Origin of the sequence: Halomonas sp. SSL-5, assembly GCF_030708455.1 — a bacterium.
In the GTDB taxonomy this organism is placed as follows: domain Bacteria; phylum Pseudomonadota; class Gammaproteobacteria; order Pseudomonadales; family Halomonadaceae; genus Halomonas.
Genome location: NZ_JAUYWF010000003.1, coordinates 281,116 through 336,235 on the forward strand (window position 1 = coordinate 281,116; position 55,120 = coordinate 336,235).

Consider the following 55,120-nt stretch of genomic DNA (forward strand, 5'->3'; position numbering starts at 1 on the left):
ATACTTGGTCAGCTCGGCGCTGCGCACCCCCATGAACATCAGCTTGTCGCGGTTGCGGTTGTAGGGGCCGTAGCACTCGCGCATGGCGCTGCGCACGTGCTCCGACTCGGTGCCCACCACGATCCGCGAGCCCCGCGAAAAGTCCTCGATCGCGGCGCCTTCCTTGAGGAATTCGGGGTTGGAGCAGACATCGAAGGGCAGCTGCAGGCGGCGCTGCCCGAGCTCGGCACTGATCACGCGTGCCACCTTGCTGGCGGTGCCCACCGGCACCGTCGACTTGTCGACGATGATGCGGTACTCGGTCATGTGGCGGCCGATGGTCTCGGCCACCTTGAGCACATGGCGAAGGTCCGCGCTGCCGTCCTCGTCCGACGGAGTGCCCACGGCGATGAACTGCAGCAGGCCGAAGGACACGGCCTCGACGGCATCGGTGGTGAAGCGCAGGCGCCCAGCCGCCCGGTTCTGGCGGATCAGCGACTCCAGGCCAGGCTCATAGATCGGTACCTCGCCTTCGTTGAGGCGCGCGATCTTGTCGGCGTCGACGTCGACGCAGAGAACGTCGTGGCCCACGTCCGCCAGGCAGGCACCGGTCACCAGGCCCACGTAACCGGAACCAAAGATGGTAATCCGCATGGTCGTCATTGCTCCTTGCTGAGGGCCCCCACCCGCCGGCGAGAGCGGCGGGGAGGACGGGTCTAGGGGGCATGCGACCATAAACAGAGGCAATTATCGGGCCAGGACTCGGTAATCCTTTTATATCAGTTGGTTGTTGGCGATAAGCAGACGACGACGCCGACGGAGTACGGCCGCGGCGTCGCTTGGGGGCTACAGGAAGCGCAAGGCTGACGAAAATCATTTAATATCAGTGAGATAGACTGTTGCCAGTCGGCAACATCGTCCGCCAGTCCTTGTTCAGATTGTTGATTTTAATGATGTTTCAGTAGTCGATACCGCGCCGCGCCTGCACGCCGGTGTTGAAGGCGTGGCGCACCTCCTGCATCTCGGTGACCGTGTCGGCCATGTCGAGCAGCTCGCGGTGGGCGTTGCGCCCGGTGACGATCACGCTCTGTTCGGCGGGGCGGTTCTCGATGGCGCGCCGGACGGTGTCGATGTCCAGGTAGCCGAACTTGAGCATGTAGGTGATCTCGTCGAGCACCACCAGATAGACCTCGGGGGCGGCCAGCATGCGCTCCGCCTCGGCCCACACCTCACGGCAGGCGGCGGTATCCGCCTCGCGGTTCTGGGTCTCCCAGGTGAAACCGGTGCCCATGATGGCCACCTCGAGGTTGGGGTCCTCGACCAGGCGCTCGCGCTCGCCGCACTCCCACTGTCCCTTGATGAACTGGATCACGCCGACCCGGTAGCCATAGCCGAGGGCACGGGTCACGGTGCCCCAGGCGGCGGTGGTCTTGCCCTTGCCGTTGCCGGTAAACACCAGCAGCAGTCCGCGCTGTTCGGTGGCGGCGGCGACCTTCTCGTCGACGCGGGCCTTGAGTTTCTGCATCGACTGCTTGTGGCGGGTATCGCGATCGTTCATCGGGGCTCCGTATTCTGTACAAGGCTTGTCAAGGAAAGCGACAGCATACGCGAGCCGCGGCCCAGCGTCAGCTCCCCTGGCGCACCCGTGCCTCCATGCGCGACAGGAACACCGCCATGATGCGCTCATAGAGGCCGCGGCCGAGCACCGCGTCCTCGATGCCGGCGTCGATATTGGGGTTGTCGTTGACCTCGATCACCACGACGCGATCGCCGGCCTGCTTGAGATCGACGCCATACAGGCCATCGCCGATCAGCCGGCACGCCTTGAGTGCCGCCTTGATCACCGGCGGTGGTACTTCGGCGGGATCATGGGTGGTGAAGCCGCCGCTCTTCACTCCGCCGGCGGAATGGTCGTAGATCTGCCAGTGGCCGCGGGCCATGTAGTAGCGGCTGGCGAAGAGCACCTGGCCATCGAGCACACCGATTCGCCAGTCGTATTCGGTGGGCAGCCACTCCTGAATCAGCAGCAGGGCCGAGTCATGGAACAGTCGACCCGCTTCGTGTTCCAGCTGGGTCAGGTCGGCGACCTTGACCACGCCGCGGGAGAAGGAGCCATCGGGGACCTTGAGCACCAGCGGGAAAGCGAGGCTGCCGATGCACTGGGCCAGCGGTCGACGATCGCCGCGCTTGAGCAGTGCGCCCTCCGGTGCCGGCACCCCGCGGGCGCGCAGCAGGGCGTGCAGGTAGACCTTGTTGGTGCAGCGCAGGATGTCGCGGGGCGCGTCGATCACCACCAGCCCCTCGTGTTCGGCACGGCGCGCCATGCGATAGGTGTGGTGGTCCAGTGCGGTGGTCTCGCGGATGAACAGGGCGTCGAACTCGGCCAGGCGCCCGGCATCGCGCCGGGTGATCAGCGAGACATCGATGCCCAGCCGGCGTCCGGCGCGGATGAAGGCCTTCAGCGCCCCGCGGTTGCTGGGGGGCAGCGCGTCCCCGGGATCAACCAGGATCGCCAGGTCGAAGCGGTAGCGGCGCCGCGCCCGGGGCGTTCGCCAGACCTGGCGCGAATGGCGGTTGAGCGCGCTGGCGAAGAGGTCCTGCTCCTCCCTGGCCAGGTCGCGCAGGCGCAGCGGCCTGAGGCGGGAAAGCCGCCACTGGTCGTGGCGGCGTACCAGCCGGGCCTCCAGCAGCGGGCAGGGCAGCCGCTCGAAGAGCTTGCGTGCCAGGCGCTCGAGGCCGGGTTCGTGGCACTCGCCGAACAGCACGCGCAGGGTCACGGCGTCGCCGGACAGCCGCCCGCGCCGGGCCAGGTCGCCGAGCAGCGGGGCCAGGGTGTCCAGCTGCAGGTCGATCAGCGCCTTGCGCGACAGCTCGTTGAGCGTCTCCACCGTGGGTAGCACCCGCTGGCCGCGGGCCTGGGCCAGCAGCGACACGTAGTAGCCGGTGCCCAGGTAGTCGAGCTCACCGCACAGGTTGATCACATGGGTGGTGCGTTCGCTTTCGGGGCCGCTCCGGTGGCGTCGGTCCAGCGACAGGTAGTCGTCGGCACTGATCAGGTCTTCACTGGGGTAGTAGGGTTGCCAGTCGGCGAGGCGGTCGACGACGATTCTCAGGGGGCACATGGCGGCGGCTACCGGGCAAAAGGGAGGGCGGCCGGGGCGGGCCGAACTGTGGCCAGAATGCGCCCGGCTCGCGGCCACGGCAAGGCGGCGGCTGGGTGAAAAGATTTCATGTTGCCGCCGCGCTGACAACGGCGCGAAGCACGCTCAGAATCATCCGGGTATCCTCTGGAGAACCCCATGACCATTCAGCTGCGTCGGGCCACCGGCCACGACCTCGACGCCCTCTTTCGCCTGGAGCAGAGCGCCTTTACCGGCGACCGCTTCAGCCGTCGCCAGCTCTGGCACCTGCTCAACCGCGCCCATGCCGAGACCTGGACCCTGGAGCGTGACGCCCAGGCGCTCGCGCCGGCTCGGCTGCTGGGCTACGGGACCCTGCTGTTTCGCCGCGGCAGCTCCCGCGCCCGGCTCTACTCCTTCTGCGTGCACCCCGAGTTTCGCGGCACCGGCCTGGGGCGTCAGCTGCTCGAGGCCCTGGAGGGGGCGGCCCGGGAGCATGGCAGTGACCGCCTGGGCCTGGAGGTGCGCGCCGACAACCGCGCGGCCCTGGCCCTCTACCGGCGCATGGGGTTTCGGCTCGAGCGCTGGCTGCCGGAGTACTACGAGGATGGCTGCGCCGCCTGGCAGATGCTCAAGGCGCTGGAGACGGCGGCGCCGGGGGCTCAGGGCTGATAGAATCCCCGCACCCCTTTTTCCACCTTGCCAGGAGCCGCCATGCCCTCCTTCGATATCGTCTCCGAGTTCGACAAGCACGAGGCCAGCAACGCCGTCGACCAGGCCAACCGCGAGATCCAGACCCGCTTCGACTTCAAGGGGGTCACCGCTAGCTTCGAGCTCAACGGCGAGACCGTCGCCCTGGAGGCCGAGGTCGATTTCCAGCTCAAGCAGATGCTCGATGTGCTGCGCGGAAAGCTGATCGCGCGGGGCATCGACGCCCGCTGCATGGACGTCCAGGAAGCGGTGCTCTCCGGGGTCCGCGCCCGCCAGGAGGTGACCCTCAAGCAGGGTCTCGACCAGAAGGAGGCCAAGGACATCGTCAAGCGCATCAAGGAGAGCAAGCTCAAGGTCCAGGCCCAGATCCAGGGCGAGAAGGTGCGCGTCACCGGCAAGAAGCGCGATGACCTCCAGGCGGTGATGGCGCTGCTGCGCGCAGAGGGCGGCCCCGAGTTGCCGCTGCAGTTCGACAACTTCCGCGACTGACCCCGTGGCCCGCGGCTAAGGGCCCCATCGCCATCGCCGATTGGCGCCCCCGGCCCGCCTGCGCTTCAATGAAGGCATCGCCGGGAAGGGAGCGCCGGATGACCGCACTCAAACGCCTCGTCTACCTCGCCATCGCCGGCGTCAGTTTCGCGCTGGGGGTGGTCGGTGTCTTCGTGCCGCTGATGCCGACCACCTGCTTCGTGCTGCTGGCGGTGTGGGCGGCCACGAAGAGCTCGCCGCGCCTGGCCCGCTGGATCCGTGCCCACCCGCGTTTCGGCCCCGCGGTGCTGGCCTGGGAGGGCGAGCGCGCCATCCCGCGCCACGCCAAGCAGCTGGCCGGCGGCATGCTGGCCCTTTCCATGCTGGTGCTGGCGCTCTCCGTGAGCCTGCTGTGGCTCAAGCTCGCGCTGATCGGCGGCCTTGCCCTGCTCGGGGCCTGGATCGTCACCCGACCGGAGCCGGCCCTGTGAGGGTGCTTTGAGCTCGGAGGGCGCGGCGCCGTACAATGGTCGCAATTCCCGACAGGAGCATCACGAATGTCCGAACCCCAGGCGACCTACCTGAGCGATTACCGCCCCCCTGCCTACCGCGTCACCCACACCGAGCTCACCTTCGACCTCGATCCCGCCGCCACCCGGGTCAAGGCGCGCCTGCACCTCGAGCGTCATCCCGAGCGCGAAGCCGGCGAGCCGCTGGTACTCGACGGCGAAGGACTGACCCTGGAGGCGATCGCCCTGGACGGGGAGCCGCTCGAGGCAGACGAGTACGCTCAGGAGGCGGCGCGCCTGACGGTGCATCGGGTGCCCGAGCGTTTTCACCTGGACACCGAGGTGACCATCGCTCCCGAGGCCAACACCGCCCTGGAGGGGCTGTACCTCTCCAACGGCATGTACTGCACCCAGTGCGAGGCCGAGGGCTTCCGGCGCATCACCTTCTACCCCGACCGCCCCGACGTCATGGCCACCTTCTCCACCACGGTGATCGGCGGCGCCGGCGAGCCGGTGCTGCTCTCCAACGGTAACCCGGTGGAGCGTGGCGAGCTGCCGAACGGCCGCCACTTCGCCACCTGGGAGGACCCTCATCCCAAGCCCAGCTACCTGTTCGCCCTGGTGGCCGGCGACCTGAAGAAGGTCGAGGACGGCTTCACCACCCAGAGCGGGCGCGAGGTGACCCTGCAGATCTGGGTCGAGGAGGAGAACCTCGACAAGACCGACCACGCCATGGCCTCGCTCAAGCGCGCCATGGCCTGGGACGAGCAGGCCTACGGCCGCGAATACGACCTCGACCTGTTCATGATCGTGGCGGTCAACGACTTCAACATGGGCGCCATGGAGAACAAGGGGCTCAACATCTTCAACTCGGCGGCGGTGCTGACCCATCCGCATACCGCCACCGATGTCGCCTTCCAGCGGGTCGAGAGCATCGTCGCCCACGAGTACTTCCACAACTGGTCGGGCAACCGCGTCACCTGCCGCGACTGGTTCCAGCTCTCCTTGAAGGAGGGCTTCACGGTGTTTCGCGACCAGTGCTTCTCGGCGGATACCAACTCGCCGGCGGTCAAGCGCATCGAGGATGTCTCCTTCTTCCGCACCGCCCAGTTTGCCGAGGACGCCGGGCCTACCGCCCATCCGGTGCGCCCCGACCACTACATCGAGATCGGCAACTTCTACACCCTGACCATCTACGAGAAGGGCGCGGAGATCGTGCGCATGCTGGCCAATCTGGTGGGTGAGGAGGCCTTCCGCCGGGGCAGCGACCGCTACTTCGCACGCTTCGATGGCCAGGCGGTGAGCATCGAGGACTTCGTCGACTGCATGGCCGAGGCCTCGGGGCTCGACCTCAGCCAGTTCATGCACTGGTACTCCCAGGCCGGGACCCCGGAGATCGACGCCTTCGGCGAGTACGACTACGCCAGGTGCGAGTACCGGCTGATCCTGCGTCAGCGCACCCCGGTGACCCCGGGCCAGCCCGACAAGCAGCCGCTGCACATCCCGGTGCGCCTGGGCCTGGTGGGCACCAAGAGCGGCCGCGACCTGCCGCTGACCCTCGACGGCGAGGCCCTGGGCAGCGACGCGGTGATCCACCTGCGCGAGGCGGAGCAGGAGTTCCTGTTCACCGACGTCTCCGAGGCGCCGGTGCCCTCGCTGCTGCGCGGCTTCTCGGCGCCGGTCAAGTTGCGCTTCCCCTATGGCCGCGAGGACCTCGCCTTCCTGCTGGCCAACGACAGCGACGGCTTCAACCGCTGGGATGCCGGCCAGCGCCTGGCCATGCTGGCCCTGGACGACCTGATCGCCGCCCACCGCAACGGGGTGGAGAAGGTGATGGACCCGCGGGTCACCGAGGCCTTCCGTGGCCTGCTCGAGGGCGAGCCCGAGGACCGCGCTGTGTTGGCCGAGATGATCACCCTGCCCAGCGAGGCCTATATCGCCGAGCAGCAGCCACTGGTGGACGTCGACGCTATCCACGCCGCCCGGGAGTTCATGCGCCGGGGGCTGGCCACGGCACTGCGCGATGACTTCCTGCGCGTATATCGCGAGAACCAGCTCGGCGAGGCCTATGCGCCGACACCGGAACAGATCGCCCGGCGCAGCCTCAAGAACGTGGCGCTCGCCTACCTGATGGCCATCGAGGACGAGGATGGCGTCCAGCTGGCCCGCGAGCAGTTCGAGGCTGATCACAACATGACCGACGTGCGTCATGCCCTGACCCTGCTTACCCACTCGAGCCGCGACGCGCTCAGCGAGCCCGCGCTCAAGGCGTTTGGCGAGAAGTGGGCCCATGACCCGCTGGTGATGGATCAGTGGTTCGCCATCCAGGTGTCACGCCCGCAGCCGGACGTGCTCGAGCGGGTCAAGTTCCTGATGCAGCACCCGGCCTTCTCGCTGAAGAACCCCAACAAGGTGCGCGCCCTGATCGGGACGTTCGCCGGCCAGAACCGGGTCAACTTCCACCGCATCGACGGCGCGGGCTACCGCCTGCTGGCCGACACCGTGATCGAGCTCAACCGCCTCAATCCCGAGATCGCCGCGCGGCTGGTCACCCCGCTGACCCGCTGGGCGCGCTTCGACGAGGAGCGCCAGGCGCTGATGAAGGCTGAGCTCGAGCGCATCCGCGCCGAGGAGCTCTCGCCCAATGTGTATGAGGTGGTGGAAAAGGCCCTGGCCTGAGGAAAGGGATATTTCCTGCTGCGCTCGACATCCAGTTCATCGCAAACTGGCGTGAGCCAGTTCGGTAGTGAGTATTGGGAGGCCGGGTTCATTGTGGGAGGCCGGGTTCCCCGGGCGATTGGAGGCCGCAGGCCTCCCACCAGCAAGCTTCACCCTGATCTGCGAAGAACCTAAAAAAGCGCCGCCCCTCGGGGCGGCGCTTTCATGTCGGGGGGAGCGTCAGTAGATAAGCCAGCTCAAGACGACGAAGCCCAGCAGCAGCCAGATCAGGGTGGCGACGATGGCGCGGCGGGTCAGGGCCCGGAACGCCTTCCACAGCATCCACAGGCCGACCACCAGGATCAGCAGGCTGACGATGGAGGTGGAGATGCCCAGGGAGCCGGCCAGCCCCTGGAGGAAGCCTCTCGCGGAGTCGCCGATATTGGCGAAGAAGCCGGTCAGCAGGTCGACGACGAAGCGGATGACCTCGCCGAGGGTCCTGCCGATCCAGGTGAAGAACTCTTCCATGTGCGCTGTTCCTGAGGTGTCGCGGAAGCGCTCACGGTAACCATCCCGCGCGCCCTTGTCATCATCGGCCGGGCGCCTCAGCCAAGCTGGGTGGAGACCGGTTCGATGCCTGACTCCTCGGCAGCGCTGTCGGCCAGGGCTCGGCCCGCCTCGTCATAGACATGGAACACCGCGCTGGCACCCAACTCGCGGATCGGATCGATCTCCTCGGGAAACTCGACCACGGCGGTGATCTTTCCGGGGAACTGGCGCGACCGCAGCTGCTTTATGGCAAACAGGTTGCCGGCGTGATGCGGCATGGCCAGTACCACCATGTGCACATCGGGAGACATCAGCAGCTTGTCCCAGAAGTCGGAGTCGAGAGCGTCACCCTCCACCACGTTGAAGCCACGTTCCGTCAGCATCCTGACGCTGGCCGGGTTGCTGTCGATGCCGAGGAGTCGTAGCCCGTATTCCTTCTGGAGGCGCTGGTAAACGCTGCGTCCGATGCGGCCCATGCCCAGCACTACCGCCTCGGCATCCCCCACCTCGATCGGGCGGTCGCTGGGTGTGAGTTGCCTGGAGTCGCGTCCTGGCAGTCGCTTGGCCAGCCAGCGATAGATTCCCTCGCTGACGGCGTTGATCATCGCCGAGAGGCCGAAGCTCAGTGCCACCGCCAGCGAGATGACTACCAGCCACTCTTCCGTCAGCAGCCCGCCGGAGACTGCGATGGCGCCCACGATGAGGCCGAACTCGGAATAGTTGGAGAGGCTCAGGGTGGCCAGAATCGAGGTGCGGTTGCGCATCGGGAAACGCATGAATACCAGCAGGTAGAGCAGGCTCTTGAGCGGCAGCAGCGCCAGCAGTAGCAGCGCCATGGCCAGGTGCGAGCTGTCCGGCATGGCGGTGAGGCCGATGGCCAGGAAGAAGCCAACCAGCAGCAATTCCTTGATGTTGAACATCGACCGCGCCAGGGTCTGAGCGGCGGGATGTGGGGCCAGCAGCAGCCCGATGATCAGGGCGCCGAGATCCCCCTTGACGCCGAGTGCTTCGAACAGGGAGTAGCCCAGCACCAGGGCGAGCAGCATGCCGAAGAGGATCTGCATCTCGCCATGGCCGAGGCGATCCAGCAGGCGGCGCAGCAGGGGGGCGAGGGGGATCAGCAGCACCAGGCCCAGGGCCCAGGGGCTCGGCAGCTTGCCGCTCGAGGCCGTGATGAAGAGTACCGCGAAGATGTCCTGCATGATCAGCACCCCGATGGCCAGGCGGCCATAGGCGGTCTGGGTCTCGCTGCGCTTCTCCAGCACCTTGACCACAAACACCGTGCTCGAGAAGGAGAAGGCGAAGCCCAGCAGCAGCAGCGTCTGCCACTGGCTGTTTGCCAGCAGGCTCAGTCCCCAGCCCTTGAATAGCGCCAGCAGGCCGAAGAACAGCAGCGACGAGCCCAGCATATGCAGGGTTCCACCGCCCCAGACATCTCCGCGAAGCAGGGTGCGTACATCGAGCTTGAGGCCAATGGTGAACAGCAGCAGGGTGACCCCGATGTCGGAGATCAGCTCGAGCAGCGGGGTGTTTTCATAGCCCAGGGCGTTGAGGGCGAAGCCGGCGACCAGGAAGCCCACCAGGGGTGGCAGGCGCAGGGCCAGGGCGGCAAACCCGCCGATGAAGGCGGCGAGAAGAAAGGCCGGTTCGATCATGGACGCTCCCTGTTCTATGCATCGTATGTGATGACCAGTTTACGGAAGCCGGTGCTTGAATGGCATCGTTGCATGACAAGGTTACCGCCCGAGGATGATTCAGCCCCGCCGAGCGCTTCTGGCTGGCCCTTCGTGATCGCCATCGGCGCCGTCTGCGGCTAAGGTTAGGCAAGGACGCCGGTGGTCGGCGTCGCCCTGCATGCCACATGAGGACGCCATGGACCTCTCGCTGATCCTGCCTGTCGTGTTGCTGGTTGCCCTGCTGATCTATGCCGTCAGCATCTACAACCGCCTGGTGGCGCTGAAGAATCGCTTCCAGAACGCCTTCGCCCAGATCGAGGTGCAGCTCAAGCGGCGCCATGACCTGATCCCCAACCTGGTGGAGACCGCGCGGGCCTACATGGCCCACGAGCGCGAGACCCTCGCCGCGGTGACCGAGGCACGCAACGCCGCCGAGGTCGGCCTGAAGCACGCCGCCGCCGCTCCCGGCAACGCCGCCGCCATGGCCGAGCTGGCCGGCGCCGAGGGGGCCTTGGGCGCCGCCCTGGGGCGCCTCAACGTGGTGATGGAGGCCTATCCAGACCTCAAGGCCTCGGAGAACATGCGCCAGCTCTCCGAGACCCTGACCAGCACCGAGAACCGCGTCGCCTTCGCGCGCCAGGCCTTCAACGACGCCGTGATGCAGTACAACACCTACAAGCAGAGCTTCCCGCCGGTGATCCTGGCCGCTTCCTTCGGCCACCGTGACGACGCCGCCCTGCTGGAGTTCGAGGACAGCGCGGAGATCCAGGCCGCGCCCCGCGTCAGCTTCTGAGCGGAGGCCCCGCATGGACTTCTTCACCGCCCAGGACCGCGCCCGGCGCCTCTCTGGGCGCCTGGTCCTGCTGCTGTTGCTCGCCGTCGCGGCGCTGGTGGCGCTGACCTGCGTGCTGGTGGCGCTGGCCGTGGTGATGCTGGACCCGGCGCACATGTCGGGAGGCGACCCGCTGGCGGCGGCGCTGGAGCCACGGCTCTTCGTGCTGGTGGCGGGCGGCGTGGTGGCGATCGTGGTGCTCGGCGGCCTGGTGCGCCACCTGCAGCTGCGCGCCGGTGGCTATGCGGTGGCCGAGGCCCTGGGCGGGCGCCCCCTGGCACTGGATACCCGCGACGCGGGGGAACGGCGCCTGCTCCACGTGGTGGAGGAGATGGCCATCGCCTCGGGGATGCCGGTGCCAGCCGTCTACCTGCTGGATGATGCCGCCATCAACGCCTTCGCCGCCGGGCATGGGTCCCACGACGCGGTGATCGGCGTCACCCGCGGCGCCATCGAGCACCTCGATCGCGATCAGCTTCAGGGCGTCATCGCCCACGAGTTCAGCCATATCCTGCACGGCGACATGCGTCTCAACCTGCGCCTGGTGGCGCTGCTCCACGGTATCCTGGTGATCGGCCTGGCGGGGCGCTTCCTGCTGCGCGGGATGCTGGGCGGACGCCGCCGGGGCTCGCGTCGCGGTGGCCATGTGGCCCTCATGGGGCTGGGCGTGGCGCTGATGGTGGTGGGCTACGCCGGCACCCTGTGCGGCAACCTGATCAAGGCGGCGGTGAGTCGCCAGCGCGAGTTCCTGGCCGATGCCAGCGCGGTGCAGTACACCCGCAACCCCGAGGGCATCGGCGGGGCGCTGCAGACCCTGGCCGCCTACCGCCTCGGCTCGCGCCTGCTGGCGGCCAACGCCGCCGAGTTCAGCCACCTCTATTTCGGCAGCGGCGTGCGCAGCTTCAGCCGCTTCACCGCCACCCACCCGCCGCTTGCCGCGCGCATCCGCCGCGTGCTGCCGCGCTGGGATGGCCGCCTGCCCGAGCCCTTCGCGCCGACGCCCCGGGCCGCCGCGGAGCCACCCCGCGCCGCGACTCACTCCACCACCCCGGCTCCCCCCTCCGGCGGGGCGGCGCTGGCCGGGGCCGCCCTGGGGACCGCGGTGGTGGCCAGCCTCGGCCGCCCCGACGATGCGGCGCTGGCCAGTGCACGTCGGCGCCTGGCCGGGCTCGATGCGCGCCTGCTCGATGCCGCCCACGACCCCTTCGCGGCCCGGGCGCTGGTCTATGCCATCCTGATGGGGGTCGAATCGGACAGCCGCGAGGCCCAGCGGGCGGTGCTCGAGGGCCAGGCACTGCCCGAGGTGCTGGCCGAGCTCGACGCCCTGGCCGAGCCGCTGGCGGGACTCTCTGCCGGTGACCGGCTGCCGCTGATCGAACTGGCGCTTCCCGCGCTGCGTGCCTTGAGCCCCGCCCAGGGGGCACGTTTCCGCACCTGCCTGGATGGCCTGATGGCCGCCGAGTCGGCGCCGGGTGCGCTGCAGTGGGCGCTGCACCGGCTGGTAAGGGCGGGGCTGGACGGGGAGCGCCGAGCCCACCGGGACCGCCGCCTGGCCGACCTTGCCGGGCCGCTCTCCCGCCTGCTCTCGACCCTGGCCCTGGCCGGACAGCCCGAGCGGGATGCGGCACAGGCGGCGCTGGAACGGATCGCCGCGGCACTCGGCGTAGCGCTGGACCTGGTCGTCGAGCCGGCCAGTCCCCAGGAACTGGATTGGGCGCTGGGGCGTCTGGCGCGGCTGCGCAACGAGGAGCGGGCGCCGCTGCTTGCCGCCATGGTCTGCTGCGTGGAGCAGGACGGCCGGGTGGCCCCCGAGGAAGCCGAGCTGCTGCGTGCGGTGGCCTGGACCCTGGGGGCTCCGCTGCCGCTTGGGGGCCTGGGTGAGGCATAGGTCGGCTTGCGGGGGGGCGGCCGCTCTGCTGCAATGTGGCTTTTTCGTGACGGAGACGCTTTGATGACGACCACACTCTGGAAGCCGGCCCTGCTGGCCACGCTACTGGCCCTGGGCCTGGCCGGCTGCGGTAACGGCGACGAACAGTCGACCGGTACCGACGCGCCGGAAGCGTCGGAGGAGGCGGTGGACGAGCAGGCGCCGGCCGTCGCGGAGCCAGATGACGCGACAGCCGAGGGGCAGGCTGCAGAAGAAGAGGCGGCAGAAGGAGAGGCCGCGGAGGAGGCGGCCGCTGCCGAGCAGAGCGATGCAGAGGCCATGCCGGACGACACCGAGGTCACCGCCGATACCGAGACCCTGGGAGAATCACCCGAGGCGGCGCTGGAGGAGGAGGGGGCCCTGCCCGGCGAGGCGACCCGTGAGGACGTCGATGCCATCATCGAGGAGACCGAGCGACGCTTCGAGGAGGCCCAGCAGCGCATCGACGAGCAGTTCGAGCAGGCCGAGCAGGAAGCGTCGGTACCCGAGCCCATGGAGGGCGATGACTTCGAGAGCAGCATCGACATCGACTCCTCCCTCGGTGACGACCCGCTGGCCGGTGACGACACGGCAGGCTCGGACATCGATGCCATCATCGAGGAGCAGGAGCGCCGCTTCCAGGAGGCCCAGCGGGAGCTTGAGAAACAGTTCGAGGAGATGGAGCGGGAAGTGCCCGAGTTCGGCGACTTCGACAGCGAGCCCATGGAGGGCGGGGCGTCGGTGCCCGGTGATGAGGCCGCCGAGGAGTAGCAGCCGCCCGGCTCGGGCCTCGCACGCCGAGGCCCACTAACCGGGTGGTGGGGTCACCACCATCAAGAAGGCCCACCGTGCGGTGGGCCTTGCTCGTTGGTACGGCGGCGCCGTTCCGTCGAGTTGACGCTCAGTCGGCGGGCCGGATGTTGGAGGCCTGAAGGCCCTTCTTGCCCTGGGTCACCTCGAAGGTGACCTTCTGGCCATCCTGCAGGGACTTGAAGCCTTCAGCCTGAATCTCGGAGAAGTGAGCGAACAGGTCATCGCCGCCGTCGTCCGGGGAGATGAAGCCGTAGCCCTTGGTATCGTTGAACCACTTGACAGTGCCAGTTGCCATTTGTCGATTTCCTTAACATACGGATGGTGTTGCCGGCGCAAGCGCGTCGATCGCGCTCTTGCCGCGGTGCCTGGCAGGATAGGGACATGGGCAGCTTCCACTACCCTCATTCCCGCCGACCAGTGCATCGATCGCGGTGCCTCGGCCAGGCTTGCGAACGCTGCGCGACGCAGGGAGACTATGCCGAGCCCGCAAGGTCACTCTAGTTGGAAAGCCCGGGGGCGTCCAGCGCGCCCGGGCCGCCTCTTCCCACCTTTCTCGAGATCGTCATGTCCGCACCCCCGCTCTCCTCGCGCGATACCCACAGCATGCTGCTCGGCTACCTGCTGTGGCTGTTCGGCTTCCTCGGTGCCCACCGCTTCTACTATGGCAAGCCGGTGACCGGCACCATCTGGTTCTTCACCCTCGGCCTGCTCGGCATCGGCTGGCTGATCGACCTCTTCCTGATCCCCGCCATGGATCGCCAGGCGGACCTGCGCTTCACGCCGGGGCCCATCAACTACTCCCTGGCCTGGCTGCTGCTGACCTTCCTCGGGGTGTTCGGGCTGCACCGCTTCTATCAGGGCAAGTGGCTGACCGGCATCCTCTACCTGCTGACCTTCGGCCTGCTGGGGCTGGGCGTGCTCTACGATTTCTGGACCCTCAACGATCAGATCTCCATGCGCCACGCGCGTCGGGCGGGATAGGGCGTCATGTTGATCGATGCCCAGTTCTGGCCTTTCCTGGTGGCCATTACCCTGCTCTCGATCAGCCCGGGGGTGGATACCCTGCTGGTGATCCGCAACACCGCCCGGGGCGGAGTACGCGACGGGGTGCTGACCAGCCTGGCGATCTGCTGCGGGCTGTTCGTGCACGCCGCCGTCTCGGCGCTGGGCATCTCGCTGATCCTGCTGCAGTCGGCCTGGGCCTTCGCCGCACTCAAGCTGGCCGGGGCCGTCTATCTGATCTGGCTGGGGCTGCAGGCCCTGCTGGCGGCGCGGCGCGGCCAGGGGCTGCCGGTGGCCGGGGTGCGCGGCGAGCGTCGTGTGGTGCCGGCCTGGAGGCCCTTGCGCGAGGGGCTGCTCTCCAACGTGCTCAACCCCAAGACCGTGGTCTTCTACATGGCCTTCCTGCCGCAGTTCATCGCCCCGGGCGATCCGGCCCTGGCCAAGTCGCTGTTCCTGGCCGGGGTGCACTTCGTGATAGCCAACCTCTGGCAGGTGGGCGTGGCGCTGATGGTGGGTGGGGCGGGGCGGCTGCTGGCCAGCCGCGCCTTCGCCCGCTGGCTCAACGGGCTGACCGGGGCGGTGCTGATCGTGTTCGGCGTCAGGCTGGCACTGGAGCGCCAGCCCGGCTGACCCGGCTGCTTCCAGCTTATTTCCTGGCCAGCAGCGAGCCGTCGTAGCGCACCGTCTTCTCCGCCGGGGTGAGCATCGAGACCCCCTCGCTGTTGCCGCCGTTGGCCAGGCTCTCGAAGATCGCCCGGTAGGTGAGCACCGCCTGGACGTAGTTGCGTGTCTCGCGGAAGGGAATGCTCTCCACGAAGAGGTCGAACTCCCGGGGGGCGCCCTCGGCCAGCCAGCGGTCCACCCGGCCGGGACCGGCGTTGTAGGCCGCCGTGGCGGCCAGGCGGTTGCCGCGGTAGCGCTCGAGCATGTCGCGGATATAGGTGCTGCCCAGGCGAATGTTGGTCTGGGGGTCGAGGACGCCGTAGGGGCCCGGGTCGGCGATGCCCAGCTGGCGAGCCAGCTGGGTGGCGGTGCCGGGCATCACCTGCATCAGTCCGCGGGCGCCGGCCGGCGATAGCGCCTCGGGGTTGTAGGCGCTCTCGCGCCGGGCGATGCCCATCAGCAGGTAGGGGTCGACCCCGGTCCGGCGTCCCCACTCCAGGAAATCGTCGCGGTAGGCCTCGGGGAAGCGCCACTCGAGGGCGTCCCATAGCTGGCCGACGATGGTGGTCTGCACCAGCTTGGCATGCCAGCCGCGCTGGCGGGCGTAGTCGCCCAGCGCGCGGGCGTCCCGCGGGCCGGCGCGGCGCACCGCCGCGTACCACTCGCTGGCGGCCAGTCCCGGTTCGTCGATGCGCAGCAGGGCCTCGGTGCGCCTCACCGCGGGCCAACGAGACACCTGCTGGCGATAGGCGTTGTCGAAGTCGTTGCGCTCCATGTTGAGGGCATAGGGGCGGCCCAGCCGGTCGGCGGCGGTGAAGCCGAAGAAGCTGCGGCCCTCGGCGGCGGCCGCATAGGCGCGCTGGGCGGTGGTCTGGTCGCCGAGCTGCTCGTAGGCGCGGCCCAGCCAGTACTGCCAGCGTTCGTCGCGACGGGTCTCGTCCGGCATGCGCCGGACCCAGTCGATGACGCCGCGCCAGTCGCGATCGGCCAGGGCCGTGCGAACTCGAAGCTCGAGCAGGTCCGGTTCCGGGAGCCCGGGCAGCGCCTCGTCGACCCAGGCGCGATTGGCGCGCACCTCGCGCACCAGCGAATAGAAGATCAGGTCGCGTTCGATGGCCTGGCGGTGCTCGGCATCGAGGGCCAGCCCCGGGGCGATCCGGCGCCAGGCCCCCAGTGCCTCCTCGGTATCGGCGCGCACATAGCCATGCATGGCGGCAGCGAAGAAGGGGCCGCTGCCGCGGCAGTCGGCGCCGAGGCAGTCGGGGACCCGGGTGATCGCAGCGTAATCGTCCTGCACGCGGTCCATGGCCTGCTGGGCGGATTGCCAGCGGCTGCCCAGCTGGCGACCCAGGTAGCTCGCCAGGCCGCTCTCGCCGGCCTGCCAGGCAAGCATCTGACGCTCCCAGACCTGCTGCTCGCCGATCTCGCCGCGGCTGCGCAGGGTGTCGAAGAGGCTGTCACAGGCCGCGGGCTGGGAGCGGCCGACGTGCCATAGCTCGCGGCCCCCCTCGGCGGCCGTGGCGGGGTCGCGGCCGAGCAGGGCGGTGTAGTAGTGGCAGCGCCGGGCGGTGCCTTCGGGCTCTCCATCGGCGACCTCCAGCAGGTAGGCATGGCGTTCGGCCTGGCCATACTCGTCGATGGCCTGGCCGCGTATCCAGTCGGCGAGGGGGGAGTCGGCATGGCGGTCGATGAACGCCAGTACCCGCTGTGGCTCGGCATCGGGCAGGCTGTCACGCAGGCGGTGATAGGCCACGTAGCCGGCCAGCTCATGGTCGCGAATGGCCGCCTCGTCGACCCTGTGCCACTCGCCGGCCCGGGCGGCCTGCAGGGCCTCGCGCATGCTGCGGTCGTCGGCCTGGACGAGCTGGGGCAGGCCGGTCAGTGGCAGGCAGGCCAGGGTGGCGGCGGCCAGCGCACGCCAGGGAGCGGGAAAGCGCAGGGACATGGGAAGCCTCCAGCATCGATTCACGTGCAAACCGCCATCCTCGCCGATGGGGGAACTCGGGGATAGTGTCGCTCGCTCACGACAGCGCGTCGAGGCTGTCGCCGCGAACCGGAATCGCCTATCGTGGAGACCTGATCGACAGGCGTGGCGAGGAGGGTGCCCATGGCAGGCAAGGGCGGAAATCTGAAGACGCGGCTGCGCGGGCGTTCCCGGCTGATCGGCCGGATCACCCGGGCCCTGCGGCTGTTCGTGCCGATGCTCGGCGACGTGCTGCGCGGGCGCTATCGCCCCGTGCCCTGGGCGGCCATCCTGTGGATGCTCGCCGCGCTGGCCTATCTGGTCTCGCCCCTGGACCTGATCCCCGACGTCCTGGTGCTGGTGGGCGTGCTCGATGACGCGGTGATCGTCGGCTGGCTGCTGACCCGGGTGGACGCCGCCCTGGCGCCCTATCGTGCCTGGCGCGAGGGCGGCGTTGATTCCGGCGAAGACGGCACCGCCGGGGCCTGATACGATCGTTTGATCGCCCGATGTTCACGTCCACAGCCCAGCGAGCCGCGCCATGCACGCCGATTCATCCCCCGGTAGCGCCGACTGGCGGCGCGCCCTGACCCGTTTCGTCAACGTGATTCCGCATACCCGCGAGCTGGGTCTCGAGGTGCTCGAGGCCTCGCCACGGCTGACCCGCATGCGCCTGCCCTGGCACGAGGACTTGCGGGGCGACAGCGCTCGCGGCCTGGTGCACGGCGGGGTGCTGACCATGCTGCTGGATACCGCCTGCGGCTCGGCGGTGCTGCCCGCGCTCCCGGCGCCAGAGGTGTGCCCGACCCTGGACCTGCGCGTCGATCACCTGCGCCCGGCGGTGGCCGGCCAGGACCTGCTGGTGGAAGCTCGCACGCTGCGGGTCACCGCCTCGGTGGTGTTCACCGAGGGGCGGGTCTGGCAGTCGGCCCAGGGTGACGTGGCCCGGGCCGTCGGCAACTTCGTGCGGCTGGGGCCGCGCAACACCCCGCCGGCGTTCGCTGAGGCGCTGTTTGCCGAGGAGGATGATCATGCCTGAAGGCATTCACGGTGTGGAATGGCTGGCCAGGACCCGTGATGATCGCGATCTGGCGGCATGGCTTGCGCTGATGCCCTACGCGCGGCGCATCGGGGTCTCGGCGCAACCGGATCCCCGGGGCGAGGGCCTGCTGTTCCGCCTCGACCCCCTCCCGGATAACGTCGGCAACGTGATGCTGCCGGCCCTGCATGGCGGCGTGGTGGCGGCCTTCATGGAGACCGCGGCGACGCTCGACCTGATGCTGGCTTCCCGGGAGCCGCGCCTGCCGCGCATCGTCGATATCTCCATCGACTACCTGCGCACCGCTCGCCTGGTACCCACCTACGCCCACTGTTCGCTGCTGCGTGAGGGGCGGCGCCTGGCCAATGTCACGGTCAGCGCCTGGCAGAAGGATGCAGCCGCCCCGGTGGCCACCGCGCGGCTGCATTTCGTGCTGGGTGACCCCGCCGGCCGCCAGGAGTGAGCCAGCCGAGGCTTGAAAAGCGCCGGCGCAACCCCATATCGACTGCCAGATCCGAGTCGGTGGCCCGCCCACCGCCGTCATGTCGAAACAAGGGGTTCACGCAACATGACTACCGCCACGCACCATGAAGAGACCCTCGGCTTCCAGACCGAGGTCAAGCAGCTGCTGCACCTGATGATCCACTCCCTGTACTCCAACCGGGAGATATTCCTGCGCGAGCTGATCTCCAACGCCGCCGACGCCTGCGACAAGCTGCGTTACGCGGCGCTGGACAACGATGGGCTCTACGAGGGCGACAGCGAGCTGCGCATCGAGATCGAGCACGACGCCGAGGCGGGCACCGTCACGGTGCGCGATAACGGCATCGGCATGAGCCGCGACGAGGTGATCTCCAACCTCGGCACCATCGCCCGCTCCGGCACCGCCGAGTTCCTCAAGCAGCTCTCCGGCGAGCAGCAGAAGGACGCCCGCCTGATCGGCCAGTTCGGTGTGGGCTTCTACTCCGGCTTCATCGTCGCCGACGACATCACGGTGCGCACCCGCAAGGCGGGCAGCGACACGGCCGAGGGCGTCGAGTGGCGCTCCCAGGGCGAGGGCGAGTTCACCGTGGCCGACGTCGAGCGCGAGGCCCATGGCACCGAGATCGTGCTGCACCTCAAGGCCGATGCCCAGGAATTCGCCGACGACTTCCGCCTGCAGAGCCTGGTGCGCAAGTACTCCGACCATATCGAGGTGCCGGTGCGCATGCCCCGGGTCGAGAAGGCCCGCGACGAGGAAGGCAACGAGATCGAAGGCAGCGAGGCCGTCACCTGGGAGACCGTCAACGAGGCCACCGCGCTATGGGTACGCCCCAAGAGCGAGATCACCGACGACGAGTACCAGGCCTTCTACAAGCACGTGGCCCACGACTTCAGCGATCCGCTGACCTGGAGCCACAACAAGGTCGAGGGCAAGCTGGAATATACCAGCCTGCTCTATGTGCCGGGTCGTGCGCCCTTCGACCTCTATGAGCGCGACGGCGCGCGTGGCGTGAAGCTCTACGTGCAGCGCGTCTTCATCATGGACGACGCCGAGCAGTTCCTGCCGCTCTACCTGCGTTTCATCAAGGGCGTGCTGGATACCCGCGACCTGTCGCTCAACGTCTCCCGCGAGCTGCTCCAGCAGGATCCCAAGGTCGAGAAGATCCGGGCCGCGCTGACCAAGCGTGCGCTGGACATGCTCAAGAAGCTGGCCAAGGACCAGGCGGCCTATCAGACCTTCTGGAACACCTTCGGCAGCGTGCTCAAGGAGGGCCCGGCGGAAGACGCCGCCAACCGCGAGAAGATCGCCGGCCTGCTGCGTTTCTCCACCACCCACACCGACAGCACCACCCAGGACCAGTCGCTGGCCGACTATATCGGCCGCATGCCGGAGGGGCAGCAGAAGATCTACTACATCGTCGCCGACGGCTTCAACGCGGCCAAGTCCAGCCCCCACCTGGAGATCTTCCGCAAGAAGGGCATCGAGGTGCTGCTGCTCCACGACCGCATCGACGAGTGGCTGATGAGCCACCTCCACGAGTTCGACGGCAAGTCGCTGGTCGACGTGGCCAAGGGTGAGCTCGACCTCGGCGAGATCGAGGGCGAGGAGGAGAAGCAGGCCCAGGAGGAGACCGCCAAGGCCAAGCAGGAGCTGGTCAAGCGGGTCAAGGAGGCGCTGGGCGACACCGTCCAGGAGGTCAAGGTGACCCACCGCCTGACCGACTCGCCGGCCTGCGTGGTGCTGCCCGAGCACGAGATGGGCTTCCAGATGCGCCGCATCATGGAGGCAGCCGGTCAGCCGATGCCCGAGGTCAAGCCGATCCTCGAGCTCAACCCCGAGCATGCGCTGGTGGCGCGTCTCGAGGGCGTCGAGGGCGAGGGCTTCAGCGACCTGGCGCACATCCTGCTGGATCAGGCGATCATCGCCGAGGGCGGGCACCTCGACGACCCGGCCGCCTACGTCAAGCGCCTCAACGCGCTGTTGAGCGCCTGAACCCGCCACCCTTCCCACCTCTGCAGGCCGCCTTCTGGCGGCCTGCGCGCTTCTATCACTTGCCTTTTCCCCGGTTTCCGGTCAGCGTCGGTTTATGCCCGTTTTTCAGCGTGATGATGCTGCATAGCAGGAGCCTTCGACGGAGATTCGACGGTTGTGCAATGCGGCATTGTCAGGTATGAATAATGGGTCTGCCCTATGCATGATTTCAATAACCAACCGGGAGATCCAACGTGAAGATTGGTGCACCCAGGGAGCTCGCCAAGGGCGAGGCGCGCGTCGCGCTGACCCCTGACAGCGCGAAGTTCATACAGAAGCTTGGACACGAATGCCTGATCGAGAGCGGGGCCGGCGTGGCCGCCGGCTTCGATGACGACGCCTACCGCAACGCCGGTGTCAGAGTGGTCGACAGCGCCGAGGCGCTGTGGACCGAGGCCGAGGTGGTGATCAAGGTTCGTGAGCCCGAGGAGGCGGAGGCCGAGCGCCTGCGCCAGGGCCAGACCCTGATCAGCTTCTTCTGGCCGGCCCAGAACGAGGCGCTGCTCGAGAAGTGCCGTGCCCAGGGCGCCAGCGTGGTGGCCATGGACATGGTGCCGCGTATCTCGCGGGCCCAGAAGATGGATGCCCTGTCGTCCATGGCCAATATTGCCGGCTATCGCGCGGTGATCGAGGCGGGCAACAACTTCGGGCGCTTCTTCACCGGCCAGGTGACCGCCGCCGGCAAGGTACCGCCGGCCAAGGTGCTGGTGATCGGCGCCGGCGTGGCGGGTCTCGCCGCCATCGGTACCGCCACCAGCCTGGGGGCGGTGGTGCGTGCTTTCGACGTGCGTCCCGAGGTGGCCGAGCAGATCGAATCCATGGGCGCCGAGTTCCTGTTCCTCGACTTCGACGAGAGCCAGGACGGTGCCGAGACCGGCGGCTATGCGGCACCCTCTAGCCCCGAGTTTCGCGAGAAGCAGCTCGAGTGCTTCCGCGAGCAGGCCCCGGACATCGATATCGTCATCACCACGGCGCTGATCCCCGGCAAGCCGGCGCCCAAGCTGTGGCTCGAGGACATGGTCCAGGCCATGAAGCCGGGTTCGGTAATCATCGACCTGGCCGCCGAGAAGGGCGGCAACTGCGACCTCACCAAGCCCGACGAGAAGGTGGTCAGCGACAACGGCGTGACCGTGGTCGGCTACACCGACTTCCCGTCGCGCATGGCCACCCAGTCCTCGCTGCTCTATTCCACCAACGTCCGTCACATGCTGACCGACCTGACGCCGGAGAAGGACGGCGCCATCGTCCATGACATGGAAGATGACGTCATCCGCGGCGCCACCGTGACCCACGCCGGCGAGATCACCTTCCCGCCGCCGCCGCCCAAGGTCAAGGCGATCGCCGCGGCCAAGCCCAAGCCCAAGGAGAAGGAGCCGACGCCGGAGGAGAGGAAGGCCGCCGAACTGGCCACCTTCAAGGCTCAGACCAAGCGTCAGGCGACCCTGCTCGGGGTGGGCGGCGCGCTGATGTTGCTGCTCGGCCAGGTGGCGCCTGCCTCCTTCATGCAGCACTTCATCGTCTTCGTGCTGGCCTGCTTCGTCGGCTTCCAGGTGATCTGGGGTGTCAGCCACTCGCTGCATACGCCGCTGATGGCCGTGACCAATGCCATCTCCGGGATCATCATCCTCGGGGCGATCCTGCAGATCGGCTCGGGCAGCGCCCTGGTGACGCTCATGGCGGCCATCTCGGTACTGGTCGCCACCATCAATATCGTGGGCGGCTTCCTGGTGACACGCCGGATGCTGGCCATGTTCCAGAAATCGTGAACCGCGGAGACAACCCATGCTGAGTCAAGGATTCGTGTCTGCCGCGGCGATCGCGGCAAGTGTACTTTTCATCCTCTCCCTGGGGGGGTTGAGCAATCAGGAGAAGGCCAAGCGGGCGGTGTGGTACGGCATCGTCGGCATGGCCGTGGCGGTGTTCTTCACCGCCTTCGGTCCAGGCATCGGCGCCTATGGCTGGATGATTCCGATGATGGTCATCGGCGCCGGCATCGGCGTGTATGTGGCCAAGAAGGTCGACATGACCGAGATGCCGCAGCTGGTGGCGGCGCTGCATAGCTTCGTCGGCCTGGCCGCGGTGTTCGTGGCCTGGAGCGCCGACCTGGAGCGCCGTCGCGTGCTGGCGGCCCGTGCCGTCGAGGCCGGTACCGAGCAGTTCTCGGCCTTCGCCGGCCTGGTGGCCACCAAGGCGCCGGACGAACTGATGTTCCTGCAGATCGAGGTGGTGCTGGGGGTGTTCATCGGTGCGGTGACCTTCACCGGCTCGATCATCGCCTTCGGCAAGCTGGCCGGCAAGATCGACGGCAAGCCCCGGCAGCTGCCCGGCGGCCACATGCTCAATGCCGGTGCGGCGGCGCTGTCGCTGCTGCTCGCCATCCTCTACCTCAACGGTGCGGGCTTCTGGACCCTGTTGCTGATCGCCGCCCTGGCGTTCTTCATCGGCTATCACCTGATCATGGGCATCGGCGGCGCCGACATGCCGGTGGTGGTGTCGATGCTCAACAGCTATTCGGGCTGGGCCGCGGCCGCCATCGGCTTCACGCTCTCCAATGACCTGCTGATCGTCACCGGCGCCCTGGTGGGCTCCTCCGGTGCCATCCTGTCGTACATCATGTGCAAGGCGATGAACCGCAACTTCCTCAACGTCATCCTCGGCGGCTTCGGCGGCACCCAGGGGCCGGCGGCGGAGATCGAGGGCGAGCAGGTGGCCATCGACGCCGGTGGCGTGGCCAGCGCTCTCAACGATGCCGACAGCGTGATCATCGTGCCGGGCTACGGCATGGCGGTGGCCCAGGCCCAGAACGCGGTGAGCGAGCTGACCCGCAAGCTGCGCGCCGCGGGCAAGAACGTGCGCTTCGGCATCCACCCGGTGGCGGGTCGCCTGCCCGGACACATGAACGTGCTGCTCGCCGAGGCCAAGGTGCCCTACGACATCGTGCTGGAGATGGACGAGATCAATGATGACTTCCCCACCACCGACGTGGTGATCGTCATCGGCTCCAACGATATCGTCAATCCGGCCGCCGAGGAGGACCCCAACAGTCCCATCGCCGGCATGCCGGTGCTGAAGGTATGGGAGGCCAAGCAGGTGTTCGTCAGCAAGCGTGGCCAGGGTACCGGTTACTCGGGCATCGAGAACCCGCTGTTCTTCAAGGACAATACCCGCATGTTCTACGGCGACGCCCGCAAGAGCATCGACGACCTGCTGCCGCTGGTCGACTGACGCTCCGCCCCTCAACGGTCCGCTTCGGGCCACACTCCGGGACGCCCGGGCCGGTCACGGTCCGGGCGTCTTTTTCGCTACAATCCCCACATCCATCCATATCCTGCGGGGTTCATCATGGCAGAGGAACGCATGCGGGTGGCGGTGCTGGGCGGTGGCAGCTTCGGCACCGCCCTGGCCAGCATCGCCGCCGACAACGGTGCCGAGGTGCGCCAGTGGCTGCGCGACCCGGCGCTGGCCGAGCAGATCAATCGCGAGCACGTCAACGGGCGCTACCTGCCCGACTACGCCATCAACCCGGCGGTACTGGCCTCCACCGAGATGGCCGAGGTGCTGCCCGGCGCCGGCCTGGTGCTGGTCGCCATTCCCTCCAAGGCGTTCGGCGAGGTGGTGCGCCAGGCGCGGCCCTACCTGACCCCCGACCAGATACTCGTCAGCACCACCAAGGGCATCCAGGAGGCGGGCTTCAAGCTGATGAGCCAGATCCTCGAGGAGGAGACCGGCTTTCCGCATATCGGCGTGATCTCGGGACCGAACCTGGCCTCGGAGATCGCCGACCGGCAGCTCACCGCGACGGTAATCGCCAGCGACGATCCGGAGACCCGCACCCGCGTGCAGAGCGCGCTGGGCTGCGACTACTTCCGGGTCTATGCCAGCAACGACCGCTACGGTGTGGAGCTCGGCGGGGCGCTGAAGAACATCTATGCCATCGCCGCCGGCATGGCCGCGGCCCTGGGCATGGGCGAGAACACCCGCAGCATGCTGATGACCCGGGCGCTGGCCGAGATGAGCCGCTTCGCCGTCTCCCAGGGAGCCAACCCCATGACCTTCCTGGGGCTGGCCGGGGTGGGCGACCTGATCGTCACCTGCTCATCGCGGCTGTCGCGTAACTATCGGGTCGGCTACGCCCTGGGCGAGGGCAAGAATCTGGACGAGGCGGTGGAGGCCCTGGGCCAGGTGGCCGAGGGGGTCAACACCGTGCGCCTGGTGCGCGACAAGGCCCGCGCCGAGGGCATCTACATGCCGCTGGCCGAGGGGCTCTTCCAAGTATTGTTCAAGGGCGTGCCGGCCAAGGAGATGGCGAAGATGCTGATGCTGGGCGAGCAGAGCAGCGACGTGGAGTTCGTGCTGGCCCGGGAAGACGTGCAGCGCGCCCACCGCGAGCAGGATGTCGAGAAGGGCGGCGGGCATGGCTGAGCGGCTGCTGATCATGCGCCACGGCGAGGCGGGGCCCGGCCGTCCCGACGCCGGGCGCGAGCTCACCGATCGTGGCCAGCAGGAGGCCCGGCGCATGGCGGCCTGGCTGGCGACACGCGATGAGCTGGCGGGGTTGCGCCTGCTGGCGAGCCCCTATCGTCGTGCCCGGCAGACCGCCGCCATCGTTGGCGAGGCGCTGGAGGTCGAACCCGAGGTGCTCTCGATCATCACGCCGGACGACTCGCCCCGGGCGGTGGCCGACTGGCTGCTCGAGCACTCGGCGGGCGGGCCGCTGCTGCTGGTCAGCCATATGCCGCTGGTGGGGGCGCTCGCCGGGCTGCTGGTGGAGGGGCGGGCCGATCGTGGCCTCGGTTTCCCTACCGCCGGGGTGGCGGAACTCGAGGCCGAGGTGTGGGCGGCGGGCTGCGCCCGCCTGGCGCGCTTTATGACCCTGGCCGATCTGGGCTGAGCCGGGCCTTGCAATACGCGAGGGGCGCTGGGGGCAAGCCGAAGAGGAGGTCCTACGCCAGGGATGGCGTCGGTAGCGCCCAGGGAGGGGTTCACAGCGCCTCCTCGACGGTCCGGCGCTCCGGGGCTTGCCGCCAGACCAGCCCCGGGAGCTGAGACCCGCCGCCGCTAGATCAGCCCTGCCATCTGCAGGCCGAAGGCGCCCAGGGTGATGGTGACGCTGGCCATCAGGGTGGTGAGGGCGATGATGTTGGCGGTGAGCACGGCGTTGCCGCCCATCGCCCTGGCCATCACGAAGGCCGCCGCCGCGGTGGGGCTGGCGAAGAACAGGAACATCACGCCCAGCTCGCGCCCCTCGAAGCCGGCCAGCCAGGCCGCGCCGGTGGCCACTATCGGGATCACCACCATCTTCATCAGGCTGGCGCTGAGCGCCACGCTACCGGACGCCTGGAGGGCGCCGAAGGAAAGGGTGGCGCCGATGCAGATCAGCGCCAGCGGCAGGGTCAGGGAGGCGAAGTAGTCGCCCGAGGTGAGCAGCCAGCCGGGCAGGGACGGGTCCAGCAGCGCCACCGGCAGCGCCGCCACCACGGCCAGGATCAGCGGGTTGCGCACGATATGCGCGAGGATATCGCGCCAGTCGACCCGGGCCTCGTCGCGGTAGATGGCCAGGGCCACCACCGAGAAGGCATTGTAGGTGAGGATCACCACGCCGAGCAGCAGACCGCCGGCGGAGAGCCCATAGTCGCCATACATGCTGGCCGCCAGCGCCAGGCCGACGATGCCGCAGTTGCCGCGAAACGCGCCCTGGATATAGCTGCCGCGGTCGACCCGAGCCACGCGCAGCGCCGCCCAGCCCCACACGGCCAGGAAGCTGCCCAGGGTGGCCAGGGCGAAGACGCCAAGCAGCCGCGGGTTGAGGGTGGCCTCGAGGTCGGCGCGGATGATGCTCAGGAAGATCAGCGTGGGCAGGGTGGCCTTGAACACCAGCTGGGAGGCGGTGGTGACGAAGGCCGCATCGATCCAGCGGGCGCGCTTGAGCCCCAGGCCGATGAAGACCATGGCGAAGACCGGCAGGGTGACCTCCAGGGTCGCCTGGAAGATCGCCACGGCCTCCATCAGCGCACCAGCCAGAAACCGACCAGCACGGCGGCGAGTACGGTGGCGAAGAAGAGTCGGTTGCGAGTTCGGGTATCGCGGGGCTTGCGGGCAGTCACGGGGGCTCCTGGTGGCGGGATGGCAACTTGGCGAAACATGGTAATCCCGTTAGCCTGCTACCACCAGGCGCCCCACCCGCGCCGCGCCTCTCCCCGGATCAGGAAACGCCGATGACGCCCGCCGAGCCCGACCGCCCCACGCTGCTGTTCGCCCACGCCAATGGCTTCCCCGGGATCTGCTATCGCAGCTTCCTGGCGCCACTGGGCGAGCGCTTCACCCTCCATCCGCTGGACCGGCTGGGGCATCACCCCGACTTCCCGGTGGGGCACAACTGGCTGGCGCTGCGCGACGAGTTGCTCCACGCCCTTGAGGAGCACGAGAGCCCGGTGATCGGCGTGGGCCACTCCATGGGCGGGGTGCTGATGGCCATGGCCGCCGAGGCCGCGCCGTCGCGCTTCCGCTGCGTGGTGATGCTCGACCCGCCGTTGATGCTGGGATTCGACGCCTGGGCGATGAAGGTCGCCAAGCGGCTGGGCCTGGCGGATCGCGTCACCCCGGCCGGCAAGAGCCTTGGCCGGCGCACGACCTGGCCGGATCGCCAGGCGATGCGCCACTACCTGCGCCGGCGCGGGCTGTTTCGCCGCTTTACCGAACAGGCCCTGGAGGACTACGTCGAGGGCGGCACCCGGCTGCTCGACGACGGCCAGGCCGTGCTGCTCTATGACCCGGATATTGAGGTGGAGATCTTCCGCCACCTGCCGGACCATCTGGGGGATCTGCCGCGCCGGCTGCGGGTGCCCCACGCGGTGCTGGCCGGGGAGGACTCCGACCTGCTGACGCCGCGTCGCTGCCGTCGGCTGCAGCGACATGGGGTGACGGTTCGTGCGGTGCCCGGTACCCATATGTTCCCGATGGAGCATCCCGACGAGACACGCCAGGGCCTGCTGGCCGTGTTGGATACCTTGCTGGAGGACACACCATGACCTCGCCCGAGCCCTTGCGCCTGGCCGAAGGGCGCCTGGCGGCGCTGGCCTGGGGCGATCCCAAGGCGCCCACCTGGCTGGCGCTGCACGGCTGGCTCGACAACGCGGCGAGCTTCTCGCGCCTGGCGCCGTTGCTGGTCGAGCGCCTCGGCATCCGTGTCGTCGCCATCGATTTCGCCGGCCACGGCCACTCCGCCCACTCGCCGGGGGACTACGCCATCTGGGACTACTGCGACGACGTGCTCGACGCCACCGAGACGCTGGGGTGCCCGCGGCCGACCCTGCTGGCCCACTCGATGGGGGCCGCGGTCGCCTGCCTGACGGCGGCGGCCCTGCCCGAGCGGGTCGCGCGGCTGGCGTTGGTCGATGGCCTGGGCTCGGTGACCACCCCCGCCCTCGAGGCCCCCCGGCAGCTGCGCCGGGGGCTGCTGGGACATCGCCGCCCGCCCTCCCGCGGCGCGCGCTATGCTGACGAGGAGGAGGCCGTGGCGGCGCGGGTCAAGGGGGGCGCGACCCCGGTGGATGCCACGACGATTCGCCCGGTGGTGGCCCGCAACCTGGCGACGCTGCCGGATGGACGCCTGGGCTGGCGCAGCGATCCCCATCTGGTACGCCCCTCGCCGGTGCGCCTGACGCCCGAGCAGGTAGTATCCTGCCTGGCGGCGATCGACTGCCCGGCACTGCTGATCGAAGGAGAGACAGGCATACTCGGCGAGAAGGAAGCCGCCCGAGTAGCGCGAGCCGCGTTGCCGGGGCTCGAACGCCGGGTGCTGCCGGGTGGTCACCACCTGCACCTGGAGCCTGACGCGTTGGCGGCGGTGGTGGATACCATCGGCGCCTGGGCGTCACGCGACATCGGCCAGCCACACAGACGAGGGGAAGCAGACCAATGAGCAACAGGGCGGCAGCCTCTGCTGGGGGGAAGCGGGTGGCGCTGGTGCTGGGCAGCGGCGGGGCGCGCGGCTACGCCCATATCGGCGTGATCGAGGAGATCGAGCGGCGTGGCTACGAGGTCGTGGCGGTCTCGGGCTGCTCCATGGGGGCCCTGATCGGGGGGGTCTATGCCGCCGGCCAGCTGCCCGCCTATCGCGACTGGGTGTGCCGCCTCGACTACTTCGACGTGCTGCGCCTGGTGGACGTCACCTGGAGCCCCATGGGTGCCATGCGGGCCAGCAAGGTGATGGCCAAGCTGGAGAGCCTGGTGGGGGACGCCCGTATCGAGGATCTGGCGATCCCGGTGACCACCGTGGCCACCGACATGACTCGCCAGCGCGAGGTGTGGTTCCAGAGTGGCTCGCTGCTGGAGGCGATCCGCGCCTCCATCGCCGTGCCCGGGGTGATCACCCCGGTGCATCGCGGCCAGCAGGTGCTGGTCGACGGCGGCCTGCTCAATCCGCTGCCGATCATCCCCGCCGTCTCGGCCAACGCCGACCTGGTGATGGCGGTCAACGTCACCGCCCACAGTCCGCGACCGGTGACCCTGGAGGAGCTGCTGCCCCCCGAGGCCGCCCGCCTGGAGCGCGAGCGCGAGGCCGCTCGCGATGCCTCGGGGAGCGACTTCACCGCCTGGATCCAGGAGGTGAAGAGTGCCGCTGGGCGCTGGTTCGATGGCCTGGGCGGCGTCGGCGGCAGCGCCGAAGGGGAGTCGGACGACCAGAGTGAAGTGAGCAGTCGCCGCCGCCAGTGGGGGCGGTTGGACATGGTGCTCGCCTCCTTCGATATCACCCAGGCGGCGCTGGCCAAGTACAAGGTGGCGGGCTATCCGCCGGACGTGCTGATCGAGGTCCCCAAGACGGTGTGTGGTGCCTACGAGTTCCATCGCGCCGAGGCGTTGATCACCCTGGGGCATCAACTGGCGGTGGAAGCGCTGGATCGTTACGAGGGGCGCAACCACCCTGGCCTGGGCGGGCGGGGGATCATCGTCGGCCCCAGGCTGCCGGGCGACAAGCGGCTGGGCGAGTAGGCGCGCCTCAGCGGTCGCCGCGCCGGCGCAGCAGCACGTAGACGGCGCCGGTGCCGCCCTCGGCCTCCACGGCCGAGCAGAATGCCAGCACACCGGGCCACTCGCGCAGCCAGGCGTTGACGTGGCTCTTGATCACCGGATAGTTGCCGTCCACTCCCCAGGCCTTGCCATGTACCACCAGCAGGCAGCGGCGTCGCTCCAGGGCGGCGTCGCGCAGGAAGCCCTCCAGCTCCTCGCGTGCCTCCTCCAGGGTGTAGCCGTGCAGGTCGAGCCCCGCCTCCCAGGCCATTTCGCCGCGCTTGAGGCGGCTGCGGGTGCGCCACGGCAGGTCGGGCAGGGCGAAGTCGAGGTACTCCGAGGGCCGCACCGCCTCCACGCGGCCGTCGGAGGTGCGCCCCCTGGCGCCGTCGTCGCCCGCCGCCTGGGCGGCGGCCCGGCGTGCCGCGGCGGAGGGGTCCTCGCGCTGCGGACGCCCCGGATCGGCGCGGTTGCGCTTGATCGGCCTGACCCCGGCCTGGCGCAGGGCCTGGCGAAAGGCGCTGATCTCATCGTCATCCGGGCGGTGGCGATTTTTGCTCATGGGGCAGGGCTCATGGGGCAGTATCGGCTGGTTGGCGTGGGGGCGACCAGTATACCCGGCGTGGCGTGGCTGTGAACCGGCGGGCCGGGTTACAATCATCCTCCCTACCTCTCGACGTTCAGGTGCTCCCTTGGCCGATCAGCACGCCCCGCGCTCGACCTCCACGCTTACCCTTACCGACGACCGGCTCGCCGCGGAGCTCGTCACCCTGCGCGACTACCTGCGCTGGGCGGCCAGCGAATTCCATCTGGCCGGCCTGTTCCATGGGCATGGCAGTGACTCGCCCTGGGATGAAGCGGTGGCCCTGACCCTGGGCGCGCTGCACCTGCCCTGGAACGTCGATCCCGCGGTACTCGACGCCCGCCTTCTGCCCATGGAGCGCCGACGCATCGTCGCCCTGGTGCGCGAGCGGATCATCGGCCGGCGGCCGCTACCCTATCTGCTCGGCGAGGCGTGGTTCGCCGGTCTGCCCTTCGACGTCGACGAGCGTGTGTTGATCCCGCGCTCGCCCATCGCCGAACTGGTGGAGTCGGGCTTCGCCGCCTGGTTTCCCGAGGAGCCGCCGGAGGGGGTGCTCGACCTGTGTGCCGGTTCCGGCTGCATCGGCATCGCCACGGCGCTGCACCTGCCCACCTGTGCTGTGGATCTCGCCGATATCAGCCAGGAGGCCCTGGCGGTGGCCCGCCAGAACATCAGCCGCCACGACCTCGGCGCGCGGGTGCGCGCGGTGCATTCGGACCTCTTCGATGCGTTGCCCGGCCGCTATGACCTGATCGTCTCCAACCCGCCCTACGTGGATGACCGCGACCTCGCCACCATGCCCGCCGAGTACCGCCACGAGCCCGCCCTGGCGCTGGGCGCCGGCGCCGACGGCCTGGACATCGTGCGGCGCATCCTGCGCGAGGCCCGCCGACACCTGAGCGAGCGTGGCGTGCTGATCGTCGAGGTGGGCAACTCCGACCACCACCTGGAGGCCGCCTTCCCGGAGGTGCCCTTCCTGTGGCTCGACTTCGAGCGCGGCGGCCAGGGGGTGTTCGCCCTCACCGCCGATGAACTCGACGCCCATGCGGCGTCCTTCGCCTGATTCTCCGACCCCGATCCCTCGAGGAGCGCCCATGTCCGGCAACACCTTCGGCAAGCTGTTTACCGTCACCACCTTCGGCGAGAGCCATGGCCCGGCGCTGGGCGCCATCGTCGATGGCTGTCCGCCGGGACTGCCGCTCAGCGAGGAGGACCTGCAGCACGACCTGGATCGCCGTCGTCCGGGGACCTCGCGCCACACCACCCAGCGCCGCGAGCCCGACCGGGTGCGGATCCTCTCCGGTGTCTTCGAGGGGCTGACCACCGGCACCTCCATTGGCCTTGTGATCGAGAATACCGACCAGCGCTCCACGGACTACTCGAAGATCAAGGACCAGTTCCGCCCCGCCCACGCCGACTACAGCTACCACCACAAATACGGCATCCGCGACTACCGCGGCGGCGGGCGCTCCAGCGCCCGGGAGACCGCCATGCGGGTGGCGGCCGGGGCCATCGCCAAGAAATATCTCGAGACCCGGGGCATCAGCGTGCGCGGCTACATGAGCCAGCTCGGCCCCATCGAGATCGCCTTCAGGAGCTGGGAGGCAGTGGACGCCAATCCCTTCTTCTGCCCCGACCCGGAGCGCGTGGCAGAGCTCGAGGCCTACATGGACCAGCTGCGCCGGGACCAGGACTCGGTGGGCGCGAAGATCACCGTGGTGGCCGAGGGCGTGCCCCCGGGTCTCGGCGAGCCGGTGTTCGATCGCCTGGACGCCGAACTGGCCCATGGCCTGATGAGCATCAATGCGGTGAAAGGCGTGGAGATCGGTGACGGCTTCGCCGCCGTGGCCAGCCGTGGCAGCGAGCACCGCGACGAGATGACCCCCGAGGGGTTCCTCTCCAACCACGCCGGCGGCGTACTCGGTGGCATTTCCAGCGGCCAGGCGATCATCGCCCATCTGGCGCTCAAGCCGACATCGAGCATCACCACCCCGGGGCGCAGCATCGACGTCCACGGCGATCCCGTCGAGGTGGTCACCAAGGGGCGTCACGACCCCTGCGTGGGGATCCGCGCCACGCCCATCGCCGAGGCGATGATGGCGCTGACCCTGATGGACCATCTGCTGCGCCATCGCGCCCAGAACGCCGAGGTGAAGGTGGACACCCCCGTGCTGCGTTGAGGGTGGCCCTTTAGGGGCTGCTACACTGCGGGACAGACCAACGGACAGGGCTTGAGCCATGAAGATCAATGTCGAGTTTGACCTTACTCCCGACGAGTTTCGCCACGCGCTGGGCCTACCCGACGTGGAGGCCTTCCAGAAGGACCTGATGGACCGGATCCAGAAACAGATGGAGTCCGGGGTGGAGGGCTATGACCCGATGAGCCTGATGCAGCCCTTCCTGCAGCAGTCCGGCATGGGGCAGGGCATGACGCAAGGGCTCTCCCAGGGCCTGTCCCAGGGGCTTTCCAGCTTCGGCACCTACCAGCAGATGATGCTGGATATGCTCAAGCAGGCGGGGCAGGCCGCCGGTCAGGCCGGCTCCTCGGGCGGCGAGGACAAGGGCGGTGAGTCCGACTCGGGTTCGGGAGGCGCTTCCGCCGCGAGCAGCGGCAAGGCCTCCAGCCGCGCCAAGGCCAGCAAGGGGACCACCAGCACCCGCTCGCGGACCAAGCGCGAAAGCTGACGCGACGTCAATACGCCATTCATCTCGTCGCCATGATCTTGCAACAAGGCCGGTGGCAGACTACGCTTTGTGCAGTGCAACATCGTGGGCGGTCCGCCCACGACTGATGATCACCGTTCGGGAGGACGTCCCATGCAAGACAAGATGATCGAAAGCTTCAACGAACAGACCCGCAAGTTCTTCGAGCCGATGCGCAAGCTCAACTCCCTGATGCTGGACAACATGGAGAAGCTCTCCCAGTACCAGATGGAGTCCATGAAGCGCTACAGCCAGATGGGCACCGAGCGCATGCGCGACGCCAGCGAGGTCCAGGATGCCGACAGCCTGCGTGACTTCGGTACCCGCCAGGCCGAGATGATGAACCAGCTCTCTCAGCAGATGATGGAGGATGCCAAGGCCCTCTCCGAGATGAGCGTCGACTTCAAGGCCGAGATGGAGAAGCTCTTCTCCGAGCAGGCCGAGGCCATGGGCGAGGCCGCCAAGCAGCAGTCCGGCCAGGCCGACAAGGCCGAACCGGCCAAGGCGCAGTCCTCGCGAGGCGGCACCAGCAAGAGCTGAGCGCATGCCATGAGCGCTGCGGGCGCAGCGCAATCCGGTCCTCGACGGGGCCGTTGATCAAGCCGCCGTCCTCCTCGCGAGGGCGGCGGATCGTGCTATCTGACGTCGGCATGGCGTGGCCGACGCACCGGGAGGGTTCATGCAGCCAGGTTCAATGCAGTCAGGGGTTCAAGCACCAACACAGGCCGAGTTGGAGGCGTGGAATGCGCAGCTCCAGCTGATCGGCGAGGAGTACCGTCAACTGATGGGCGACCTGCTGGAGCGCATGGTGCCCAGCGACGCCGCCGATTCGGTCTATGACGACATGCGTGAGAGCTTCCAGGCGGCGGCCGAATCGCTGATGGGCAATCCGCCCCAGCTGTGGCAGACCCAGGCACGACTGATGCAGGATCAGTTCCAGCTTTGGCAGAACGGCCTTCGCGCCATGGCCGGCGAGTCGGTCGAGCCACTGGTGACGCCGAGCAAGGGCGATCGCCGATTCAAGGACGAGGCCTGGACCAACGACCCCTACTACCTGGCGATCATGCAGCAGTACCTGCTCTTCTCGCGCCTCGTCGAGGAGCTGATCGACGGTCTGGACCTCCCCGCGGAACAGAAGAACCGGCTGGCGTTCTACGCCCGCCAGATGGTCAACGCCATGTCGCCCACCAACTTCGTGGCCACCAACCCCGAGGTGATGCGCAAGACCCTGGAGACCCGCGGCCAGAACCTGGTCGACGGCCTGGCCCGGCTGCGCCACGACCTGGGCAACTCCGCCGAGGGCCTCAACGTCACCATGACCGATCGCAGCGCCTTCGAGGTGGGCAGGAATATCGCCGTGACCCCGGGCTCGGTGGTCTTCGAGAACGAGCTGATCCAGTTGATCCAGTACGCGCCCACCACCGAGCAGGCCTACAAGACGCCGCTGCTGGTGATTCCGCCCTGGATCAACAAGTACTACATCCTCGACCTGCGCGAGGACAACTCCTTCGTCAAGTGGCTGGTCGGGCAGGGCCACACGGTGTTCCTGATCTCCTGGCGCAACCCCGGGCCCGAGCAGCGCGACCTGACCTGGGCCGACTACATGCAGCTCGGCCCCATCGATGCCATGGCGGCGATCGAGCAGGCCACCGGCGAGAAGTCGGTCAATCTGCTCAGCTACTGCGTCGGCGGCACCCTGGCGGCCTCCACGGTGGCCTACCTGACCAGCACTCGCCGCGGGCGCAAGGTCAAGTCGGTCACCTACATGACCACCCTGCAGGACTTCCGCGACCCGGGCGAGATCGGTGTCTTCCTCAACGAGCCGGTACTCCAGGGCATCGAGGCCAAGATGGAGCGTGACGGCTACCTCGACGGTCGGGCCATGGCCTTCAGCTTCAACCTGCTGCGCGAGAACGACCTCTTCTGGTCCTTCTATATCAGCAACTACCTGAAGGGAGACGTGCCGGCACCCTTCGACCTGCTCTACTGGAACACCGACGGCACCAACCTGCCGGCGGCGACCCACGGCTGGTACCTGCGCAACATGTACATGGAGAACCGCCTGGTCCAGCCCGGTGGCATCGAGCTCGACGGGGTCAAGATCGACCTGCGCAAGATCTCCACTCCGAGCTACTTCCTGTCTACCCGCGAGGACCATATCGCGCGCTGGAACAGCACCTATTACGGCGCGCTGCTGCCCAAGGGGCCGGTCAAGTTCGTGCTGGGTGGCTCGGGGCACATCGCCGGGGTGGTCAACCCGCCGCACAAGAACAAGTACGGCTTCTGGACCAATGACGAGCTGGCCGAGACCCACGAGGAGTGGCTGGCCGGTGCCGAGCAGCACGAGGGTTCCTGGTGGCCGCACTGGCAGGCGTGGATGACCGAGAACGGCTACGCCGATGCCGAGAAGATGGTGCCGGCACGCCAGCCCGGCGACGGCGAGCTGGATATCCTCGAGCCGGCCCCGGGACGCTACGTCAAGACGACCATTCCCGAGGTGCTGGGCGAAACCCCGGCTTCGCCGGGAGCTTAAAGCTGTAAGCTATAAGCTGTAAGTAGAAGCGCCCAGCCGACTCATCGGCTGGGCGCTTCTTGTTTCTTCCCCAATGTCTCTCGAAAGATCTGGCTTACGGCTTACGGCTTACGGCTTACGGCTTACGGCTTACGGCTTACGGCTTACGGCTTACGGCGTAGCCGCAGGCCGGGCAGCACCATCAGCGCGGCGAGCAGCCAGGTGGGCCAGCTGCCGGTGCGAGTGAAGGGGGTGAGGCCCGTCATGGGCTGCACCTCGCCGGTAAGGCTCGCCATCTCGAACTGCGGGGCGCGCGCGATAACCTCGCCGCGTTCGTCGATGATGGCGGTGACGCCGTTGCTGGTGGCGCGGATCACCTGGCGGCCGTTCTCCAGGGCGCGCAGGCGGGCCATCTGCAGGTGCTGCAGGGGGCCGATGGAGCGTCCGAACCAGGTGTCGTTGGAGACCGTCAGCAGCAGCGCCGCCTGGCGCGCCTGGGCGGCCACCCGATCGGCGTAGATGATCTCGTAGCAGATGGCGTTGCCGATGGTGGTGCCGGCGGCCCGCAGCGGCGCCTGGCCCTCCGGTCCCGGTGTCATCGCCGGCATCGGCAGGTCGAAGAAGGCGATGGTGCCGGCGAGCAGGCTCTCCAGGGGCAGGTATTCGCCGAAGGGCACCAGGTGCGTCTTGCGGTACTCGCCCTCCACGTCTCCCAGCCCGATCACGCTGTTGTAGTAGAGCCCCTGGCCGTCACGCTGCAGGATGCCGGTGAGCAGGGCGGTATCCGGGGCGAGATTGGACTGCACCCGCTCGAGGATGGGGCGCGCCTCGCGCTCGAACATCGGCAGCGCCGCTTCGGGCCAGATGATCAGGTCCGGGTCGTCCCCCTGCGCGCGGGTCAGCTCGCTGTAGCGGTTGGCGGCCTCGCGCTGGCCCTCGGCGGTCCACTTGATGGCCTGGTCGAGGTTGCCCTGCAGCAGCGCCACCCGCAGCGGCTCGCCGGCGGGGCTGGTCCACTGGGCGGGCAGCGCCAGGGGAGCCAGCCATAGGGCGGCAAGAGGAAGTGCGGCCCAGGCGCGGCGACGCAGCAGCTCGACGCCCAGGCTGCCGGTCAGCGCGGTGATCAGCGAGAGCAGGTAGACCCCGCCCACCGGGGCCCACGGGGCCAGCGGCGAGTCGACCTGGGCGGTGCCCAGCAGCAGCCAGGGGAAGCCGGTGAACAGCCAGGTGCGCAGCCACTCGCCAAGCACCCAGGCGCCGGCGAAGCTGAGCCAGGCCAGCCGTGGGCCGGTGAGGCGCCGGTAGAGCCACAGGGTCACGGCGGGAAAGAGCGCCAGGCCCGCGACGAACAGCGCGGTGAGGAGCAGCGCCAGGGGCACGCCGGTATAGCCGTAGTCGTGGATCGACACATAGACCCAGGAGGCACCGGACCCGAACAGCCCCAGGCCGTAGCTCCAGCCGCGCAGGGCTGCCTGGCCGGGTGTCAGGGCGTGGAGGCCGAGGTAGACCAGCCCCGCGGCCACCGGGCCCAGCCACCAGAGCTCGAAGGGCGAGGCGGTAAGCGTGGTGAGAATACCGGCCGCGGCCGCCAGCAGGTAGCCGACGGCGGGGGGGAGGCGAAACGCTGGCATCTTGGCCCTCCGTGGCAGGCGCGTCAGTCGTTGTCGTCGAGGCCGTCGTCTTCGTCGCAGGGCTCGGCCTCGAGCAGTCGGATGCGGCGGTTGTCGGCGTTGAGTACCGTGAAGCGCCAGCCGCCGATGACGGCGTGCTCGCCGCGGGAGGGCAGGTGGCCGAAGCGCTGCATCACCAGGCCGCCGAGGGTATCGAACTCCTCGTCCGAGAAGCGGGTCTCGAAGCGTTCGTTGAAGTCCTCGATGGGCGTCAGGGCGCGGATGGCGTAGCGCCCCTCGCCCAGCTCGCGGATGTCCTCCTCCTCGTCGGCGTCGTGCTCGTCCTCGATCTCGCCGACGATCTCCTCGAGGATATCCTCGATGGTGACGATGCCGGCGGTACCGCCGTATTCATCGACCACGATCGCCATATGGTTGTGAGTGCTCTGGAACTCCTTGAGCAGGCTGTTCAGGCGCTTGGACTCCGGCACGAACAGCGCCGGGCGCACCACCTCCTCGAGCCGGAAGGGCCTGCCGTTCTCCTGGCCGCTGCGCAGCAGCGGCAAGAGGTCCTTGGCCAGCAGGATGCCCTTCACCTCGTCGAGATTCTCGCCGATCACCGGATAGCGGGAGTGGCCGGTCTCCAGTATCACCGGCAGGTACTCCTCCAGCGGCTGGTCCATGGCGATGGCGGTCACCTGGGAACGCGGAATCAGCACCTCGCGAACCTGCTGGTCGCTGATCTTCAGCGCCCCCTCGATGATCATCATGGCGTCCTGCTCGAGCTTCAGGCGGCCCCCCGCCTGGCGCAGGAACTCCAGCAGCTCGTCCCGGGAGCTGGGTTCGTCGCTGTCGCTGGAGAGCGCCCCCAGCAGTTTCTCGAGCCAGGAGCGGTTGCCCTGGCTGCTCGATCGGTCTTCGCTCATGAGTCGGTTCTCTCGTCCTCGGGTGCGGTCCGGTAAGGGTCGGCGATGCCCAGTTCGGCCAGGATCTCGCGCTCCAGCGCCTCCATGGCCTCGGCCTCGTCATCCTCGAGATGGTCAAAGCCGAGCAGGTGCAGGGTACCGTGAACCACCATGTGAGCGTAGTGATCGTGCAGCGACTTGTCCTGCTCGGCGGCCTCGGCGGCCACCACGGGATGACAGATCACCAGGTCGCCGAGCAGCGGCAGGCTGACGCAGGGCGGGTTCTCGAAGGGGAAGGAGAGCACGTTGGTGGGCTTGTCGCGGCCGCGGTAGTCGCGGTTGAGGGCCTGGCTCTCGTCGGCGTCCACCAGGCGCACGCTGAGCTCGCTGTCGGGGTCGACCGCCTGTCGCGACAGCACCGCGCCCACCCAGGCGTCCAGCTCCGCCTGGCTCGGCAGCCCTTCGGCAGCGATGGCCACCTGACGATCGACCCGGGGCTGGCTCATGACTCGCCTCGCTCGCGGTCGAGACGCTCCTGGCGTTCCTGACCCATTTGCCTTTCCCGACGTAGTGCCTCGCGTTCCTGCTCCCTGGCCGCCTTGCGGGCGCGCTCGGCGGCCTCCTGCTCGGCCTCGAAGCTGTCGTAGGCCTCGATGATGCGCTGGACCAGCGGGTGGCGTACCACGTCCTTGGCGGCGAAGTGGGTCACGCCGATGCCGGGGGTGCCCTTGAGTACCTCGAGGACCTGGATCAGCCCCGAGCTCTGGCCCTTGGGCAGGTCGACCTGGGTGACGTCGCCGGTGATCACCGCGGTGGAGCCGAAGCCGATGCGGGTCAGGAACATCTTCATCTGTTCGCGGGTGGTGTTCTGGCTCTCGTCGAGGATGATGAAGGCGTTGTTGAGGGTGCGCCCGCGCATGTAGGCCAGCGGGGCGATCTCGATCACCTGGCGCTCGATCAGCTTGGCCACCTGCTCGAAGCCGATCATCTCGTAGAGGGCGTCATAGAGCGGGCGCAGGTAGGGGTCGATCTTCTGGGCCAGGTCCCCGGGCAGGAAGCCGAGCTTCTCGCCGGCCTCCACCGCCGGTCGCACCAGCAGGATGCGACGCACCTCCTGCTGGTTGAGGGCCTCCACCGCCGCGGCCACCGCCAGGTAGGTCTTGCCGGTACCCGCCGGGCCGATGCCGAAGTTGATGTCGTGGGCGCGGATGCTCTGCACATAGCCCTGCTGGTTGAGGCCGCGGGGCTTGATCAGGGTGCGCGGGGTGCGCAGCAGCACCTCGCCGCCCTCCTCGTTGCCTTCGTCCTCCTCCAGGGCCTCGAGGCCCGACTCCTGCAGGAAGAGGTGCACGGTATCCGGCTCCAGGTCGCTGGCCTCGGTCTCGCGGTAGAGGTGCTCGAGCAGGTTGGCGGCGGCCTTGACCCGGTGGATGGGGCCCGCCAGCTGGAAGATATTGCCGCGGTTGCGCAGGGTGATGCCGAGGCGCGCTTCCACCAGTTTGAGGTGCTCGTCGCGCTGGCCGCACAGGTTGGCCAGGCGGCGGGGGTCGTTGGGTTCGAGGTTCAGGGTGATGATGCGGTTGGCCTGGGAGGCTGGTTGGCTCAAGGCGGGCGAGTCCCCTGGATGGTGAATGTGTAGGCTCAGCTTACTGCCCCGGCGTTTGCCGGGGCAATGTGTGAAGGGCTATTGCGTCCGGAATGTGGTGCTCGAGCCCAGGGGCGCCGGGGCCTGCCGCCGGATCAGCCCCGGCAGTAATACTCCTGCCTGTGTCAGTAGATCGCCGGCGAGGCGAGCTCGCCGCGCAGCGAGTTGGGCAGCGCCTCGCTGATCTCGACGTCGACGAAGTAGCCGATCAGCTCGGTGGGGTTGGGGGCGCGGAAGTTGACCACCCGGTTGTTCTCGGTGCGCCCGGAGAGCTGCCCCGGATCCCGCGGCGCGAAGCCGGTGACCAGGATGCGCTGGGTGGTGCCCACCATGCGCCGGCTGATCTGCATGGTCTGCTGGTTGATGCGCTCCTGGAGGATCGCCAGACGCTGCTTCTTGACGCTCTCAGGGGTGTCGTCCTCGAGGGAGGCCGCCGGGGTGCCGGGGCGCGCCGAGTAGACGAAGCTGAAGGAGTGGTCGAAGCCGATGCGATGGATCAGGTCCATGGTCGCCTCGAAGTCCGCCTCCGTCTCGCCCGGGAAGCCGATGATGAAGTCCGAGGAGAAGCTGATATCGGGACGCAACTCCCGGATGCGCTCCAGCTTGTCGACATACTCCTCGACACCATGGCCGCGTTTCATGGCGGCAAGCACCCGATCCGAGCCGGCCTGCACCGGCAGGTGCAGGTGACTGACCAGCTCCGGTATCTCGCCGTAGGCCTCGATCAGGCTGTCGGAGAACTCCACGGGGTGGGAGGTGGTGAAGCGGATGCGGTCGATGCCCTCCACCGCGGCCACGCAAGCGATCAGCTCGGCCAGGTCGATCTCGTCGCCCAGCTGGTTCTCCCCTCGGTAGGCGTTGACGTTCTGGCCCAGCAGGTTGATCTCGCGCACGCCCTGGTCGGCCAGGTGGATCACCTCGTCCATCACCGCCTCGAAGGGGCGCGAGACCTCCTCGCCGCGGGTGTAGGGCACCACGCAGAAGGTACAGTACTTGGAGCAGCCCTCCATGACCGACACGAAGGCGGTGGCACCGTCGGCGCTCGGCTTGGGCAGGTGGTCGAACTTCTCGATCTCCGGGAAGGTCACGTCGACCACCGAGATCTGGTCCTGCTGCCGCGAGTCGAGCATGGATGGCACTCGATGCAGGGTCTGGGGGCCGAACACCATGTCGACGTGGGGTGCGCGCTTGCGCAGCGCCTCGCCCTCCTGGCTGGCCACGCAGCCGCCCACGCCGATCACCAGGTCGGGATTGGCCTCCTTGAGCTTCTTCCAGCGCCCCAGCTGGTGGAATACCTTCTCCTGGGCCTTCTCGCGGATCGAGCAGGTGTTGAGCAGGATGACGTCGGCTTCGCGCTCGTCGTCGGTGAGTTCGAGACGGTGAGATTCGCCGAGCAGATCCGCCATGCGGGCGGAATCGTACTCGTTCATCTGGCAGCCGTGCGTCTTGATGAAGAGTTTCTTCGCCATAAGGATTGGGTCGTGGCGCCAGGCGCCCGACGTCTGTCACCGGTGGGTTCAGGGATGCGCGACACTCAAGGCGGCGGACCGCCGGCGGCGCGGCAATGGATGGCGGTGGCCGCCTGGGCCATCGTTGAAAACAGGCGGGTATTATACGTGTCGTGCCCGTGTGGAGCCAGCCCGGCACCCGGCTCGAGCGAGTGTGCTAACCTAGCCGACCCGGTCGGCGGGGTGGGCCCGCGGCCCCGGTGGCCTGCCGAAGGCGCCCGCGGCGCTGGTCACGCAATGACCAGCAACCCGAAAGTGGCGCTGTGGCGGTACCGACGGGCGACTTTCCCGGAGTTGTCCCGGCGGTTGTCCACAGATGCTGTGAATAACCGTCGACGACGTCTGCACAGCGTAACCAACCACATTGGGCCGGTTTTCGGCAGGATCTTTTCCAGTCAGGATCATGGCATGACGACACATCACCGCACACGAACCGGCCTGGGCATCTGCCTGGGCTCGCTACTCGGCCTGCTGGCCCTGCCGCTGGCGGCCCAGGAACAGAACGACACCGTCTGGGTCTCCGACTCCCTGACCACCTATGTGCGCAGCGGCCCCACCGATGGCTATCGCATCGTCGGCAATCTGACCGCCGGTGAGCCGGTGGAGCGGCTGGAGACCAGCGGCGACTATACCCGCGTCCGGGGTCCCGGAGGCGACGCCGTCTGGGTCCTCAGTCGCGAGATCCAGGAGGTGCCCAGCGCCCAGGTGCGTCTGCCCGAGCTGGAGCAGCGAGTGGCCCAGCTCGATGCCGAACTCGACGACATCGATGAGGAGTGGGAGCAGCGTACCGCCGCACTGCGCGAGACCCTCGAGGTTCGCGAGGCGCGGGTCGCCGAGCTGGAAACGCGCAATCACGAGCTGGATGCCGAGGCACAGCGTTCCCGCGAGGCCGTGCGTGAGCTCGAGGCGCGCCTCAACACCCAGGAGCAGGACCTGCTGATGCGCTACTTCATGTATGGCGGTGGGGTGGCCGGTGCCGGCCTGCTGGTCGGCCTGATCGTCCCCCATCTGCCGCGTCGTCGCCGCAAGCGCGATCGCTGGTTCTGAGGCCCGCCATGGTGGAGAACGAATGGGAGAACCAATGGCTGTCCCGCTGGCGGGAGGGGCGCATCGGCTTCCACCGTGACGCGCCGCATCCCGCGCTGCGCCACCACTGGCCGCTGCTGGGCGTGCGGCCCGGCGTCAAGGTGCTGGTGCCGTTATGCGGCAAGAGTCACGACATGCGCTGGCTGGGGCGTCACGACCACCCGGTGCTGGGCATCGAACTGGCGCCCCAGGCGATCGAGCAGTTTCTCGCCGAGGGGGGCGAGCCCGTCTCGCGCTATCGCCAGGCGGGATTCGAGATATGTCGCCAGGGCAACGTCGAGCTCTGGTGCGGCGACTTCTTCCACTTCCATATCGCCCAGGCGGCCGAGATCGGCGCCTTCTACGACCGTGCCGCCCTGATCGCCCTGCCGCCCGCCACCCGCCAGCGCTATGCCTTCCATCTGGCACAGCTGATCCCGCCCGGGGCCAGGGGGCTGTTCATCAGCCTCGACCGTGCGGCCGGCGAGGAGCAGGCCGGCCCGCCGTTCCACGTGCCGGAAGAGGAGGTGCGCGAGCTGTTCGAGCCCAATTTCCAGATCACCCTGCTCGAGCGGGGCGCACCGGAGCCGGGCAGCGGCTTCCAGGAGCATGTCTGGGCCATGGTTCGCCGCGGCCCGGTCGAATGACCCTCAGCGGGCCAGCAGGCGGCCCAGTTCCGGGTCGCGGAAGGCACGGTCCAGGCCATCGGAGAGCAGTTCGTTGACCATGCGGCTGTTGGCTTCCTGGTCCGGGCGCACGGCAAAGCTCTGAGTGCGCCGCGAGGTATAGGTGCCGGTGTAGGTGTTGCCGCCATTGGTCGCCTCGGCGACGAGCACCGCCTCCATGCGTGCCTCGCCGATCACCGGACGGCTCTGACCCCGTGCATAGCCCAGGTGGTCGAGGGTCAGGGTCAGGCTGGGGCGCCCCTCGGCGCGCTGGGTGGTGGGCGCGAAGCCCATCTCGCGCACCGCCCGCTCGGCCTCGCGCTGCAGCCCGGGCATCAGTTCGTGGGCGTAGACGGTGATGGTGGCGGTGGACATGGCGCTGCCGGTGCGGGTGCCGATCACCTCGCTGTCGCGGCCATCCGCGGCGATCACCGTCACCGCCTGGCCGCTGCCGGTCACCGGCACCTCGGCGCTGCGCCTGGGGTCAAGCTGCAGGGTCTGGGGAGCGGCACAGCCGGCCAGCCAGCCGGTGGCGACCAGGGCCAGGGAAAGGCGAACAAAGCGTCGACGCAGCATGGGGAGCTCCCGTATCGGTGGTGGGTATCGGGGGCGCAGTATAGCGCCCGCTGCTCGCTCAGGGTACGACGTCGCCTCCTCGGTTACACTGTCGGTATACGTCGAAGGAGCCGTGACATGATCCGTTCCGCTGCCGCCAAGGAGATTCCCGGGCTGGTCGATATCTGGTTGCGTGCCTCCATCCGAGCCCACGACTTCATCCCCGAGGCGTTCTGGTCGTCCCGCGCCGAGGCCATGGCCCGACAGCGCCTGCCCCAGGCCGATGAGCTTGCGGTGCTGGAGGTCGAGGGTAGGGTGATCGGCTTCGCCGCCCTCAGCGGCGATCACCTCGAGGCGCTGTTCATCGACCCCGAGGTGCAGAGTTATGGCCACGGTTCGCGGCTGATGGCCCACGCCATGGCCGGTCACGAGCGCCTGACTCTATGTGTCTATTCACGCAACGTGCGTGCGGTCTCCTTCTACCGCCGGCTGGGCTTTCGCGCCGTGGAGGAGCGCGTCGAGCCGCTCACCGGCGAGAACGAGACCCTGATGGCGTGGCAGCGCTGAGCCAGCGCTGGCGCGCCGCCTTCCGTCCCTCCTTCAGGCCTGAGCGCGACTCAGCCGATAGCGAATCCTGGGGAGCGTGCGGGCCACCGGCGGCAGGCGGGTCGCCATGACCAGCGCCGCGATGGCGGCATACATCGCCCACTCGCCGAGGTCGGCGCGCACCACCCAGAAGAAGTGCAGCAGCACCAGGCCCAGGATGGGGTAGGCGAGCCTGTGCAGCGACTTCCAGCGCTTGCCCAGGCGGCGCATCGACCAGCGGTTGGAGGTGGCGCCCAGCAGGACGAGGCCGATCAGCGCCAGCATGCCGACGATGATATAGGGCCGCTTCACCAGCTCGCTGCCCAGCATGGCCCAGTCGAGCCCCAGGATGAACAGCGCGTAGCTGAGCATGTGCAGGGTGGCGTAGGCCAGTGTCCACAGGCCGAGCTGCCGGCGGATCAGGGCGAAGCCCTTCCAGCGAGTGAGCCGGCTCAACGGTGTCAGGCTCAGGGTCAGCAGCAGCATCCACAGCGCGCCGATGCCGATATTGAGCAGCAGGTAGCGCCCTGGCTCGGGTCCGGCGGCGTTGCTGGCCACCTGCCAGCCCCATATCAGCAACGGTGCCAGCGCCGCCAGGAACACGCCCAGCCGCCAGAGTCGCCAACGATGCTGGGCGTCCATCAGTAGTGCTTCCGTAGATCCAGCCCCGCATACAGCCCGGCGACGTCGTCGGCGTAGCCGTTGAACATCCGGGTATCGATGGTATTGGGGTTGAACAGGCTATTGGGCAGGCGACGCTCGGTGGCCTGGCTCCAGCGCGGGTGGTCGACCTCGGGGTTGACGTTGGCGTAGAAGCCGTACTCGTCGGGGGCGATCCGCTGCCAGGAGTTGACCGGCTGCTCTGCCACCAGCGAGATGCGTACGATCGACTTGATGCTCTTGAAGCCGTACTTCCAGGGCACCACCAGCCGCAGGGGCGCGCCGTTCTGGTTGGGCAGTTCGCGGCCATACATGCCCAGGGCGAGCAGGGTCAGCGGGTGCATGGCCTCGTCCAGGCGCAGGCCCTCCACGTAGGGCCAGTCGATCAGCGCGAAGGAGGAGCGCTGTCCCGGCATCTGCTCCGGGTCGACCAGGGTCTCGAAGCGCACGTAGCGGGCCTTGCTGGTGGGCTCGGCGCGCCTGATCACCTCGGCGAGGGGAATGCCCAGCCAGGGGATCACCATCGACCACGCCTCGACGCAACGCAGGCGATAGATGCGCTCCTCGAACTGCGATGGCCTGGCGAGGTCCTCCAGGGCCAGGCGCCCGCCGTTGTTGACCTCGCCGTCGACCACCACGCTCCAGGGCTGGGTTTCCAGGCTGCCGGCGTGGCGGGCGGGGTCGGACTTGCCGGAGCCGAACTCGTAGAAGTTGTTGTAGCCGCTGGCATCGTCGAAGGGGGCGACCCTGTCCTGCTCGGGGTCGCTCGGGGTGACGGCTTGCCAGCGGGTGGCGTCGATCTTCTCCTTCAGCCACGCCGGCGCGTCGCCCTCGGGAACATCCGCGTAGTCGGAAGCGGCACGGGTCTGGCCGGAGAGGGCAAGCCCCGCGCCCAGGCCCACCATGCCGCCCATGAAGCGTCGCCGGGAGAGGTAGATGGACTCCGGTGTCACATCGGATTCGTGCAGATCACCGGGCCTGGCAATCTTGATCAGCATGGGGACCTCCGCTGGCGGTGAGTACTGTGTCGTGATGAGTGTGACAACACGACAGCAGAATTATCACCGCCAACCACCGAGTTATCGCCGGCTCGCCGGGCACGGGGCCGGCGGTAGTCAGAGATAGCGGTGGGGGAGGGGCGGGCCGGACAGTGGTTCAGGCGGCGGCCCGCTGGCGCTGCTGGTGGGCGTCAGCGCTGAAACGGTGCCAGCGGCGTGGAATCACGTACAGCCGCTGGCCGCGGCGCAGCTCGAGGCGCTCATAGTCGGCGTGGCGCAGGGTGGCCAGCCAGGGCTCCACCATCCAGTCCGCGGCGATCTCCACCCGCACCTCGGCACCCACCGGGGAGATGGAGGTGACGGTCACCGGCAGCCGGGCCTCCGCCGTCGGTGACTCCACCAGGCGGACCTCGTGGGGCCGCAGCAGCAGCTCCTCGGGGCCGTCGGGCAGCTCCAACGCGAGGCTCGCCTCGCCGCAGGTCAGCACCCCATTGCGCACCTCGCCCTCGAGATGGTTCACATCGCCCAGGAACTCGAAGACGAAGCGGTTAGCCGGTGACCGGTAGAGGGCATCCGGGGTGTCGATCTGCTCGATACGCCCCTGGCTCATCACCGCGACACGGTCGGAGACCTCCAGGGCCTCCTCCTGGTCGTGGGTCACGAACAGGCTGGTGAAGCCCAGCTCGTCGTGCAGCTGGCGCAACCAGCGGCGCAGCTCCTGGCGCACCTTGGCGTCCAGCGCCCCGAAGGGCTCGTCGAGCAGCAGCACGTCGGGGCGCAGGGCCAGCGCCCGGGCCAGGGAGACGCGCTGCTGCTGGCCGCCGGAGAGCTGGGCCGGATAGCGGCTGGCGAAGTGTTCGAGCTGTACCATCTCCAGCAGGCGGTGGACCCGGGCGCGGATCTCGCCGCTGGAGGGGCGCTCGCGACGCGGCAGCACGGTGAGGCCGAAGGCCACGTTGTCGAACACCGTCATATGGCGAAACAGCGCATAGTGCTGGAAGACGAAGCCGATGCGTCGGTCGCGCACATGCACGTCGGTGACGTCGCGGTCGCCGAACAGGATGCGTCCGGCCGGGGCACGGTCCGGCGCCTCGAGGCCGGCGATGATGCGCAGCAGGGTGGTCTTGCCCGAGCCCGAGGGCCCCAGCAGGCCCACCAGCTCGCCCTCGGCGATCTCCAGGCTTACCGGCTCCAGGGCACGCCCGGCACGGCCATAGTGCTTGGCGATATCGGTCAGGCGGATGCTCATGAGGAAACCTCCTGGCGCGCGATGCGCCATTCCAGGCCGGCCTTGGCGGCCAGGGTGAACAGGGCGATCAGTGCCAGCAGGGCGGCGCTGGAGAAGGCGCCCACGGCGTTGTAGTCCTGGTAGAGCTGCTCCAGGTGCAGGGGCAGGGTCATGGTCTCGCCGCGGATGGCGCCGGAGACCACCGAGACCGCACCGAACTCGCCTACCGCCCGGGCATTGGTGAGGATCACCCCGTAGAGCAGGGCCCAGCGGATATTGGGCAGGGTGACCCGGCGGAAGATGGTCCAGCCCGGCGCGCCCAGGGTCACCGCGGCCTCCTCCTCGCGGGAGCCCTGGGCCTGCATCAACGGGATCAGCTCGCGGGCCACGAAGGGGCTGGTCACGAACACCGTCACCATCAGGATGCCCGGCCAGGCGAACATCAGCTGGATGTCCTGGGCGTCGAGCCAGCCGCCGATCCAGCCGTTGCGGCCATAGAGCAGCAGGTAGACGAGCCCCGCCACCACCGGCGACACCGCGAAGGGAATATCGATCAGGGTCTGCAGCAGGCGACGGCCCGGAAACTGGAAGCGGGTCACCAGCCAGGCCAGGGCCACCCCGAACACCAGGCAGACGGGGATGGTCAACGCCGCGATGAACAGCGTCAGGCCGATGGCCGCCAGGGTGTACTCGTCGCTGACGTTGGCCCAGAACACGCCGACCCCCTGGGAGAAGGCCTGGGCGAAGATCGCCACCAGCGGCAGCAGCAGGAACAGGGCCGCCAGGAGCACGGCGACGGCAACCAGGACGCGGCGCACCGCCGGGGCATCACCGACACGTTGCATCAGCCGCGTCCTCCATGCAGTCGCTTGATGAAGTGGCCCTGCCAGATGTTGATGGCCAGCAGTAGCGCAAGGGAGACGGCCAGCACCACCGAGGCGATGGCCGAGGCGCCGGCATAGTCGTACTCCTGCAGCTTGACGAAGATCATCAGCGCGGTGATCTCGGTCTCGAAGGGGGCGTTGCCGGCGATGAAGATGATGGCCCCGAACTCGCCCAGCGAGCGCACGAAGGCCAGCCCGGTGCCGGTGACCAGTGCCGGCCACAGGTAGGGCAGGATCACCCGACGGAAGGCGGTGGCATCCGAGGCGCCCAGGGTCATCGCCGCCTCGTCGACCTCGGGGGGCAGGTCCTCGAGCACCGGCTGCACCGTGCGCACCACGAAGGGAATGCTGGTGAAGGCCATGGCCAGGGAGATGCCCACCCAGGTGTAGGCCACCTGCAGGCCCGCCGGCTCGAGCAGCCGGCCGACCCAGCCGTTACCGGCATAGAGGGTGGCCAGGGTGATGCCGGCCACCGCGGTGGGCAGCGCGAAGGGCAGGTCCATCAGGGCATCGAGCAGGCGCTTGCCGGGGAACTCATAGCGCACCAGCACCCAGGCCAGCAGCAGCCCGAAGGCCGCGTTGGCCAGCGCCGCCAGCGCGGCGGCGGCGATGGTCACGGTGTAGCTGGCCACCACCCGGCCATCGCTGATGATCGCCCAGTACTCGGCCAGGCTGAGGCCCTTGAGCTGGCCCACCAGGCCGGTCATCGGCAGCAGCAGCACCAACGACACGAAGGTGAGGCTGATGCCCAGCGACAGGCCGAAACCGGGCAGCACGCGGCGGCGAGGCAGGGCGAGAGCCAGGGGACTCATCGCGTGACTCCCGGCGCTCAGCGGCGCTGCAGCTGGTCGAGCTGACCGCCGCTGCCGAAGTGGGTCTCCATGGCCTGATCCCAGCCGCCGAAGACCTCCTCGACGCGCAGCAGCTCGGTCTCGGGGAACTGGTCGGCGAACTCCTCGACCACCGCCTCGTGGTGCACGCGGTAGTTGAAGCCGGCCAGCTGGCGCTGGGCCTCCTCGCGGTAGAGGTACTCCACGTAGGCCTGGGCGAGATCCTGGGTGCCGTTGCGCTCGGCGTTCTCCTCCACCACGGCGACCGGGAATTCGGCCAGGATGCTCACCGGTGGCACGATCACCTCGTAGTCGTCGCTGCCGTACTCGCCGCGGATGTTGTTGACCTCGGACTCGAAGCTGATCAGCACGTCGCCGATGCCGCGCTCGATGAAGCTGGTGGTGGCACCGCGGCCGCCGGTGTCGAACACCTTCACGTTGCCCAGGAAGTCGCGCATGAAGGCCTGGATCTGCGCCTCATCCCCGTCGTACTGATGATCCGCGAAGCCCCAGGCGGCCAGGTAGGTGTAGCGGCCGTTGCCGGAGGTCTTGGGGTTGGGAAAGACGATCTCCACGCCCTCGTCGTCCAGGTCGTCCCAGCCCTCGATCCCCTTGGGGTTGCCCTTGCGCACCAGGAAGGCGGTGGTGGAGTAGTAGGGTGAGGCGTTGTTGGGCAGCGCCTGCTGCCAGTCCTCGGCCACCAGGCCGTCATCGGCCAGCACCTGGACATCGGTGACCTGGTTGTAGGTCACCACGTCGGCGCGCAGTCCCTGGAGGATGGCGCGGGCCTGGGCCGAGGAGCCACCGTGGGACTGCTGGATGGCGACCTCCTCGCCCTGGGTCTCCTGCCAGTGGGCGATGAACTCGGGGTTGATGGCGGAGAACAGCTCCCGAGCGATATCGTAGGAGGAGTTGAGCAGCTCGCGCTCGGCGGCCATCGCCGGGGCAGTCAGGCCGGCGCCCAGGGCGATGGCGAGCAGCGAGCGCGGAAAGCGCAGATCGAGGGTCATGGCGAGACTCCTGAGGAAGGGGGATAACATTGTGAGCAGGTTATGAGCCATTAAAGGTAATTACAATGGTGTTTTTTATTCAATTTTAGAATATATCCCTGCGCCCCCGCGCTTGCCTGCGCCTGCCGGCGGCAGGGCGGTCTGGTAGAATGCGTCCTCTCGTCATCGACCCGGGACTCCAGCCATGACCGACGCGACTCGCGACTTCCAGATCGCGCCCTCGATCCTCTCCGCCGACTTCGCCCGGCTGGGTGAGGAGGTGGACGACGTCCTCGCCTCCGGCGCCGATATCGTCCACTTCGACGTGATGGACAACCACTACGTGCCCAACCTGACCATCGGCCCCATGGTCTGTGCGGCACTGCGCAAGCATGGCGTGACCGCCCCCATCGACGTGCACCTGATGGTGCGCCCCGTGGACCAGCTGATCGGCGACTTCATCGACGCCGGCGCCAGCATCATCACCTTCCACCCCGAGGCCTCCGATCATATCGACCGCTCCCTGCAGCTGATCCGCGACGGTGGCTGCCGGGCCGGCCTGGTCTTCAACCCGGCCACGCCGCTGTCGTATCTCGACTACGTAATGGACAAGGTCGACATGGTGCTGCTGATGAGCGTCAACCCCGGCTTCGGCGGTCAGTCGTTCATTCCCGCCACCCTCGACAAGCTGCGCGAGGCGCGCCGGCGCATCGATGCCTCCGGCCGTGATATCCGCCTCGAGGTGGATGGCGGGGTCAAGGTCGACAATATCGCCGAGGTCGCCCGCGCCGGGGCCGATACCTTCGTGGCCGGCTCGGCGGTGTTCAAGGCGAGGAACGCTTCGGACCCGCACCGCTATGACGGCGTGATCCGCGAGTTTCGCGAGCAGCTCGCCGGCGCCCGCTGAGGCCATGAGCGTCGAGCATGCGGCGCGTGAGGCGCCGCTATGGCACCTCTACCTGCTGGAGACCGCCGCCGGTGCTCTCTACACCGGCATCACCACCGACGTGGCCCGGCGCCTGGCCGAGCATGCCGCCGGGCGTGGCGCCAAGGCGTTGCGCGGCCGCGGTCCATTGACGCTGCGTCACCACGAGCCGGTAGGCGGCCACGGCGAGGCGCTGCGCCTGGAGGCCGAGATCAAGCGGCTCTCCGCTGCGAGAAAGCGGGCCTGGCTGGCGCAGCGCCAGGCCTCGTTAGGACAGACCCGAGTCGGCGCCCCCGCGCCGCCACAAGGAGCACGCATGCATCCCATTCTCGACGGCATCGAGCTGGTGGCCTTCGACCTCGACGGTACCCTGATCGACTCGGTGCCCGACCTGGCGGCCGCCGTGGACATGACCCTGAGCGAGCTCGGCCTGACCGAGGCGGGCGAGAAGAAGGTCAGCCTCTGGGTCGGCAATGGTGCGCTCAAGCTCGTCGAGCGGGCGCTGGCCGATGCCCTGGGTGAGACGCCGTCGCCGCAGCGGCTGGAGCAGGCACACCAGCGCTTCCTGCACCATTACGGGCGAGACGTGGGGGCGCGCACGCGCCTCTATCCCGGCGTCGTCGAGGGCCTCGATGCCCTGCGCGAGTGCGGGCTGTCGCTGGCGCTGGTCACCAACAAGCCCCACGCCTTCATCGCGCCGCTGCTCGAGGGGTTGGGCCTAGCCGGGTACTTCGCGCTCTGCCTGGGCGGCGACAGCCTCCCCGAGAAGAAGCCCCATCCGGCTCCGCTGCTGCACGTCGCGGCCCTCTTCGATGTCCCGCCGTCGGCGTGCCTGATGGTGGGCGACTCACGCCACGATATCGCCGCCGGCAAGGCCGCGGGTTTCCGCACCCTGGCGGTCCCCTATGGCTACAACCACGGCGAGCCGGTGCACGACAGCGGCCCGGATGGCGTGGTTGAATCGCTGGCGGAACTCGTTTAACGTGAGTCAGGCTATTGCTATAAGGTAGAGCCTTTTCAATATGTTATTGATATAAGACGCGGACACCCCCCTCGATGACCACCCGCATGTTCACGGACAACACCCGCTCCAGCGGCACCCCCCATACCGCCTACCTGTCTGCCCGGCCGCCCGCCCGGGGCGGCTGGCGATGGTGACGCTCACTCCACTCGCTTGAGCCGCGCCGCCTGGGCGCCCGCCATTGCCAACCCGTCTTATCGAGGATTCCGGGCATGATGACCCCCGAACGCTTTCATGAGCTGGCCGATGCCGGCTATAACCGCATCCCGGTCACCCGGGAGGTGCTGGCCGATCTCGACACACCGCTTTCCACCTATATGAAGCTCGCCAACACGCCCTGGACCTTCCTGCTGGAGTCGGTGCAGGGCGGCGAGAAGTGGGGGCGCTACTCGATCATCGGCCTGCCCTGTCGCGAACGCATCGAGGTGCGTGGCTTCAGCGTCAGCCATATCGTCGACGGTGAGCTCCACGGCGCCGCCGAGGTCGAGGACCCGCTGGCCTGGATCGAGCAGTTCCAGGCGCGCTTCAAGGTGCCGCGCCTGGACGACCAGCCGCGCTTCGACGGTGGCCTGGTGGGCTACTTCGGTTACGACACCATCCGCTATATCGAGCCGCGCCTGCGCAGCGAGGCCGCCGCCGCCAAGCCCGACCCGATCGGCGTGCCGGATATCCTGCTGATGGTGTGCGACGAGCTGGTGGTGTTCGACAACCTCTCCGGTCGCCTGACCCTGTGGACCCATGCCGACCCGGTGGAACCCGGCGCCTATGCCAATGCCGTTGAGCGCCTCGAGGCCCTGGAGATCCGTCTGCGCAGCGCGACCCTGAATACCGTCAGTCCCGGTACCGGCAGCGCCGCGGTGGAGGAGGGCGACTTCACCTCCGGCTTCACCGAGGCGGGCTTCAAGGCCGCGGTGGAGACCATCAAGGAGTACGTGCTGGCCGGCGACGTCATGCAGTGCGTGCCCTCCCAGCGCATGTCGATTCCCTACCGCGCCGCGCCGCTCGACCTCTACCGGGCGCTGCGCAGCCTCAACCCGTCGCCCTACATGTTCTACCTCGACCTGGGCGATCACCAGGTGGCCGGCTCCTCGCCGGAGATCCTCACCCGCCTGGAGGAGGGCGAGGTGACGGTGCGTCCCATCGCCGGCACCCGCAAGCGCGGCCGCACCGAGGCCGAGGACCGGGAGCTCGAGGAGGAGCTGCTGGCCGACCCCAAGGAGCGCGCCGAGCACCTGATGCTGATCGACCTGGGCCGCAACGACGTGGGCCGCATCAGCGAGACCGGCTCGGTCAAGGTCACCGAGGAGATGGTGGTGGAGCGCTACTCCCACGTCATGCATATCGTCTCCAACGTCACCGGGCGCCTCTCGCCGGGGCTCACCGCCATGGATGCCCTGCGCGCCACCTTCCCCGCAGGCACCGTCTCCGGGGCGCCCAAGATCCGCGCGCTGGAGATCATCGACGAGCTCGAGCCGGTCAAGCGGGGCATCTACTCCGGCGCCGTGGGCTACCTCTCCTGGCACGGCAACCTGGACACCGCCATCGCCATCCGCACCGCGGTGATCAAGGATGGCCAGCTCCACGTCCAGGCCGGGGCCGGCATCGTCGCCGACTCGGTGCCCGAGATGGAGTGGCAGGAGACCCTCAACAAGGGACGCGCCCTGTTTCGCGCCGTGGCCATGGCCGAGCGCGGCCTGGACAACCTCGAATAGCCCGGTGGCGGAGAGACGACACATGACAGTCTGCATGATCGACAACTACGACAGCTTCACCTTCAACGTGGTGCAGTATCTGGGCGAGTTGGGCGCCGCGGTGGAGACCCACCGCAACGACGCCATCACCCTCGACCAGATCGAGGCCATGGCCCCGACCCATCTGGTGATCTCGCCGGGACCCTGTACCCCCGACCAGGCCGGCATCTCCATGGAGGCCATCCGCCACTTTGCCGGCCGCTTGCCGATCCTCGGCATCTGCCTCGGGCATCAGGCCATCGGCCAGGTCTATGGCGGCGCGGTGGTGCGTGCGCCTCAGGTGATGCACGGCAAGACCTCGGCCATCCGCCACGCCGGCCTGGGGGTGTTCGAGGGCCTGGAGGATCCGCTGGAGGTGACCCGCTATCACTCCCTGGTGGTGGATCGGGCGACGCTGCCCGAGTGCCTGGAGGTCACCGCCTGGACCGATGATAATGACATCACGCCGGGGTTGATCATGGGCCTGCGCCACCGCGCGCTGGACGTGGAGGGCGTGCAGTTCCACCCCGAGTCGATCCTGACCCGCCAGGGCCACGAGCTGCTGGCCAACTTCCTCAAGCGTCGTGCGCAAGCGCCGCTGGGCCGTGCCGAATAGGAGAACCATGATGCAGATGCGAGATGCCCTCGCTGCCCTGATGCGCCGCGAGAACCTCAGCTTCGCCGAGACCCATGAGGTGATGCGCCAGATCATGACCGGGGAGGCCAGCGACCCGCAGATCGCCGCCCTGCTGATGGGCATGGCGATGAAGGGCGAGACCGCCGAGGAGATCAGCGCCGCCGCCCAGGTGATGCGCGAACTGATGAAGCCGGTGCACCTCGCCGCCGAGAACGTGGTCGACATCGTCGGCACCGGCGGCGACGGCGCCAACCTGTTCAACGTCTCCACCGCCTCCAGCTTCGTGGTGGCGGCGGCCGGGGGGCATGTGGCCAAGCACGGCAACCGCGGGGTTTCCTCCTCGTCGGGCAGCGCCGACCTCTTCGCCGTCGCCGGCATCCACCTCGACCTCGACGCCGAGCAGGTGGCGCGTTGCATCGAGCAGGTGGGCGTGGGCTTCATGTTCGCCCCCAACCACCACCCGGCGATGCGCTACGCCGTGGCGCCGCGCCGCGAGATGGGCGTGCGCACCCTGTTCAATATCCTGGGGCCGCTGACCAACCCCGCCGGCGCCCCCAACCAGGTGCTGGGCGTCTACGCCCCGGAGCTGGTGCCGCTGATGGCCGACGTGCTGCGTCGCCTGGGCAGCCACCACGTGCTGGTGGTGCACGCCGAGGATGGCCTGGACGAGATCTCCCTGGCCCAGCCCACCCTGGTGGCCGAGCTGAAGGAGGGCGAGATCCACGAGTACGTGATCACCCCGGAGGCGTTCGGCATCAAGCGCCAGTCCCTGGAGCCGCTGCGGGTCGCCTCCGCCGAGGACAGCCTGCGCCTGGTGGAGCAGGCCCTGGTCGGCCAGGGGCCGGCGGCGGATATCGTCGCGCTGAACGCCGGCGCGGCCCTCTACGCCGCCGACGTGGCCGACAGCCTCGAAGAGGGCGTGGCCCTGGCCCAGGACGCCCAGGCCTCGAAGCTGCCCCTCGAGAAGCTCAAGGAACTGGCCAACTTCACCCGCGTCTTCCTGCAGTGAGCGCCCGCCGCTCTCTCAGCGCACCCCCAAGAGGAGTTACCCCATGAGCGGTTCCGCTACCCCGACCATCCTGACCCGTATCCTCGCCCGCAAGGAGGAGGAGGTCGCCGAGCGCAGCCGCGCCGTGCCCGAGGTCGAGCTGCTGCGCCTGGCCGCCGAGCAGGGGGCGCCGCGGGGGTTCAATGCGGCGCTGGCGCGCCGTATTGCCCAGGGCGACCCGGCGGTGATCGCCGAGGTCAAGAAGGCCTCGCCTTCCCGGGGGGTGATCCGCGAGGACTTCAGGCCCGGCGAGATCGCCGCCAGCTACGCCGAGGGCGGCGCCGCCTGCCTCTCGGTGCTCACCGATGCCGACTTCTTCCAGGGCCACGAGGACTACCTGATCGAGGCCCGCGACGCCTGCAGCATGCCGGTGATCCGCAAGGACTTCATCACCCACGGCTACCAGGTGAGCGAGGCCCGCGC

55 protein-coding genes (2 of these 55 running past the window's edge) are annotated in these 55,120 nt (G+C 68.4%); 34 read left to right on the top strand and 21 right to left on the bottom strand.

The genetic code is table 11. The features are described 5' to 3' along the window. The 3 genes from RAN53_RS04885 to RAN53_RS04895 form a co-directional block, all read right to left on the bottom strand. Positions 1 to 633, bottom strand: the 5' portion of a protein-coding gene (locus RAN53_RS04885) for a UDP-glucose dehydrogenase family protein (RefSeq protein WP_305795685.1). 714 nt of this gene lie to the left of the window's left edge; the window shows 633 of its 1,347 coding nt (coding positions 1–633); its start codon is at positions 631 to 633; its stop codon lies off the left edge, out of view. Positions 634 to 937: 304 nt separating this feature from the next. Further along, entirely contained in the window at positions 938 to 1,537 is a 600-nt protein-coding gene (gene cobO / locus RAN53_RS04890; protein ID WP_305795686.1) for a cob(I)yrinic acid a,c-diamide adenosyltransferase, read from the bottom strand. A 67-nt stretch (positions 1,538 to 1,604) separates the two neighbouring features. Next, positions 1,605 to 3,101, bottom strand: a complete 1,497-nt coding sequence (locus RAN53_RS04895; RefSeq protein WP_305795687.1) for a RimK family protein — start codon at positions 3,099 to 3,101, stop codon at positions 1,605 to 1,607. Between the two features lie 177 nt (positions 3,102 to 3,278). Between RAN53_RS04895 and RAN53_RS04900 the strand changes: the two genes are divergently transcribed. From RAN53_RS04900 to pepN, 4 genes are all read left to right on the top strand, one after another. Continuing rightward, a complete protein-coding gene (locus tag RAN53_RS04900) occupies positions 3,279 to 3,770 on the top strand; it encodes a GNAT family N-acetyltransferase (RefSeq protein WP_305795688.1) in 492 nt (163 codons plus the stop codon). A 42-nt stretch (positions 3,771 to 3,812) separates the two neighbouring features. Then, positions 3,813 to 4,298: a YajQ family cyclic di-GMP-binding protein gene (locus tag RAN53_RS04905; RefSeq protein ID WP_305795689.1), complete on the top strand. Its 486-nt coding sequence runs from the start codon at positions 3,813 to 3,815 to the stop codon at positions 4,296 to 4,298. 98 nt (positions 4,299 to 4,396) lie between these two features. Continuing rightward, positions 4,397 to 4,768 carry a YbaN family protein gene (locus RAN53_RS04910; RefSeq protein ID WP_305795690.1) on the top strand — a complete coding sequence of 124 codons (372 nt, stop codon included), beginning with the start codon at positions 4,397 to 4,399 and terminating at the stop codon, positions 4,766 to 4,768. 66 nt (positions 4,769 to 4,834) lie between these two features. Continuing rightward, positions 4,835 to 7,465, top strand: a complete 2,631-nt coding sequence (gene pepN, locus RAN53_RS04915; RefSeq protein WP_305795691.1) for an aminopeptidase N — start codon at positions 4,835 to 4,837, stop codon at positions 7,463 to 7,465. Positions 7,466 to 7,684: 219 nt separating this feature from the next. Here pepN and RAN53_RS04920 read toward each other — a convergent pair whose 3' ends face one another. Continuing rightward, positions 7,685 to 7,972 (bottom strand): hypothetical protein, encoded by a 288-nt coding sequence (locus tag RAN53_RS04920; RefSeq protein ID WP_305795692.1) that lies wholly within the window; start codon positions 7,970 to 7,972, stop codon positions 7,685 to 7,687. 77 nt (positions 7,973 to 8,049) lie between these two features. Further along, a complete protein-coding gene (locus RAN53_RS04925; protein ID WP_305795693.1) occupies positions 8,050 to 9,648 on the bottom strand; it encodes a cation:proton antiporter family protein in 1,599 nt (532 codons plus the stop codon). 217 nt (positions 9,649 to 9,865) lie between these two features. On the opposite strand from RAN53_RS04925, the gene RAN53_RS04930 reads away from it, so the two are divergent. The 3 genes from RAN53_RS04930 (at position 9,866) to RAN53_RS04940 (ending at position 13,178) form a co-directional block, all read left to right on the top strand. Further along, positions 9,866 to 10,462 (top strand): LemA family protein, encoded by a 597-nt coding sequence (locus RAN53_RS04930; protein ID WP_305795694.1) that lies wholly within the window; start codon positions 9,866 to 9,868, stop codon positions 10,460 to 10,462. Positions 10,463 to 10,475: 13 nt separating this feature from the next. After that, a complete protein-coding gene (locus RAN53_RS04935; RefSeq protein WP_305795695.1) occupies positions 10,476 to 12,389 on the top strand; it encodes a M48 family metallopeptidase in 1,914 nt (637 codons plus the stop codon). Positions 12,390 to 12,452: 63 nt separating this feature from the next. Next, positions 12,453 to 13,178 carry a hypothetical protein gene (locus RAN53_RS04940; protein WP_305795696.1) on the top strand — a complete coding sequence of 242 codons (726 nt, stop codon included), beginning with the start codon at positions 12,453 to 12,455 and terminating at the stop codon, positions 13,176 to 13,178. Between the two features lie 130 nt (positions 13,179 to 13,308). Here RAN53_RS04940 and RAN53_RS04945 read toward each other — a convergent pair whose 3' ends face one another. Beyond that, on the bottom strand, positions 13,309 to 13,515 hold the full coding sequence (locus RAN53_RS04945; protein WP_023005630.1) for a cold-shock protein: 207 nt from the start codon (positions 13,513 to 13,515) through the stop codon (positions 13,309 to 13,311). Between the two features lie 269 nt (positions 13,516 to 13,784). Between RAN53_RS04945 and RAN53_RS04950 the strand changes: the two genes are divergently transcribed. Together RAN53_RS04950 and RAN53_RS04955 are read left to right on the top strand one after the other, a co-directional pair. Then, on the top strand, positions 13,785 to 14,201 hold the full coding sequence (locus RAN53_RS04950; protein ID WP_305795697.1) for an NINE protein: 417 nt from the start codon (positions 13,785 to 13,787) through the stop codon (positions 14,199 to 14,201). 6 nt (positions 14,202 to 14,207) lie between these two features. Further along, positions 14,208 to 14,852, top strand: coding sequence for a LysE family translocator (locus RAN53_RS04955; protein WP_305795698.1), 645 nt, complete (start codon positions 14,208 to 14,210; stop codon positions 14,850 to 14,852). 16 nt (positions 14,853 to 14,868) lie between these two features. Here RAN53_RS04955 and RAN53_RS04960 read toward each other — a convergent pair whose 3' ends face one another. Continuing rightward, positions 14,869 to 16,830 carry a transglycosylase SLT domain-containing protein gene (locus tag RAN53_RS04960; protein WP_305795699.1) on the bottom strand — a complete coding sequence of 654 codons (1,962 nt, stop codon included), beginning with the start codon at positions 16,828 to 16,830 and terminating at the stop codon, positions 14,869 to 14,871. Between the two features lie 162 nt (positions 16,831 to 16,992). On the opposite strand from RAN53_RS04960, the gene RAN53_RS04965 reads away from it, so the two are divergent. From RAN53_RS04965 to sixA, 8 genes are all read left to right on the top strand, one after another. Then, positions 16,993 to 17,337 (top strand): YkvA family protein, encoded by a 345-nt coding sequence (locus RAN53_RS04965; protein WP_305795700.1) that lies wholly within the window; start codon positions 16,993 to 16,995, stop codon positions 17,335 to 17,337. A gap of 52 nt (positions 17,338 to 17,389) precedes the next feature. Beyond that, positions 17,390 to 17,887, top strand: coding sequence for a PaaI family thioesterase (locus RAN53_RS04970; RefSeq protein WP_305795701.1), 498 nt, complete (start codon positions 17,390 to 17,392; stop codon positions 17,885 to 17,887). Beyond that, positions 17,880 to 18,350: a PaaI family thioesterase gene (locus RAN53_RS04975; protein ID WP_305795702.1), complete on the top strand. Its 471-nt coding sequence runs from the start codon at positions 17,880 to 17,882 to the stop codon at positions 18,348 to 18,350. The genes RAN53_RS04970 and RAN53_RS04975 overlap by 8 nt, the downstream gene beginning before the upstream one ends. A 105-nt stretch (positions 18,351 to 18,455) precedes the next feature. After that, positions 18,456 to 20,363: a molecular chaperone HtpG gene (htpG, locus tag RAN53_RS04980; RefSeq protein ID WP_305795703.1), complete on the top strand. Its 1,908-nt coding sequence runs from the start codon at positions 18,456 to 18,458 to the stop codon at positions 20,361 to 20,363. Between the two features lie 233 nt (positions 20,364 to 20,596). Continuing rightward, positions 20,597 to 22,168 (top strand): Re/Si-specific NAD(P)(+) transhydrogenase subunit alpha, encoded by a 1,572-nt coding sequence (locus tag RAN53_RS04985; protein WP_305795704.1) that lies wholly within the window; start codon positions 20,597 to 20,599, stop codon positions 22,166 to 22,168. 16 nt (positions 22,169 to 22,184) lie between these two features. Then, positions 22,185 to 23,627, top strand: coding sequence for an NAD(P)(+) transhydrogenase (Re/Si-specific) subunit beta (locus RAN53_RS04990; protein ID WP_305795705.1), 1,443 nt, complete (start codon positions 22,185 to 22,187; stop codon positions 23,625 to 23,627). Between the two features lie 117 nt (positions 23,628 to 23,744). After that, complete coding sequence (locus RAN53_RS04995; RefSeq protein ID WP_305795706.1) at positions 23,745 to 24,824, top strand: NAD(P)H-dependent glycerol-3-phosphate dehydrogenase; 1,080 nt, start codon at positions 23,745 to 23,747, stop codon at positions 24,822 to 24,824. Then, the gene (gene sixA, locus RAN53_RS05000; RefSeq protein ID WP_305795707.1) at positions 24,817 to 25,293 is read left to right on the top strand and encodes a phosphohistidine phosphatase SixA; all 477 of its coding nucleotides are present in this window, start codon (positions 24,817 to 24,819) and stop codon (positions 25,291 to 25,293) included. The genes RAN53_RS04995 and sixA overlap by 8 nt, the downstream gene beginning before the upstream one ends. Positions 25,294 to 25,460: 167 nt before the next feature. On the opposite strand, the gene RAN53_RS05005 is transcribed toward sixA, so the two are convergent. Next, entirely contained in the window at positions 25,461 to 26,408 is a 948-nt protein-coding gene (locus RAN53_RS05005) for an AEC family transporter (RefSeq protein WP_305795708.1), read from the bottom strand. 209 nt (positions 26,409 to 26,617) lie between these two features. On the opposite strand from RAN53_RS05005, the gene RAN53_RS05010 reads away from it, so the two are divergent. The 3 genes from RAN53_RS05010 to RAN53_RS05020 are packed head-to-tail and all read left to right on the top strand — an operon-like array spanning position 26,618 to position 29,393. Continuing rightward, a complete protein-coding gene (locus RAN53_RS05010; RefSeq protein ID WP_305795709.1) occupies positions 26,618 to 27,430 on the top strand; it encodes an alpha/beta fold hydrolase in 813 nt (270 codons plus the stop codon). After that, entirely contained in the window at positions 27,427 to 28,323 is an 897-nt protein-coding gene (locus RAN53_RS05015; RefSeq protein ID WP_305795710.1) for an alpha/beta fold hydrolase, read from the top strand. The genes RAN53_RS05010 and RAN53_RS05015 overlap by 4 nt, the downstream gene beginning before the upstream one ends. Beyond that, on the top strand, positions 28,320 to 29,393 hold the full coding sequence (locus RAN53_RS05020; protein WP_305795711.1) for a patatin-like phospholipase family protein: 1,074 nt from the start codon (positions 28,320 to 28,322) through the stop codon (positions 29,391 to 29,393). Before RAN53_RS05015 ends, RAN53_RS05020 begins: the two co-directional genes overlap by 4 nt. Positions 29,394 to 29,400: 7 nt before the next feature. On the opposite strand, the gene RAN53_RS05025 is transcribed toward RAN53_RS05020, so the two are convergent. Then, positions 29,401 to 29,973, bottom strand: a complete 573-nt coding sequence (locus tag RAN53_RS05025) for a Smr/MutS family protein (RefSeq protein WP_305795712.1) — start codon at positions 29,971 to 29,973, stop codon at positions 29,401 to 29,403. Between the two features lie 130 nt (positions 29,974 to 30,103). Here RAN53_RS05025 and prmB point away from each other — a divergent pair, with 130 nt between their 5' ends. From prmB to phaC, 5 genes are all read left to right on the top strand, one after another. Beyond that, a complete protein-coding gene (prmB, locus tag RAN53_RS05030; protein ID WP_305795713.1) occupies positions 30,104 to 31,057 on the top strand; it encodes a 50S ribosomal protein L3 N(5)-glutamine methyltransferase in 954 nt (317 codons plus the stop codon). A gap of 31 nt (positions 31,058 to 31,088) precedes the next feature. Next, positions 31,089 to 32,174, top strand: coding sequence for a chorismate synthase (gene aroC / locus RAN53_RS05035; protein WP_305795714.1), 1,086 nt, complete (start codon positions 31,089 to 31,091; stop codon positions 32,172 to 32,174). A 58-nt stretch (positions 32,175 to 32,232) separates the two neighbouring features. Beyond that, complete coding sequence (locus RAN53_RS05040; protein WP_305795715.1) at positions 32,233 to 32,679, top strand: hypothetical protein; 447 nt, start codon at positions 32,233 to 32,235, stop codon at positions 32,677 to 32,679. A gap of 132 nt (positions 32,680 to 32,811) precedes the next feature. Continuing rightward, positions 32,812 to 33,237 (top strand): phasin family protein, encoded by a 426-nt coding sequence (locus tag RAN53_RS05045; RefSeq protein ID WP_305795716.1) that lies wholly within the window; start codon positions 32,812 to 32,814, stop codon positions 33,235 to 33,237. Positions 33,238 to 33,391: 154 nt separating this feature from the next. Further along, on the top strand, positions 33,392 to 35,230 hold the full coding sequence (phaC, locus tag RAN53_RS05050; RefSeq protein ID WP_305795766.1) for a class I poly(R)-hydroxyalkanoic acid synthase: 1,839 nt from the start codon (positions 33,392 to 33,394) through the stop codon (positions 35,228 to 35,230). A 143-nt stretch (positions 35,231 to 35,373) separates the two neighbouring features. Here phaC and lnt read toward each other — a convergent pair whose 3' ends face one another. From lnt to miaB, 5 genes are all read right to left on the bottom strand, one after another. Continuing rightward, the gene (gene lnt, locus RAN53_RS05055; RefSeq protein ID WP_305795717.1) at positions 35,374 to 36,840 is read right to left on the bottom strand and encodes an apolipoprotein N-acyltransferase; all 1,467 of its coding nucleotides are present in this window, start codon (positions 36,838 to 36,840) and stop codon (positions 35,374 to 35,376) included. 23 nt (positions 36,841 to 36,863) lie between these two features. Then, entirely contained in the window at positions 36,864 to 37,745 is an 882-nt protein-coding gene (locus RAN53_RS05060) for an HlyC/CorC family transporter (RefSeq protein WP_305795718.1), read from the bottom strand. Then, complete coding sequence (gene ybeY, locus RAN53_RS05065) at positions 37,742 to 38,230, bottom strand: rRNA maturation RNase YbeY (protein ID WP_305795719.1); 489 nt, start codon at positions 38,228 to 38,230, stop codon at positions 37,742 to 37,744. The genes RAN53_RS05060 and ybeY overlap by 4 nt, the downstream gene beginning before the upstream one ends. Beyond that, on the bottom strand, positions 38,227 to 39,330 hold the full coding sequence (locus RAN53_RS05070) for a PhoH family protein (RefSeq protein WP_305795720.1): 1,104 nt from the start codon (positions 39,328 to 39,330) through the stop codon (positions 38,227 to 38,229). The genes ybeY and RAN53_RS05070 overlap by 4 nt, the downstream gene beginning before the upstream one ends. A 164-nt stretch (positions 39,331 to 39,494) precedes the next feature. Then, positions 39,495 to 40,838 carry a tRNA (N6-isopentenyl adenosine(37)-C2)-methylthiotransferase MiaB gene (miaB, locus tag RAN53_RS05075; protein WP_305795721.1) on the bottom strand — a complete coding sequence of 448 codons (1,344 nt, stop codon included), beginning with the start codon at positions 40,836 to 40,838 and terminating at the stop codon, positions 39,495 to 39,497. Between the two features lie 447 nt (positions 40,839 to 41,285). Here miaB and RAN53_RS05080 point away from each other — a divergent pair, with 447 nt between their 5' ends. Further along, a complete protein-coding gene (locus RAN53_RS05080; RefSeq protein ID WP_305795722.1) occupies positions 41,286 to 41,924 on the top strand; it encodes a TIGR04211 family SH3 domain-containing protein in 639 nt (212 codons plus the stop codon). An 8-nt stretch (positions 41,925 to 41,932) separates the two neighbouring features. Beyond that, positions 41,933 to 42,589 carry a thiopurine S-methyltransferase gene (locus RAN53_RS05085; protein ID WP_305795723.1) on the top strand — a complete coding sequence of 219 codons (657 nt, stop codon included), beginning with the start codon at positions 41,933 to 41,935 and terminating at the stop codon, positions 42,587 to 42,589. A 3-nt stretch (positions 42,590 to 42,592) separates the two neighbouring features. Here RAN53_RS05085 and RAN53_RS05090 read toward each other — a convergent pair whose 3' ends face one another. Next, entirely contained in the window at positions 42,593 to 43,183 is a 591-nt protein-coding gene (locus RAN53_RS05090) for a YajG family lipoprotein (RefSeq protein WP_305795724.1), read from the bottom strand. A 117-nt stretch (positions 43,184 to 43,300) separates the two neighbouring features. Here RAN53_RS05090 and RAN53_RS05095 point away from each other — a divergent pair, with 117 nt between their 5' ends. Then, a complete protein-coding gene (locus tag RAN53_RS05095) occupies positions 43,301 to 43,729 on the top strand; it encodes a GNAT family N-acetyltransferase (RefSeq protein WP_305795725.1) in 429 nt (142 codons plus the stop codon). A gap of 33 nt (positions 43,730 to 43,762) precedes the next feature. Here the strand turns inward: RAN53_RS05095 and msrQ are convergent, their stop codons facing one another. From msrQ to cysP, 6 genes are all read right to left on the bottom strand, one after another. Then, positions 43,763 to 44,389 (bottom strand): protein-methionine-sulfoxide reductase heme-binding subunit MsrQ, encoded by a 627-nt coding sequence (gene msrQ, locus RAN53_RS05100; protein ID WP_305795726.1) that lies wholly within the window; start codon positions 44,387 to 44,389, stop codon positions 43,763 to 43,765. Continuing rightward, complete coding sequence (msrP, locus tag RAN53_RS05105; RefSeq protein ID WP_305795727.1) at positions 44,389 to 45,405, bottom strand: protein-methionine-sulfoxide reductase catalytic subunit MsrP; 1,017 nt, start codon at positions 45,403 to 45,405, stop codon at positions 44,389 to 44,391. The genes msrQ and msrP overlap by 1 nt, the downstream gene beginning before the upstream one ends. A 157-nt stretch (positions 45,406 to 45,562) precedes the next feature. Then, entirely contained in the window at positions 45,563 to 46,654 is a 1,092-nt protein-coding gene (locus tag RAN53_RS05110; RefSeq protein WP_305795728.1) for a sulfate/molybdate ABC transporter ATP-binding protein, read from the bottom strand. Next, positions 46,651 to 47,478 (bottom strand): sulfate ABC transporter permease subunit CysW, encoded by an 828-nt coding sequence (gene cysW, locus RAN53_RS05115; RefSeq protein WP_305795729.1) that lies wholly within the window; start codon positions 47,476 to 47,478, stop codon positions 46,651 to 46,653. The genes RAN53_RS05110 and cysW overlap by 4 nt, the downstream gene beginning before the upstream one ends. Then, entirely contained in the window at positions 47,478 to 48,329 is an 852-nt protein-coding gene (cysT, locus tag RAN53_RS05120) for a sulfate ABC transporter permease subunit CysT (protein WP_305795730.1), read from the bottom strand. Before cysT ends, cysW begins: the two co-directional genes overlap by 1 nt. A gap of 17 nt (positions 48,330 to 48,346) precedes the next feature. After that, a complete protein-coding gene (gene cysP, locus RAN53_RS05125; RefSeq protein ID WP_305795731.1) occupies positions 48,347 to 49,357 on the bottom strand; it encodes a thiosulfate ABC transporter substrate-binding protein CysP in 1,011 nt (336 codons plus the stop codon). A gap of 184 nt (positions 49,358 to 49,541) precedes the next feature. Here cysP and rpe point away from each other — a divergent pair, with 184 nt between their 5' ends. The 6 genes from rpe to trpC form a co-directional block, all read left to right on the top strand. Then, a complete protein-coding gene (rpe, locus tag RAN53_RS05130; protein ID WP_305795732.1) occupies positions 49,542 to 50,243 on the top strand; it encodes a ribulose-phosphate 3-epimerase in 702 nt (233 codons plus the stop codon). 4 nt (positions 50,244 to 50,247) lie between these two features. After that, positions 50,248 to 51,243 (top strand): phosphoglycolate phosphatase, encoded by a 996-nt coding sequence (locus RAN53_RS05140; RefSeq protein ID WP_321169814.1) that lies wholly within the window; start codon positions 50,248 to 50,250, stop codon positions 51,241 to 51,243. 254 nt (positions 51,244 to 51,497) lie between these two features. Further along, the gene (trpE, locus tag RAN53_RS05145; protein WP_305795768.1) at positions 51,498 to 52,994 is read left to right on the top strand and encodes an anthranilate synthase component I; all 1,497 of its coding nucleotides are present in this window, start codon (positions 51,498 to 51,500) and stop codon (positions 52,992 to 52,994) included. A 22-nt stretch (positions 52,995 to 53,016) separates the two neighbouring features. Further along, a complete protein-coding gene (locus tag RAN53_RS05150) occupies positions 53,017 to 53,628 on the top strand; it encodes an anthranilate synthase component II (RefSeq protein ID WP_305795733.1) in 612 nt (203 codons plus the stop codon). 10 nt (positions 53,629 to 53,638) lie between these two features. After that, the gene (trpD, locus tag RAN53_RS05155; protein ID WP_305795734.1) at positions 53,639 to 54,658 is read left to right on the top strand and encodes an anthranilate phosphoribosyltransferase; all 1,020 of its coding nucleotides are present in this window, start codon (positions 53,639 to 53,641) and stop codon (positions 54,656 to 54,658) included. Positions 54,659 to 54,701: 43 nt separating this feature from the next. Continuing rightward, positions 54,702 to 55,120: the 5' portion of an indole-3-glycerol phosphate synthase TrpC gene (gene trpC, locus RAN53_RS05160; protein ID WP_305795735.1), read on the top strand. The gene runs 385 nt beyond the window's last position; 419 of the gene's 804 nt are visible here — the first part of the coding sequence; the start codon lies at positions 54,702 to 54,704; the stop codon falls past the right edge of the window.

Coding starts and splice junctions, on each gene's coding strand:
- cobO (WP_305795686.1), bottom strand. CDS start 1,537: ATGAACGATCGCGATACCCGCCACAAGCAGTCGATGCAGAAACTCAAG.
- RAN53_RS04895 (WP_305795687.1), bottom strand. CDS start 3,101: ATGTGCCCCCTGAGAATCGTCGTCGACCGCCTCGCCGACTGGCAACCC.
- RAN53_RS04900 (WP_305795688.1), top strand. CDS start 3,279: ATGACCATTCAGCTGCGTCGGGCCACCGGCCACGACCTCGACGCCCTC.
- RAN53_RS04905 (WP_305795689.1), top strand. CDS start 3,813: ATGCCCTCCTTCGATATCGTCTCCGAGTTCGACAAGCACGAGGCCAGC.
- RAN53_RS04910 (WP_305795690.1), top strand. CDS start 4,397: ATGACCGCACTCAAACGCCTCGTCTACCTCGCCATCGCCGGCGTCAGT.
- pepN (WP_305795691.1), top strand. CDS start 4,835: ATGTCCGAACCCCAGGCGACCTACCTGAGCGATTACCGCCCCCCTGCC.
- RAN53_RS04920 (WP_305795692.1), bottom strand. CDS start 7,972: ATGGAAGAGTTCTTCACCTGGATCGGCAGGACCCTCGGCGAGGTCATC.
- RAN53_RS04925 (WP_305795693.1), bottom strand. CDS start 9,648: ATGATCGAACCGGCCTTTCTTCTCGCCGCCTTCATCGGCGGGTTTGCC.
- RAN53_RS04930 (WP_305795694.1), top strand. CDS start 9,866: ATGGACCTCTCGCTGATCCTGCCTGTCGTGTTGCTGGTTGCCCTGCTG.
- RAN53_RS04935 (WP_305795695.1), top strand. CDS start 10,476: ATGGACTTCTTCACCGCCCAGGACCGCGCCCGGCGCCTCTCTGGGCGC.
- RAN53_RS04940 (WP_305795696.1), top strand. CDS start 12,453: ATGACGACCACACTCTGGAAGCCGGCCCTGCTGGCCACGCTACTGGCC.
- RAN53_RS04945 (WP_023005630.1), bottom strand. CDS start 13,515: ATGGCAACTGGCACTGTCAAGTGGTTCAACGATACCAAGGGCTACGGC.
- RAN53_RS04950 (WP_305795697.1), top strand. CDS start 13,785: ATGTCCGCACCCCCGCTCTCCTCGCGCGATACCCACAGCATGCTGCTC.
- RAN53_RS04955 (WP_305795698.1), top strand. CDS start 14,208: ATGTTGATCGATGCCCAGTTCTGGCCTTTCCTGGTGGCCATTACCCTG.
- RAN53_RS04960 (WP_305795699.1), bottom strand. CDS start 16,830: ATGTCCCTGCGCTTTCCCGCTCCCTGGCGTGCGCTGGCCGCCGCCACC.
- RAN53_RS04965 (WP_305795700.1), top strand. CDS start 16,993: ATGGCAGGCAAGGGCGGAAATCTGAAGACGCGGCTGCGCGGGCGTTCC.
- RAN53_RS04970 (WP_305795701.1), top strand. CDS start 17,390: ATGCACGCCGATTCATCCCCCGGTAGCGCCGACTGGCGGCGCGCCCTG.
- RAN53_RS04975 (WP_305795702.1), top strand. CDS start 17,880: ATGCCTGAAGGCATTCACGGTGTGGAATGGCTGGCCAGGACCCGTGAT.
- htpG (WP_305795703.1), top strand. CDS start 18,456: ATGACTACCGCCACGCACCATGAAGAGACCCTCGGCTTCCAGACCGAG.
- RAN53_RS04990 (WP_305795705.1), top strand. CDS start 22,185: ATGCTGAGTCAAGGATTCGTGTCTGCCGCGGCGATCGCGGCAAGTGTA.
- RAN53_RS04995 (WP_305795706.1), top strand. CDS start 23,745: ATGGCAGAGGAACGCATGCGGGTGGCGGTGCTGGGCGGTGGCAGCTTC.
- sixA (WP_305795707.1), top strand. CDS start 24,817: ATGGCTGAGCGGCTGCTGATCATGCGCCACGGCGAGGCGGGGCCCGGC.
- RAN53_RS05005 (WP_305795708.1), bottom strand. CDS start 26,408: ATGGAGGCCGTGGCGATCTTCCAGGCGACCCTGGAGGTCACCCTGCCG.
- RAN53_RS05010 (WP_305795709.1), top strand. CDS start 26,618: ATGACGCCCGCCGAGCCCGACCGCCCCACGCTGCTGTTCGCCCACGCC.
- RAN53_RS05015 (WP_305795710.1), top strand. CDS start 27,427: ATGACCTCGCCCGAGCCCTTGCGCCTGGCCGAAGGGCGCCTGGCGGCG.
- RAN53_RS05020 (WP_305795711.1), top strand. CDS start 28,320: ATGAGCAACAGGGCGGCAGCCTCTGCTGGGGGGAAGCGGGTGGCGCTG.
- RAN53_RS05025 (WP_305795712.1), bottom strand. CDS start 29,973: ATGAGCAAAAATCGCCACCGCCCGGATGACGATGAGATCAGCGCCTTT.
- aroC (WP_305795714.1), top strand. CDS start 31,089: ATGTCCGGCAACACCTTCGGCAAGCTGTTTACCGTCACCACCTTCGGC.
- RAN53_RS05040 (WP_305795715.1), top strand. CDS start 32,233: ATGAAGATCAATGTCGAGTTTGACCTTACTCCCGACGAGTTTCGCCAC.
- RAN53_RS05045 (WP_305795716.1), top strand. CDS start 32,812: ATGCAAGACAAGATGATCGAAAGCTTCAACGAACAGACCCGCAAGTTC.
- phaC (WP_305795766.1), top strand. CDS start 33,392: ATGCAGTCAGGGGTTCAAGCACCAACACAGGCCGAGTTGGAGGCGTGG.
- lnt (WP_305795717.1), bottom strand. CDS start 36,840: ATGCCAGCGTTTCGCCTCCCCCCCGCCGTCGGCTACCTGCTGGCGGCC.
- RAN53_RS05060 (WP_305795718.1), bottom strand. CDS start 37,745: ATGAGCGAAGACCGATCGAGCAGCCAGGGCAACCGCTCCTGGCTCGAG.
- ybeY (WP_305795719.1), bottom strand. CDS start 38,230: ATGAGCCAGCCCCGGGTCGATCGTCAGGTGGCCATCGCTGCCGAAGGG.
- miaB (WP_305795721.1), bottom strand. CDS start 40,838: ATGGCGAAGAAACTCTTCATCAAGACGCACGGCTGCCAGATGAACGAG.
- RAN53_RS05080 (WP_305795722.1), top strand. CDS start 41,286: ATGACGACACATCACCGCACACGAACCGGCCTGGGCATCTGCCTGGGC.
- RAN53_RS05085 (WP_305795723.1), top strand. CDS start 41,933: ATGGTGGAGAACGAATGGGAGAACCAATGGCTGTCCCGCTGGCGGGAG.
- RAN53_RS05090 (WP_305795724.1), bottom strand. CDS start 43,183: ATGCTGCGTCGACGCTTTGTTCGCCTTTCCCTGGCCCTGGTCGCCACC.
- RAN53_RS05095 (WP_305795725.1), top strand. CDS start 43,301: ATGATCCGTTCCGCTGCCGCCAAGGAGATTCCCGGGCTGGTCGATATC.
- msrQ (WP_305795726.1), bottom strand. CDS start 44,389: ATGGACGCCCAGCATCGTTGGCGACTCTGGCGGCTGGGCGTGTTCCTG.
- msrP (WP_305795727.1), bottom strand. CDS start 45,405: ATGCTGATCAAGATTGCCAGGCCCGGTGATCTGCACGAATCCGATGTG.
- RAN53_RS05110 (WP_305795728.1), bottom strand. CDS start 46,654: ATGAGCATCCGCCTGACCGATATCGCCAAGCACTATGGCCGTGCCGGG.
- cysW (WP_305795729.1), bottom strand. CDS start 47,478: ATGCAACGTGTCGGTGATGCCCCGGCGGTGCGCCGCGTCCTGGTTGCC.
- cysT (WP_305795730.1), bottom strand. CDS start 48,329: ATGAGTCCCCTGGCTCTCGCCCTGCCTCGCCGCCGCGTGCTGCCCGGT.
- cysP (WP_305795731.1), bottom strand. CDS start 49,357: ATGACCCTCGATCTGCGCTTTCCGCGCTCGCTGCTCGCCATCGCCCTG.
- rpe (WP_305795732.1), top strand. CDS start 49,542: ATGACCGACGCGACTCGCGACTTCCAGATCGCGCCCTCGATCCTCTCC.
- RAN53_RS05140 (WP_321169814.1), top strand. CDS start 50,248: ATGAGCGTCGAGCATGCGGCGCGTGAGGCGCCGCTATGGCACCTCTAC.
- trpE (WP_305795768.1), top strand. CDS start 51,498: ATGACCCCCGAACGCTTTCATGAGCTGGCCGATGCCGGCTATAACCGC.
- RAN53_RS05150 (WP_305795733.1), top strand. CDS start 53,017: ATGACAGTCTGCATGATCGACAACTACGACAGCTTCACCTTCAACGTG.
- trpD (WP_305795734.1), top strand. CDS start 53,639: ATGCAGATGCGAGATGCCCTCGCTGCCCTGATGCGCCGCGAGAACCTC.